Origin of the sequence: Janibacter melonis, assembly GCF_020567375.1 — a bacterium.
GTDB classification, from domain to species: domain Bacteria; phylum Actinomycetota; class Actinomycetes; order Actinomycetales; family Dermatophilaceae; genus Marihabitans; species Marihabitans melonis.
The window spans coordinates 972,155-1,027,287 of sequence record NZ_JAJBZM010000002.1; the positions used below are offsets into that span (position 1 = coordinate 972,155).

Here is a 55,133-nt window from a genome sequence, read left to right on the forward strand (position 1 = left end):
TCGAGGTCGCCGGCCTGCGACAGCACGGCGACGAGCGCGTTGCGCGCGGCGATCGCGGCGCCCTCTCGGGCGCGGTCGAGGTCGACGGCGCCGCCCACCTGCCCGGTGACGACGAGCGTCCCGTCGACCCGCGGCGTCATGCCGGCGGTCGTCACGAGGTCGCCGGCCCGGCTCGCGGGGACGTAGCGGCCCTGCGGGCGGGGAGGTGCGGGCAGCGGGGTCACCATGTGATCGCCATGCCTTCCATGCGGGGGTCGGCGCCGGCGGAGAGCACGCCGGTCGTCGGGTCCTTCGAGATGGCCATGGCCGAGCCGCCGGGGCCGAAGACCTGCACCGGGGTCTCGACGACGTCGTGGCCGTCGGCGCGCAGCCGCGCGATGGTCTGGGGGTCCAGCCCGGCCTCGACCCGGATCTGGGCGGGCGAGCCGACGACGTCGGCGTCCGAGCCCGGGAAGACGCTGAGCCGGGGGAGCGACACGGCCTGCTGGGGGTCGAGCCCGTGGTCGACGAGGTGGCTGAGCACCTGCATGTTCCACTGCACCTGGCCGTCCCCTCCGGGGCAGCTGCCGACGTGGCGCAGCCCGTCGGCGTCGTCGGCGACCCACGCGTTGAGGGTGTGCAGGGGCTTGCGCCGGGGCCGCACCTCGTTGGGGTGGCCCTCGACGAGGTAGGCGCCGCGGCCGAGCCGGTTGCCGAGGACGACGCCGGTGCCGGGCACGGTGATCCGGGCGCCGAAGGTGAAGGCGAGGGAGTGGATGAAGCTCACGGACCTCCCTTCGGCGTCGACGCAGACCATGCTCGTCGTGTCGCCGTCGGGGGAGGCGGGGACGGGTCCGGCCGTCGTCAGACCCGCGCGCTGACGGGCGACGCGCTCGGGGTCGAGCAGCTGGCGCCAGGCGTCGGTGTCGCTCCCGACGAGCGCGTACCGGTCGTCGAAGGCGGCCCGGGCTGCACCGGCGAGCGCGGCCACCGAGGCGGCGTCGAGCAGGTCGCCGTCGGCGAGCAGCCCGTCGAGCAGGGCGGCCTGGTGGAGCATCATCCAGCCCGCCGAGGGCAGCGGCGTCTGGTGCACGGTGAGCCCGCGGTACGTCCCGGTGATCGCGGGGGCGGGCTCGACCTGGGCGCCGAGCGCCCACTCTTGCCCGCTGAAGGGGGCTCCGCCGGCGCGCAGGAAGTCCAGCGTCCGCTCGGCGAGCTCGCCCGTGTACATCGCGAAGGGGTCGTCGGCCAGGACGTCGAGGGTGTCGGCGAGGTCGCGCTGGTGGAGCAGCCGTCCGACCTCCGGCACCCGGCCGTCGGGCAGGAAGCAGGCCGCGGTCGACGGGTCTGCGGCCAGGGGCTCGCGCCGCTCGGTGATGTCGTAGCGGTTCTTCGCCGTGCACGCGAAGCCGTGCCGGGCGAGGTCGATGCCGCGGGCCCACAGCTGTGACAAGGGGCGGGTGGCCTCCCGGGCGAGGACGCCGAGCGCCGCGGGGGCGCCCGGCACCGTGACCGACAGGGGGCCGGTGAGCGGGATCGAGGTGTGCCCGCGGTCGCGGAAGAAGGCGAGGTCGGCCCCGTCGGGGCCGTACCCGCTCCCGCCGACCGTCCACACGCGGCCGTCCGGCTCGCGCACGACGGCGAAGGCGTCACCCCCGATGCCGCACTGGCCGGGCAGCGCCACCCAGCTCACCGCGGCCATCGCGAGCGTCGCGTCGACCGCTGTCCCGCCCTCGGCGAGGACGCGCGCGCCCTCCGCCGTGACGAGCGGGTGGCTCGCGCTCACCGCGGCCTGCCGCCCGAGGACGACCTGCTTGTCCTGGGCGACGGCGGCGACGGGGGAGGGCATCAGTCGCGCGGCTTGCGACGGCGCGGGCCGCCGTGCTCGATGTCGGCCTGGCTGACACCGACGTAGATCTCGCCCTCGTCCTCGCGCACGGGGTAGACGGCGATCGGCTCGGTGGCCGGCGGGTAGATCGGCTGCCCGCCCTCGAGCTCGAAGACGCTGCCGTGGCACGAGCAGCGGATGCCGTCGTCCTGGAGCTTGCCGCTGCTCAGCAGGCAGTCGAGGTGGGTGCAGTAGTTGCTCGTCGCGTACGCCTTGCCGCCGAGGCGGGCGACGGCGCACTCGAGCTCGTCGACGTAGAAGCGGCGCACGTAGCCCTCGGGGACCTGCCCGCTGCGGCACACCTTGTGGAAGACGACCTCCGTGCTGGCGGCGTCGGTGGACTGCTCGATGTTCTCGGTCATGGGGGCCTCGCGATCAGGGGGTGAAGTAGACGGTCTTGTCGGTCGTGTAGAAGGTCATCATCGAGGCGCCGGCCTGCTCCTTGAAGGTCTGCGTCGACGAGTTCTTCATGCCGCCGAAGGGGGCGTTCATCGCCATGCCGTTCGTCGCCTGGTTGACCTTGACCAACCCGGTCTCGACGTCGTCGGCGAAGCGGATGGCCTGGCCGATGTCGGAGGTCACGAGACCGGCGGAGAGGCCGTACTCGGTGTTGTTGACCACCCGTACCGCCTCGTCGTACGAGCCGACGGTGATGAAGGCGAGGACGGGGGAGAAGATCTCCTCCTGCGCGAGGGCCGACAGCGGGTCGACGTCGCGGAAGATCGTCGGCCGCACGAAGTACCCGCCGCCGGCGGGCTCGGCCCGCTCGTCACCGGGGGTGACGAGCCGGGCGCCCTCGGCGGCCGCGCCGTCGACGTAGTGCTGGAACTTGTCGACCTGGGCGGCGTTCGCGAGGGGGCCGAAGGTGACCCCGTCGTCGAGACCGTTGCCGACCCGGGCGGCCTCGGCGACCTCGGCGAGACGTCGCACGAGCTCGTCGGCGACGGCCTCGTGCACGACGACGCGCGAGGTGCCGGTGCAGGCCTGCCCCGAGAGCCCGAAGGCCCCCTTCGCGATGATCCCCACCGCGCGGTCGAGGTCGGAGGTGTCGAGGACGACGAGGGCGTTCTTGCCGCCCATCTCGAGCTGGGTGCGCACCTCGGGCCCGCTCACCTCGTGGATCGCGGTGCCGACGGCGGTGGACCCGGTGAAGGTCACGGCGTGCACGTCGTCGTTGGCGACCATGGCCCGGCCGACCTCGGCGTGGCCGTGGACGAGGGCGAGCGCGCCGCCGGGGACGCCGGCCTGGACGAGCGCCTCGACGAGGCGCTGACCCATGAGGGGGGTGACCTCGCTGGGCTTGAAGACGACCGCGTTGCCGGCGGCGAGCGCCGGGCCGAGCTTGCGCGAGGGGATGTTGAGGGGGAAGTTCCACGGCGTGATCGCGGCGACGACGCCGACCGGGCCGCGGCGGGTGAAGACGAGCGAGCCGTCGCCGGTGGGGAAGGTCTCTCCCGTCATCCGCAGCGCCTCGCCGGCGAAGAAGCGCAGGTTCTGCGGGGTGCGCGTGGCCTCCATCCGCGCCTCGGCGAGGGTCTTGCCCTCCTCGCGGACGAGCTCGACGGCGAGCTCCTCGGCCTGGGCGGCGAGGATGTCGGCCGCGGCGACGAGGACGTCGGCCCGCTTCTCCGGCGCCGTGGCCGCCCACTCGTGCCGGTGCTGGGCGAGATGGGTGATCGCCTCGTCGACGTCGGCCGCGCTGGAGCACGGGGCCACGGAGACGAGCTCGTCAGGTCGGGCGGGGTTGGTGCGCTCGAAGGATGCCCCTGAGCCCGGCCACACCCACTCCCCACCGATGAAGTTGCCCTTGAGTCGGGTCACGTCGCCGCTCCTTCCAGTGCGTCGAAGAGGTCGCGCTCGGGGTCGGCGAGGAGCTCGCGGGGGACCTCGAGACGCATGGTGACGAGCTCGCGGGCCAGGCCCACGGTGTCCTCGTCGTTGAGGGCGAAGACCGCCGCGACCGCGCCGTCCCGCAGGAAGAACGCCGTGAAGCGCTCGCCCTCGAGGTCGCCGCGCACGACCATCTCGTCGTCGGGCCGGGGGTGCCCGACGCCCTGGAGGTTGGCGCCGAACTGGTCCGACCAGTACCAGTGGGCGTCGCTGTTGGTCGTCTGGACGCCGAGCATCGACTGGGCGGCGACGGAGGCCTGCTTGCTCGCGTTGTCGAAGTGCTCGACGCGCACGCGGCCCTCGGCCTGGGGGTGCTCCTGGCAGGCGACGTCGCCCGCGGCCCACACCCCGGCCATGCTCGTGCGGCAGCTCGCGTCGACGAGGACGCCGTCGCCGCAGGCGATGCCGGAGCGCTCGGCGACCTCGGTGCTCGGGACGATGCCGATGGCGACGACCGCGAGGTCGGCGCGCACCTCGCCCGCGCTCGTCGTGACGACGACGCCGTCGGGCTCCTCGCGCAGCGACTCCACGCCTGTGCTCAGGCGCAGGTCGACGCCGTGCTCGCGCTGCAGCCGTGAGCACACGGCGCCGAGCCGGTCGCCGAGGGCGCGCTGCATGGGCTGCCCGGCCGCCTCGACGACGGTGACCTCGAGGCCTGCGTCGCGGGCGGTCGAGGCGATCTCGGCGCCGATGAAGCCGCCGCCGACGACGACGAGCGAGCGGGCCGAGGCCATCGCGGTGCGCAGGCGGTCGGCGTCGTCGCGGGTACGCAGGTAGTGGACCCGCTCGCCGGCCGGGGCGCCGGGCAGCTCGCGGGGGGTCCCACCGGTGGCGAGGAGGACCGCGCCGGCGGGGATGCGCTCCCCGTCGGCGGTGACGACGACGAGAGACCCGGCGGGTCCCCCTTCGCCCTCCTCGACGCGCTCGACGGTCACGCCGGTGCGCACGGTGACGTCGTTGCCGTCGGTCCAGTCCTGCGGCAGGAGGTCGACGCTCGCGGCGGGGTCGGCGAGGTAGTCCTTCGACAGCGGCGGGCGCTGGTAGGGGCGGTGCGGCTCGCCGGCGAGGACGAGGACCGGGCCCTCGTACTTCTTGCGGCGCAGGGTGCGCACGGCGACGGCCGCGCACTGCCCGCCGCCGACGACGACGACGCTGCTCGGGTGGGCGCTCATGCCGGCACCAGCCCCGAGAGCTCGGTCTTGTCTGCGGGGTCGAGGCTCACCGCGATGGCGCCGTCGTCCGAGACGCGCACCGCGTAGGTCGGCTGGCAGCCGTCCTGGTCGTCGGGCTCGCCGGTCTCGGGGTCGAACTTCCACTGGTGCCCGGGGCAGATGACCTTGCCGAAGAGGAGGGTGCCCTTGCTGAGGCGGCGCTCCTCGTGGACGCAGATGTCGTTGAGCGCGTAGACCTTGCCGCCGACCCAGAAGAGGGCGACGGGGGTGCCGTCGACCTCGACGGCCTTCTTCTTGCGCAGGCTGAGGTCCTTGACGCTCGCGACGTCGTGCCACTGGCCCATGGGGTGCTCCTCGGTGATCTCGGGGCCGGGTACCGGCCGAAGGGTGCGACGAGGGCGGGCGCCGTGACCCGGCGCCCGCCCTGTCGGCTCGGTCAGGCGGCGACCCGACCGAGGTCCTCGGCGACATAGCTGTCGTAGAGGGCCTTGGTGTAGCTGAAGCGCATCTCGGCGCCGATCCGCACGTACTCGAGGCAGCGCTGCTGCAGCTCGGGGGTGTCGGCCCCCTCGAGGACGATCTGGTAGCCGCGCTCGCCGTGCACCTCGTCGGAGGTGATGTGGAGGTCGAAGAACTCGATCTCGTCCTCGTCGAAGCCGTACGTCTCACGCAGGGGGACGATCTGCTTCTTGTAGATCTGCGGGACCTGCGACTCGAGGCCGACGATGAGCGCCGCCGTCGCGACGACGTAGTGCTCGCGGGAGGCGACCATGTAGCACCACGCCTGCAGGCCACGGGTCACGGCGTTCATGTTGCTCGGGTCCTCGACCCGCTCCTTCGTCGTGCCGCAGACCTCTGCGAAGCGGATGAGCAGGTCGGTGTGACGGATGTCGGCCAGCTCCTCCTCGTACATGTTCTGCAGGAGGAAGTCCTTGGCGTCCTGGTGGGTCTCGGGGGTGTTGGCGTACACCAGCCCGAGGTAGTCGGCGAAGGGGCCGACGTAGTGGTAGTGGTTCTCCGCCCAGCGGGCGAAGTGCTTGCGCTCGAGCTTGCCGTCAGCCCAGGCCTGGCTGAACGACGCGGTCGAGGCCTCGCGGCCCTTGATCGCGTCCTCGAGCGCGGCGCGGAAGTCTTCCTTCGACAGCAGATCTGCCATGACGATCACCTTTTCCTCGACGTCTTCACGGGGGCCGGTGCTCTCGCTGCGGCCCTGGTGCGATACGACGACGCTAGGTGCGGCCGGGGGGTCGTCACCACGGTCAAGATGCACACGAATACGGCCTGATCGTCGTGCACATCCACCCGACCCCGGCGCGCCCGGGTTTGGGAGCATGCTCGGGTGAGCACACCCGAGAGCACCCGTCCCGCCGACCCGCTGCCGGCGCCGCCCGCGAGCGAGGACGCCGAGCGTCGCGCCGCCGGCGAGCAGCTGCGCGCCGGCCTCGTCGTCGTCCTCGCGATCGCCAGCGGCGCGACCGACGCGCTGGGCTTCCTCGCGCTGGGCAACGCCTTCACGAGCGTCATGACGGGCAACATGGTCCTCTTCGGCGTCGCCGCCGCCCACGGCGACGGGTCGGAGATGCTCCTCACCGCGGTCGCCATCGGCGCCTTCGTCGCGGGCGCCGCGATCGGCGCCCGGATCGCCGGCGCCGCCGCACCGGGCGACCCGGTGTGGCCCCGCGCCGTCACCGTCGCCCTCGTCGTCGAGCTCGTCCTCTTCGCCGGCGTGAGCATCGCGTGGTGGGGCTTCGGGGCCGAGCCGCCCCGGGCCGCCTTCCTGCCGATGCTCGCCGCCGCGGCGGCCGCGCTCGGCCTGCAGTCGAGCGCGATCCAGCGCTTCGGCGTCTCGGGCCTGTCGACGACCTATCTCACCGGCACGCTGACGACCGTCGTCATCCGTCTCGTCTCCGGGCACGGCGTGCGCGCGGTCCGGCACTCGGCGCTCATCCTCCTCGGGCTCGTCGTCGGCGCTGCGGCGATGGCCGGCCTGCTCGCGAGCGTGCCGATGCTCGCGCCGGTGCTGCTCGTCGGCACCGTCGGCTCGGTGCTCGTCGTCGTGCTCCTGCGCCGGGCGCTGGTGCACCGATGAGCCGCCACGTCGCACTCGGCGAGCTGCACCGCTTCGCCGCAGATGCCCTGCGGGCCGTCGGCATGTCCGTCGAGCACGCGGGCTGGACCGCGGACGGCCTCGTCTGGGCGGACGCGCACGACCTGCCGGCGCACGGGGTGTCGAGCAAGCTCGTCCAGTGCGTCGCCCGGGTGCGCGCCGGGGGCACCGACGCCACCGCACCGGTCGTCCCCGTGCTCGAGCGCCCCGCCTACGCGGTGCTCGACGCGTGCGACGGGTGGGGCCAGGTCGCCGGGACGGACGCGATGCGTCGCGCGGTCGCCAAGGCCGGGGCGCTCGGCGTCGGCGCCGTCTCGGTGCGGCGGACCTCCTCGGCCGCGGCGATGGGCTACTACGCCGACCTCGCGGCGTCGGCCGGCATGCTCGGCATCGCCGTGACGAACGGCCCGCCGCTCGTCGCCGCCCCCGGCGGCACCCGCCGCGTCGTGAGCAACATGGGGCACGCCGTCGCGGCCCCCGCCGGCGAGCACGGACGGGTCCTCTACGACACCGCGACGACGACGATGTCGACGGGGCAGATGGACCTGCACCGCGAGCGCGGCGAGGAGCTGCCCGAGGGCGTGCTGCGCGACGCGCAGGGCGAGCCCACGCGCGATCCCTCGCTGTGGTCGACCGGGCTGCTCGAGCCGATCGGCGGGCACCGCGGCTTCGGCCTGAGCATCGCCCTCGAGCTGCTCACGGGGGTGCTCGCCGGCGGCGAGCGCTTCGGCGACGAGGTCGGCCTGCCGACCCGGCACGACGAGACCCAGGGCGTGAGCCTGATGATGATCGCCGTCGCGCCGGCCGAGGGCGTCGACCTCGCCGCCCGGGCCCAGGAGCTCGTCGACCGCGTCGTCGGGAGCGGGCCGGACGCGCGGACGCCGGGGTTGCGGGCCGTCACCGCCGCCGCCCGGGCCGAGTGGGAGGGCGTGCCCTACGGCGACGAGCAGCTCGAGCGGCTCGGCACCCTCGCCGACGAGCTCGACGTCGCCCCGCTGGGGGTCACGAACCCGGCAGCGGGCTGACCCCGGCGCTCAGCCCGCGTCGAGCCGGGTGAGCGTCGTCTCGTAGGAGAAGTCGACCTCCGCCGGGGTCGTCGTCCCGCTGATCGGCGCTGCGCTGCTCGGGCGCGGCGTGCACGAGAGCGGGATGTGCCCCTCGGCGGCGAGCAGTCCCGAGGTCGGGTCGAGCCCGACCCAGCCCGCTCCGGGCACGTAGGCCTCGGCCCACGCGTGCAGCTCGGCGCTGTCGCGCGACGGGCCGTCCTCACCGGGGGTCTGGAGCTGCAGGAGGTAGCCCGAGGCGAAGCGCGCGGCCAGGCCGGCATGACGGAGCACCGCGACGAGCAGCCACGACGAGTCGCGGCAAGAGCCCACGGCGCGCTCCAGCGTCTCGTGCGGTGCCTGCGTCCCGGGCTCCATCCGGGTCGAGTAGGCGACGTGCACGCGCACCGCGCGGTTGAGGCGGACGAGCAGCTCGACGACAGGCAGCTCACCCCCTTCGTCCCCGATCGCCCCGGCGATCGTCGACTCGACCCATGCGGTCGACTCCTGCGACAGGCCCGACCCTCGCGGCCCGTCGTCGACGGGCTGCAGGTAGGCCCCGAGGTCGTCGCGGAGGTCGGCCGGGTAGGCGAAGGGGGCGGTGCTCGCGTAGTCCTCGACGAAGAAGTCGAAGGGGTTGACCGGCGTGAGGTCGGCGACGAGGTCGACCGTGACCTCGAGCTCGTCGGCGGGGGCGGTGAAGACGACCTGGCCGACCCACCCGCCGAAGGGGTCCTGGTGCCACCGCAGGACGTGCTCGGCCGGCTCGACCCGCAGCTCGTAGCCCGAGACCGGGGTGCGTGCGTGCGGCGCGGGGCGCAGGCGGATCGCGTGGGGGAAGAGGTGGACCGGCTCGGCGAAGCGGTACGTCGTGCGGTGGTGCAGGGCGGCGCGGGTCGTCACGGCCTCCACCCTAGGGTCGGGCCGACCCATCCCCTGGTCTGATGCCCACGCCCAGGTCGGCGGGGGAGGATCAGGGGCATGACGCAGCAGGCCTACCCGCAGATGCAGCCCGCACCGCAGTGGACCCCGCCCGCCCCGGCCCCCCCGGTGCTCGCCGACGGCGCCGAGTACCACCTCGCGCTCACCGGCCCGGGGCAGTCGTGGTGGCGGCCGGTCGTCGCGCTGCTCACCGTGCTCGCCGGCTTCCTCGCGATCACCATCGGCTTCGGGATCGTCCTCGTCATCGGGCTCGTCGTCATCTCCGGGGGCGACCTCGACGCCGTCCTCGCCGACGAGAGCGCGATGCTGCGGATGGACGACCCCTTCGTCTTCGCGACGCAGAACCTCATGCTCGCCGCGCTCATCCCGCTCGCCGGCCTGACGACCTGGCTCGTGCACCGGGTGCGCCCGGGCTTCCTCTCCTCGGTCGTCGGTCGCTTCCGGTGGGGCTGGGCCGGCTGGTGCGCCCTGCTCCTCGTGCCGCTGTGGGGCGGGTACGTCGTCCTCGTCAGCGCCGTGCTGCCGACGAGCGCGGCCGGCGGCGGGCTCGGCGACGCCGCGCAGCGGCCCGAGCACTGGGTCCTCCTGCTCGTCCTCATGCTCCTCACGACGCCGCTGCAGAGCGCGGGCGAGGAGTACCTCTTCCGCGGCTGGATCATGCAGCAGATGGGCGCCGCCTTCCGCCACCGCTGGGCCGCCCTCGTCGCGTCGGTCCTCGTCTCCTCGGCGCTCTTCGCCCTCGCCCACGGCTCGCTCGACGTGTGGGTGCTCCTCGACCTCATGGGCATGGCGACGGGCATGGTCATCCTCACCTGGCGCACCGGCGGCCTCGAGGCGGCCGTCGTGCTCCACGCGGTGAACAACCTCTTCGCCATCGGCTACGCGATCCTCTTCGGCGACCTCGCCGCGAGCTTCATCGACACGAGCACGACGAGCACGTGGGCCGCGACGCTCGTGTCGTGGGTCGCCGTCGCCGTCGCGACGACCGCACTGCTCCTGCTTGCCCGGCGCCTCGGCGTGCAGCGCACCGTCGTGCCGCGCCCGACCGCGCCGGCCCCGGTGGCTCCGCCCCAGCCGGCCTGGCGCTGAGGGCGGCGTCATGAGCCGTCGCCACGACCGGCCGACCTTCGCCGAGATGGTCCGCCAGCCCACGTGGAGCGAGCAGGAGGCCTCGACGACCGGGAGGCACGCCGTGCGCCCCGGCACCTACAACCAGGCCGGCGAGCTCTTCGACCCCGAGGGGGCGCCTCTGCGGAAGGTGCGCGACGACGTGCCGGCTGACGAGGCGCACCGTCTCCTCGTGGAGGGCGCACGGCTCGTCCACGAGGGCTGCGGGTGCGGGGGCCACGGCGGGTGCCCGCCGCGGTGGTTCGGCGCAGCGGAGGTCTCCGCCGTGCTCGCCGACGAGCGGGCCGCCTGGGTCCACGACGAGGACGAGGGCGGCTGGGCTGACGTGTGGGCCGGCGCCGCCGGCGAGGTCGTCTACGCGCACGGCGAGATCGCCTGGCTGCCCGAGCAGGGCTGAGCCTCGCGCCGTCGCGGCTGCGGCGGGACCGCTCGGGCGCGCCGGCACAACCGACACGCGCGCTGCGGCGTCTGAGGGGGCATGAGCCAGCAGCGCGGCACCGGCGCCACTCCCACCCGCCGGACGGTCCTGGCCGGGGCGCTCGCAGCGACCTCGACCCTCGCGACGACCGGGGCGGTCGCCGCCCCCTTCGTGCGTCGCACCACGCGCACCACCGCCGCCGACTGGGAGGCCCTCGACCGGGCGATCAGCGGCGACGTCCTCACCCCGGGCGACAGCGCGTACTCGAGCGCCCGCAGGCTCTTCAACCCCCGGTGGGACGGCGTGAGCCCGGCAGCGGTCGTGCGGGTGCGCAGCACCGCCGACGTCAGCGAGGCCGTCGACTTCGCCCGCAGCCGTGGCGTGCGCGCGGTCGTCCGGGGCGGCGGCCACTCCTACGTCGGCGCGTCGACCCGCACCGACGCCATGGTCCTCGACCTGCGCGCGCTCGACTCGGTGTCGCTGTCGGGCACGACGGCGAGCGTCGGGGGAGGGGCGACCCTCTACCCGGTGAAGTCCGCGCTCGCCGCCCGCGGTCGCTCGATCCCCACGGGCAGCTGCCCCACCGTCGGCGCCGGGGGGCTGACCCTCGGCGGCGGGCTGGGCGTCGACTCGCGCGCGCACGGCCTGACGAGCGACGCCGTCGTCGGTGCCACGGTGGTCACCCGCGACGGGTCGGTGCACCGGGTCGACGCGACGAACGGCAGCTCCCTCTTCTGGGCGCTGCGCGGCGGCGGGACTGGCCTGGGTGTCGTCACGGTGTGGCGCTACCGGACCCACGCGACCCGGCGCACCGGCTTCTTCTTCCTCACCTTCCCCACCTCGGCCGCGGTGCGCGTCCTCACCGGGTGGTCCCGGTGGCAGGCCGCGGCGCCCCGGTCGGTCTGGGGGAGCGCCCACGTCGAGGCGATGGGCTCGAAGGGGGTCCGCGTCCGGGTCGTCGGGGTGTGCGCCGCGGGTCAGGAGGCGGCCCAGGCCGAGGCGCTCGTGCGCGCCGTCGGGGTCTCGCCGACGTCGCGGTCGACGCGCAGCACCGACTACCTCGACGGGGTGCGGCTGCTCGGGGGCGGGACGACCTCGGCGCGCGAGAGCTTCTACGCCGGGTCGGACGTGCTGCGGGTGATGACGACGGGCACGGCCGAGGCCGTCGTCGGGGCGATGGCCCGCCGCGCACGCAGCGGTGGCACGGGGGCGGCGATCCTCGACCCGCTCGACGGCCGGGTGCAGGACCTCGAGCGCGACGACACCGCCTTCCCGTGGCGCGCCCACACGGCGACGGTGCAGTGGTACCTCGGGCTGTCGTCGAGCTCGGCGACGGCGTGGTCGGCGGCCGCTGACGTCGTCGACGCGGCCCACTCGGCCCTGGGGTCGCGCTCCTCGGGCGGGTACGTCAACTACCTCGAGCGATCCCGTCCGCTGCGCGACTACCTGGCCGGCAACGCCGACCGCGTGGCCTACCTCCGCACGAGGTACGGGGTCCGCTGAGCACACCTACGATGAGCGCGTGACCGACCCCATCGACCGCAGCGCCGTCGTCGGGGTCGACGTCGGCGGCACCCGCATCAAGTCCGTGCTCGTCGACGGCGAGGGCGAGGTGCTCGCCGCCAAGGTCGTCCCCACGCCGAGCCGTCCGGGTCCCAAACTCGGCCGCGTCGCCGCCGGTCTGCGCCGCGACCTCGAGGACGAGGCCGGGGTGCCCGCGGGCGCGCTCGCGGTCGTCGTGCCGGGCCTGGTCGAGGAGGTCGTCGGCATCGCCCGGTGGTCGGCGAACCTCGGCTGGAGCGACCTGCCCCTCACCCAGCTGCTCGCCGAGCACCTCGACGTACCGGTGACGAGCGGCCACGACGTGCGCGCTGGCCTGCTCGCGGAGCACCGCCTGGGGGCCGCGCGCGGTGTGGACGACGTCGTCTTCCTCCCCTTGGGCACCGGCATCGCCGCGGCCCAGATGACGGGCGGTCAGGTCGTCGCCGGGTCGCCGTGGACCGGCGAGGTCGGTCACGTCGTCGTGCGCCCGGGCGGGCCCGTGTGCGGCTGCGGGGCGAAGGGCTGCCTCGAGGCCGTCGCGAGCGCGGCGGCGCTCGGTCGCGCGTGGAGCGCCGCGAGCGGTGAGGAGCGCGATGCCGAGCACCTCGCCGGTGCGGTCGCTCAGGGCGACCCGGCTGCGGTGCAGATCTGGCAGCAGGCGGTCGAGGACCTCGCCCTCGTGCTCGCACCGGTGATCTCCGCGGCGGGCACCCGTCTGCTGCTCGTCGGTGGCGGTCTCGTGCTCTCCGGTGACCTGCTGCTCGACCCCCTTCGCTCCGCGCTCGCCGCCCGCCTGCCCGGGCGGACCGACCTCGAGGTCGCCCCCGCCGCCCTGGGTGACCGCGCCGGGGCGCTCGGTGCCGCGTGCCTGGCCGCCGACCTCGTGAGGAGCGCCCGATGATCGTCACCGTCACGCCCAACCCCGCGATCGACGTCACCGGCCACGTCGGCCGGGTCGTCGCCGGCGAGAGCCACCGCCTCACCCGCGTCACCGCCCGCGCAGGGGGCAAGGGGGTCAACGTCGCCGCGGTCGCCTCCGCGCTCGGCGTGCCCGCGACCGCCGTCCTCGCGGTCGGTCCGGAGAGCGCCGCGACCTTCGAGGCCGATCTCGCCCGTCGAGGGGTGCCCGCCGTGCTCGTCCCCAGCCCGGTGCCGACGCGACGGTCGGTCGCAGCCGTCGACTCCGACGGCGAGGCGACGGTGCTCAACGAGGAGGGCGAGGCGCCGCCGTCGCAGACGTGGGACGCGCTCGTCGAGGCCCTCACGTGGGCGTGCGACGGGGCCGACGCGCTCGTCGTGTCGGGGTCCGTCGCACCCGGGTCGCCCGACGGGGTCGTCACCCGGCTGCTGCGGACCGGCGCCGCCGCGGGCTGCGCGCTCGTCGCCGACGCCCGGGGCGAGGACCTGCTGGTGGCGTTGGAGACCGCGCGGAGGGAGGGCTGGCGGCTGCTCGCCAAGCCCAACCTCTCCGAGGCGCGCGAGAGCCTCGGCGACGACGCGCTCGACGCGGCGGCGTGCGCGGCCGCCCTGCTCGACCTCGGCGCGTGGTGCGCGGTCGTCTCCGACGGCGCACGGGGCCTCGTCCTCGCGGTCCGCGACGGGGACGGTGTCGCCGGCTGGTCCGCCCGCCTGCCCGAGCCGGTCCGGGGCAACCCCACGGGCGCGGGTGACGCGCTCACCGCCGCGCTCGCCGCCCACCTGGGCCCGCGGGAGCCGGACTGGGAGCGGGCCCTGCGCGCCGGCGTCGCCTGGTCCGCCGCCGCCGTGCTGCGCCCGGTCGCCGGCGAGGTCGACCCCGCCGACGTCGCCCGTCTCGAGACACAGGTCGAGATCACGCGTCTCTGAGAGGCTCGCGCGCCGCCCCCTTCGCCCCTCGACCTGCCACGCTTCCCGCTGAGCACCGCTCCTGGTCCGTGAGGCCCGCTCTTCGCGGGCCGGCGAGGACCGGGGCTCGCGGACTGCGAGCGGGGTTCGGCGAAGGGGAGGCGTCTGCGGGTGGGGTGGTGGCGGCGGTCTCGAGGCTCAGGCCCGACGGCGTCCGTACCTCGACCACCGAGGGGGCTCGCCCCCTTCGCGCCTCGATCTGCCACCCTCGCCCGCTGAGCACCGCTCCTGGTCCGTGAGGGCCGGTCTTCGCGGGCCGGCGAGGACCGGGGCTCGCGGACGTGGAGCGGGGTTCGGCGAAGGGGGAGGGTCAGGGGCGAAGGGCGAGGAGGCGGAGGAGGCGCTCGGCCTCGGCGGCCACCGCGTCTCGGCCGGCGCCGAGGTAGGCGCGGGTGTCGACGGTCGGGCGCTCGGCGAGACGCGCCGACATCGCCTGCGTGAAGACGGAGTTGAGGTGCGTCGCGATGTTGATCTTCGTCATCCCCGCCCGGACCGCGCCGACGAGACCGTCGTCGGGGACCCCGCTCGAGCCGTGCAGGACGAGCGGCACCGGCACCTGGGCGGCGATCGCGGCCACGAGGTCCTCGTCGAGACGGGCGGTGCGCTCGGTCATCGCGTGCGAGCTGCCGACGGCCACAGCGAGGGCGTCGACGCCGGTGTCCTCGACGAAGCGGGCGGCATCGGCGGGGTCTGTGCGCGCCCCCGGGGCGTGCACGCCGTCCTTGCCGCCGACCTCGCCGAGCTCGGCCTCGAGGCTGGCACCCGCTGCAGCGCACCAGCCGGCCACCTGGCGGGTGGTCTCCCGGTTGGCTTCGTCGGGCAGGGTCGAGCCGTCGTACATCACCGAGGTGATGCCGAGGTCGAGCGCCTCGCGGACGAGCTCGACGGAGACGGCGTGGTCGAGGTGGACGACGACGGGCTGGGCGCAGTCCTCGGCGATCGCGAGGGTCGCGAGCGCGAGCGGGCGTAGCGACCCGTGGTAGCGCACGCAGTTCTCGCTGATCTGCATGACGACCGGCAGGCCCGTGGCCTCGGCGGCCGTCGCGTACGCCTCGGCGTGCTCGAGCTGGATGACGTTGAAGGCCGCGACGCCGGTCCCGCCCTCACGGGCCGGGCGCAGGACGGAGACGAGGTCGACGGCGCCCATCGCGGCGGTCAGCTCTCGTCGAGGACGATCGAGCGGGTGAGGTGGCGCGGCTGGTCCGGGTCGACGCCCAGGGCCTCGGCGCGCGCCATGCACAGCCGGTGCACGCGCACGAGCTCGGCCATGGGGTCGAGGTCGCGGTGCTCGACGTGCGCACCGGTCGCCGCGACCTGCTCGGCCAGGCCCTGCGGCAGGTCGCCGATGCCCCAGACGGCGCGGCCGCCCGTCGCGATGCTGATCGGGCCGTGGCGGTACTCCATGGCCGGGTAGGACTCGGCCCAGAACTGCGCGGACTCGCGCAGCTTCAGGGCTGCCTCGTGGGCCAGGCCGACCGTCCAGCCCTGCCCGAGGAAGGTCACCTGCTCGGCGGTGAGCAGCGGGCCGAGGTCGGCGACGTCCTGGGCGAGCACCTCGCGGGCGTCGGAGATGGCGCGGGAGAGGTCGTCGCCCAGGCTCGCGCGCAGCAGGGCGAGGGTCGAGGTGGCGAAGCGGGTCTGCACGACGGACTGCTCGTCGACGTCCGCCATCGAGATCGTCGACTCCGAGCGTTCGAAGACGGGCGTGCCTGGCGTCGCGACGAGGCTGACGTGGGGGGTGCCGGCGGCGCGCAGCTGCTCGACGACCTCGGCCACCTCGGTCGTCGTGCCCGAGCGGCAGATGACGACGACCCGGTCGTAACCGCGGTCGAGACGGTGCTCGCTGGCCGCCCACGCGTCGGTGAGGCCTTGCCCGAGCTCCTCGCGCCGTGCGGCGTAGGCCTGGCCCATGAACCACGATGTGCCGCACCCGATCGTCGCGACGCGCTCGCCCGGGCGGGGGAGGAGGTCGGCCACCTCCGGCAGCCGAGCGGCGGTCCGCTCCCAGTCCTGCGGCTGCCCCTCGACCTCGCGGGCCAGGTGGGTACGGGGATCGGTCATGGTGCAGCTCCTGAGGCGTCGGTCGGCGCGATCCACCGTGCTGATCGCTGATGCTCAGTTATCAGCCTAACCGCGCACAAGCGCGCACGTCCACTGCCGCTACCATCTGACCATGGCAGACGACGCAGTGCCGCGCCACCGTCCGGGCCCCGGCGCCGGCACCGCCCTGCCCGACGCGCCCTCGGGCACGCCGCCGGCCACCCGATCGGGCCGCTGGTCGGCGATGCTCGACCTGCTCGCGACGACCGGCCGCCTCGGGGTGAGCGAGACCGCCGAGCGGCTCGGGGTGAGCGAGGCGACGGTGCGCCGCGACTTCGCCGAGCTCGCCCGACGCCAGCTCGTCACCCGCCAGCACGGCGGCGTCGTCGCCGCCTCGATCGCCTACGAGCTGCCCTACCGCTACCGCTCCAGCCAGGGCGACGAGTCCCTCGCCCGGATCGGCGCGAAGGTCGCCGAGCTCGTGCGGCCCGGCCAGGTCGTCGGCCTCAACGGCGGCACGACGACGACCGCGGTCGCCCGCGCCCTCACCGCGCGCGAGGAGCTGCTCGCGGCCCCGGGCCTGAGCATCGTCACCAATGCCCTCAACATCGCCGCCGAGGCGGTGCTCCGCCAGCACGTGCGGTGCGTGAGCCTGGGCGGGGTCGCCCGACCGGAGTCCTTCGAGACGACCGGGCCGATCGCGATGCAGGCGCTCGAGCAGCTGTGGCTCGACACGGCCGTCGTCGGGGTCACGGGCCTCACCGTGCGCGAGGGGGCGACCTGCGACCTCGAGGACGAGGCCGCCCTCATCCGCGGCATGATCGCCCGGGCCGGCGAGGTCGTCGTCGTCACCACCTCCGCCAAGCTCGGCACGCGCGGCTTCGCCTCGATCTGCGGCGCCGCCCAGATCACCCACCTCGTGACGACCCGCCCGGAGGGCGAGGGCGTCGCGGCCGCGGAGAAGCAGCTGCAGGCGATGACGGCGGTCGGTGTGCAGGTCCACATCGTGTGATCGACCGTGCGCGTTTCGTGACACGAGCACGCACGAACGTCCTTGCGCAGAGTGCATGCCAGGCCTAGGTTGTCCCCCATAGCGCGACCGGCGAGGCGAGCACCACGCCCGCTCTGCCGCCCGCAGCCTCTCACCTGAGGGCGGGTCCGGCACGTCGGCCGCCGTCGACAAGGGAGAGTCATGACGAAGAAGTCACTGGTCCTGGCGGCGCTGACCGCCGGCACGCTCGGACTGGCCGCCTGCGGCGGCGGTACCGGTGCGGGGAGCGCCGACGGCGGCGGCGGGGACGGCGAGAAGGCGACGTCGATCAAGCTCGTCGCGGCCGAGTACTCGAAGGACAACACGAAGGCGTTCTGGGACGACTTCGCCAAGAAGTACAAGGACGAGACCGGCTACGACCTCGAGGTCCAGATCATCAGCTGGGACAACATCGACCAGCAGTCCTCGACGATGATCCAGAACAACCAGGCGCCGGACATCCTCAACCTCAACGCGTACGCGAGCTACGCGAAGGACGACCTGCTCTACAGCGCCGACGAGGTGCTCAGCGACGAGGTCCAGGGCGACATCCTCGACACCTTCGTCAAGTACGGGACCTACGAGGACAAGTTCTACGGCTTCCCCGACCTCTCCAGCGCCCGCGCGCTCTTCTACAACAAGGACCTCTTCGACAAGGCCGGCATCGACGCCCCGCCGAAGACGTGGGACGAGCTCGCCGAGGACGCGAAGAAGGTCTCCGCCCTGGGCGACGGCACCGCGGGCTACGCCCTGCCGCTCGGCCCGGAGGAGAGCCAGGGCGAGTTCTCCATGTGGCTGTTCAACAACGGCGGCACGTGGAAGGACGACTCCGGCTGGACGATCAACTCCGACAAGAACGTCGAGACGCTGAGCTTCCTCAAGAAGATGACCGACGACAAGGTCACCCAGAACAACCCCGGCAAGACCAACCGCGCGGACGCCTTCGACCTCTTCGCCTCCGGCAAGGCCGGCATGGTCGTCGGCTTCAGCCCGCTCGCCGCCCAGCTCGACGAGGAGGACAAGGTCGACTACGAGGCCGCGCCCTTCCCGAGCAACGACGGCACGGACTCGAAGACCTTCGGCGTCACCGACTACCTCATGGCCTTCAAGAAGGACGGCAACGAGGACGCGGTGAAGAAGTTCTACGAGCTGTACTACCAGCCCGACCAGGTCAACACCTTCATCGAGAAGGAGGGCTTCCTGCCCGTGACCAAGTCCGGCGTCGAGGAGTTCGCCGACGACGAGGACCTCAAGGTCTACCTCGACACCCTGCCCAACGCGCAGCTCACCCCGACCGACGACCCGACGTGGGACAAGGTCAAGCTCGCGGTCCAGCAGAACCTCGGCGGCGCCGTGTCCGCCGACGGCGACCCGAAGGCCGTGCTCGACGAGCTCCAGAAGACCGCCGAGTCCCAGCAGTGACCACCCGAGGACGGCGCCGTCGCCGGCAGGTCGGTCAGGTCAGCTCGGCGCAGGCCTGGCTCTGGCTGGCGCCGGCGACGGCGCTGATCCTCGGCATCGTGCTCTTCCCGGCGATCATGCTCGTGAGCGCCAGCCGCGGCGAGTACTCGATCACCGGTCTGCGCACCGGTGACGCCGGGTGGAGCAACTACACCAAGGTCCTCGACCACCCGGCCCTCGGCGTGGTGCTCAAGAACACCCTCGTCTGGGTCGTCGTCGTCGTCGCGCTGACGATCGTCATCTCGCTGGCGCTCGCGCAGCTGCTCGTCAAGGACTTCCCCGGGCGCCGCTTCGTGCGGTGGGCCGTCATCGTGCCGTGGGCGGCCTCGCTCGTCATCACCAGCCAGCTCTTCGTCCTGCTCTACGACTACAACTACGGGATGATCAACCACCTGCTGCGCTCGGTGGGGATCATCGACACCTCGATCGACTTCCTCGGCGACGACCGGCTCACGCTCGCGTCGATGATCGTCGTCGGCGTCTTCGTCTCGCTCCCCTTCACGATCTTCGTCTTCATCGCGGGCCTCAACGCGATCCCGGACGACGTCATGGAGGCCGCGACCGTCGACGGCGCGAGCCCGTGGCAGCGCTACCGCCATGTCACCCTGCCGCTGCTCAAGCCGGCGCTGCTCGTCGCGAGCGTCCTCAACGTCATCTACGTCTTCAACAGCTTCCCGATCGTCTACACGCTCAACGACCGCAACCCCGGGTACGCGCACGACACGACGATCACCTTCATGTACAAGCTCGCCTTCAAGAGCCAGGAGAAGGACGTGGGCATGTCCGCGGCCGCGGGCATCTTCAACGTCATCCTCATCCTCGTCGTCATCGCGATCTACATGAAGGTCGTCAGCTGGAAGGAGGAGACCCGATGAGCGTCCAGGCCACCACGCCGCGCCGTCGTCTCCCGCTCACCCTCGCGGGCGCCGCGGTCGCGATCGTCTTCCTCCTGCCCTACGTCGTCATGGTGCTCGACTCCTTGCGCACGAGCCGCGACGTCAAGACGACCCCGCCGAGCTTCCTGCCGCGGGTGTGGCAGTGGGACACCTACGCCCAGGTCCTCGGCGACGAGCGCTTCCGGGCGTGGCTGCAGACCAGCCTGGTCGTCGCGATCGGTTCGACCGTCCTCGTCGTCCTCGTCGCGGTGCCCGCGGCGTACATGACGGCCCGCTACCGCTTCCGCGGGCGGATGATCTTCCTCGTCGTCGTGCTCGTCACCCAGATGTTCAGCCCGACCGCGCTCGTCGTCGGCCTCTACCGCCAGTTCTTCGAGCTCAACATGGTCAACACCTACGGCGCGCTCATCCTCACCAACGCCGGCTTCAACCTCGCCTTCGCCGTGTGGATCCTCCACGGCTTCTTCTCCTCGATCCCGACCGAGGTCGAGGAGGCGGCGCTGCTCGACGGCGCGACCCGCATGCAGGTGCTGTGGCGCGTCATGCTCCCGCTCACCCGCCCGGGTCTGGTGACGGCGACGATCTTCACCTTCATCGCCGCGTGGAACGAGTACGTCGTCGCCCTCACCCTGATGATCGACGACGACAAGAAACCGCTGACGGTCGGCATGCGCTCCTACATCACCGGCTACGAGCAGAACTGGGACCAGCTCTTCGCGGCCTCGGTCATCGCCGTCGTCCCGGTCGTCATCCTCTTCGCGATCATCGAGCGGCACCTCGTCGGCGGCCTCACCGCCGGCAGCGTGAAGTGAGCCCGCACGGCGACGTGCTCGACATCCATGTCCACGGCGCCGTCGGGGAGCCCTTGGGCGGCACCGTGGAGGGCACTCTCGCCGCCGCCGCGCACCACGACGGCGGGGTCGTCGCGAGCCTCGTCTCGGGCACGCCCGACGAGATGGCCCGCCAGGTGGGGGTCGTCGCCGCGGCGATGACGAAGGAGGATCCCCGCAGCTCGGCGATCCGCGGGATCCACTGCGAGGGGCCCTTCCTGTCGACCGTGCGCCGCGGGGCGCACGACCCGCACGTGCTCCGCGACGCCGACCCGGCGCTCGTCGAGCGGCTCGTCGGGGTCGCCGCAGACGCCGGCGCCCCCGGCGCGATCAAGCACTGGACCTTCGCCCCCGAGCGCACGAGCGGGGGGCTCGCCCCCTTCGTCCGCACCCTCGTCGAGCACGGCGTCGTGCCGGCGGTCGGTCACACCGACGCCCCCGCCGCGCAGGTGCGCGCGGCGCTCGGGCTCGTCGCCGACACGCTCGGCGCACCCGGCCTGGTCACCCATCTCTTCAACGGCATGCCGGCCTTCCACCACCGCTCCGGCGGACCGGTGGCCGCCGCGATGTCCGCGGCGGCCGCCGACGAGTGCCTCGTCGAGGTCATCGCCGACGGCGTGCACGTCGCGCCCGAGGTCGTGCGGATGGTCTTCGAGACCCTCGGGCCGGACCGGGTCGTGCTCGTCAGCGACGCGATGTCGGCGACGGGTCTGGGCGACGGCGACCACCTCCTCGGCACGCTGCCGGTGCGGGTGCGCGACGGCGTCGCACGTCTCGTCGTCGAGGAGGGGGAGGGCTCGATCGCGGGCAGCACCTCGACGCTCGAGCGCTGCGTGCGCTGGGCGGTCGACGTCGCCGGGGTCGACGAGCAGGACGCGCGCACGAGCGCGACCCGCACCCCTGCGGCCGCGCTGCGCCTCTGAGCCGCGGCCCGACCGGCCGATCTCGGGCTCAACCCACCCGGTCGAGCATCCCCCGCGCGACGTCGTGGAGCAGCGCGCCCGGGTCGTCGACGTCACCTCGGTGCACGACGACGAGCAGGGTGTGGCCCGAGCGCACGAGGAGGCGCTGCTCGGGCCGTCCGCCGGTGGTCGTCGTCAGCCCGAGGGACTGGTCGCCGACCTCGTCGACGGGCAGACCGCTGACCGCCACGTCCGACGGTCCGTCGCCCAGGTCGACCATGTGCGTGCTGCACGGGCCGACGACCTGACCGGCCTGCTCGAGCACCGTCTGCGGCACGACCTCGTCGAAGGTCAGCAACGAGACCTCGAGCCGCCGCTCGCCGCTGGTGAAGGCGGCCGCGCTCGCGACGCCCAGATGGTCGTCCCGCAGCCCTTGGGCCGCCTCGCCCCGCAGGTAGAGGTCGAGGCACTCCGGCGGCTCGGCGGTGAGCCGGCTCGTGTCGCGCACGTCGACCTCGCGCCAGCTGCCGGGCAGGTCCTGCACCTGCGGCAGCACGACGCGCACCTGCTGGGCGGTGAGCTCGCGCTGCTCGGGGGAGAGCTCGGTCGTCGCGCTGCTCGTGCTCGACGTCGGGGCGGGGGTCGTCGACGGCGCGGCGACGGGCTCGTCCTGGCCGGAGCACCCGGCGAGCGCGACGAGCGCCAGCGCGGCGACGGCCACGCGCGAGCGGTGGGTCACCGGGCCGCCTCGGGCACCGCGGCGATGACCTCCTGGGCCGTCGTGCGCAGCGGCGACAGGTCGGTGCCGGGGTCGGTGTGGGTGAGCGTGACGACGACGAAGGTGTTGCCGTCGCGCACCGCGAGCGTGTCGAGGTAGTACGTCTTCTGCTCGCCGCCGGCGGCGCTGGACTGCAGGCTCTTGCGGATCCCCAGGGACTGCTGGCCGACCGGCTCGACCTCCAGGGGCTCGGCCGAGATCCTCTCGTCGAGCTGGGCACCGGCCTGCTCGCCGTAGAAGGCGAAGGCCGAGCACTGCGGCAGCGCCTGCTCCGCCCGGTCGAGCAGCGCCGGGTCGAGCGGCTGCTCGTGGCTCTCGACGGTGATGCCGAGGACGCGCAGCGACTCGCCGGACCCCGTCGTCGCCCCCGCCTCGGCGCGCCCGCTCTGCATCGCCTTCGCGTCGCGGCGGGGCTGCCCGAGCAGGAGGACGTCGATGCACTCGGCCGGGTCGGTCTTGCGCCACCGCGTCGGGGTGTCGTCGACCTGGCTGCGGTCCCACCCGGGCAGCGGCTCGGGGATCGTCCGCGCCGCCTGCTCGTCGTCGAGGACGTAGGGCTCGACCTGCCGGGGCGGGGTCGTCGTCGGCGAGGGTGAGTCCTCGCCGCCACCGACGAAGGGGAGGGACCCGCACCCGGCGAGCAGGAGCGAGGCGACGGCGATCGCGGCGGTGCCGCGCACAGGACGGGTGGTCATGACGTCTCCTCGAGCGAGGTGAGGATCGAGCGGGCGCCCTGGCGCAGCGCCTCGGTGTCGGGCGTGCTCGGGTCGGTCGAGGACGCCGCGACGACGACGTAGGTATGACCGACGGAGAAGCGCAGGGTGTCGATGTAGGAGTCGGGCCGCCCGGAGACGCCGGTGATGTGGTGGCGCACGGCGAAGGACCGGTCGCCGAAGGTCTCCATCGTCAGCGGCGTCGTCTCGTAGTCGGCGCCGTCGTAGGTCCACGTCGCGCAGCGCCCCAGCGCGGCGCCGGCCTCGTCGAAGGGCCCCGAGGGGAAGGGCTGCTCGAAGCTGCGCAGCTCGACGAAGGCGAGCTGGTCCCCCTTCGTGTAGTTCTCGCTCGTCCGTCCGGCGACAGAGCCCTGCGCCTCCTGCCACGCGGGTCCGCGCAGGATCATCGCGGCGCACTCGGGAGGGTCGACGTTCTCGACGTCGTCGATCTCGCCGATCGTCGCGTCCCCGCGCGGCCCCCACCCCTGCCCGAGGTCCTCCGGGGCGGGCCGGGCGGCCTCGAGCTCACCGCGCGAGTACACCTGGTGCAGGCGGTCCTGCGGGGTGCTCGAGGACGCGGCGGAGGTGGTCGGCGCGCTCGTCGGGTCGTCGGAGGCGAAGGGGGAGCACCCCGCCGCCACGAGGGCGGCGGCGGCGACCACGAGCGCGCGACGAGACATGTCAGCCCTGCGTGAGGTTGCGGTCGACGATGCCGGCCAGGGTGCTCGTCAGCCCGTCGACCCGCTCCGAGGAGGGCGCGACGTAGTAGACGACGGTGACCAGGGTGTGGCCGCGCTTGAAGGCGAGGTAGTCCGCGACCCCGCCCTTGCTCGGCGCCTCGGTGCTGTCGGTGATGGAGAAGCGGGTCGAGTACGTGCGCTCGCCGACCTGGGGCACCCCGAGGCCCTCGATCGTCACGGTGTCGACGACCTCGTCCTCGTCCTCGCCCTCGAAGGTCGTGAAGCGCTTCATCGGCGAGCACCGCCCGACGGCGCTGCCGGCCGCGGTGAAAAGCGAGTCGGGCACCTCGGTGTCGTAGCTGCGGATCGTCACGCTCGCGGAGCCGAACTTCGTCGCGTGCGTGTAGGAGCGCGTCACGTCGACGACCTCGCGCTCGTCGAGGGCCTTGCGCGCCGGGCCGGCGAAGTTGGCGTCGAGGCACCCGTCGGGCTCGGTGCGCTGCTCGGCGACCTCGGAGGCGGGTCGGCTGTCGATGGTGATCTCGGGCGGCAGGTCGCCGACGATCGGCAGGGCGAGCTCGGCGGCGGCCTCGTCGAGCTGACGGCCGCCGGGGTCCTGCGTCGTGCTCGGCGCCTCGGGCTCGGGGGCGAAGGGGCCCACGCAACCGCTCGCCGCGAGGACGAGCGCGGCGGTGCCCAGTGCCAGAGAGGCGCGACAGCTCATCAGAAGCCCGGCGAGACGCTCGAGGACTCCTGCGAGCCGCTCGCCTCGCGGGGGCCGTCGCGCAGGTTGGACTCGGTGGCCTTCGCCGCGGTCTCGAGACCGCCGGTGCGCACCGAGTCGCCGCCCTCGTGCGTCTCGATGACCTGGACGATCGCGGAACCGACGCTGAAGAAGACGCGCTCGACGACCTTGTCGGTGCCCTTCTCGCGCATCCGTACGCGGAAGGTGCGGTCGCCGTAGGTGGGACCGGTGGAGGCCTCGGCGAGGTAGGTCGTCGAGCCCCTCTCCGTCACCTGCTGGTACTCGCCGCACTGCTCGAGCGCGTCGCCCATCGAGGTGAAGACCTCGTCGGGCACCGCGGTGCGATAGCTCGTGATCTTCACGCCGATCCCGCCGTCGTCCTCGCCGGGCAGGAAGATGCGCCGGGCAGCACCCGTGCGCTCGGTGCGCAGGTCCTCGCCGACCCGGCCGGACAGGAGCATGTCGCTGCAGACCTTCGGCAGCGTCGTCAGCTCGTCGGCGGCGTCGGGGTCGCCGTCGGAGGCGACCCACTGGCCGGGCACCTGGCCCTCGCCGGGCAGGTAGCGCTGGACCTGCTCGTCGTCGAGCGAGGACAGGGTGGGCGTCGAGCTCGTCGGCTCCGGGGTGGGGGAGTCCTCGCCGCCGCAGGCGGTCGTGAGCAGGAGCAGGGCGGCGGTGGCCGCGACGACGGGTGTCCTCATGACGACATCCTCTTCAGGGTGGTCCGGGCGACGTCCCGCAGGAGCGGGCCGGGGTCGGATCGGTCACCGACGTAGTTGACGACGACATAGCTGTGGCCGGAGAGCACGGTGACCCGGTTGAGCGTCGAGCCGCTGCCGCTCACGGTGGCCAGCCCCATGCTGCGGTCGCCGACGGCGGGCACCTGCAGCCCGCGGGTCTCCTGGCTCTGGGTCTGGCCGTCGCTGTAGACGAGGTCGTAGGTCGAGCAGCGGCCCATCGCGTCGCCGGCGACGGTGAGCAGCGAGACGGGCACCGGCTCGTCGAAGGAGTAGACAAAGACGGCGAGGTAGTCGGCGTCGGTCCCGTCGGTGACGTAGTCGTGCTTGGCCTCGGCGACGCGGTGCTCCTTCGCGAAGGCCTTGGCCTGCTCGCCCTGGAGGAAGAGGTCGCCGCAGCTCGTCGGGTCGTAGGAGATCGTGCTGGGCACGACGCGGTTGTCGACCCACCCGTCGCCGATCTCCTTCGCCGGCGGCAGGGCCTTGCGCACCTGGGCGGGGGTGAGCTTGCGCTGCTCGGGCTTGGTGATCTCGGGCTGGGTCTCGGCGGCGGAGGAGGTCGCGGGCGGCGGTGCCGCGCTCGTCGAGCTCGACGACGAGCCGCCCCCGGGCATGCAGGCGGACACGGACAGGACGGCTGCCGCGCTCACCCCTGCCCGCACGAGACCCCGTGCCGTTGCGCTCATCGCGGCCCACGATACGTGGCTCCGGGCGACGGGGGCCGGGCGCGTGCCTATCCTGCGGGGAGGACGAGACGACGAAGGGGGGACGAGCCCGTATGCGCGAGCGCACCACGACGTGGGACCGACGCTCCCTCCTGCTCGCCGGCGCGCTCGCGCCGCTCGCCGCGTGCGCGGGCGAGCCGGAGCCGCTGCAGCGCTCCGGCAGCGCGTCCACCCCCACGCCGTCGGGCCCCGGGTCGGCGTCGTCGGGCAGTTCGACGCCGAGCCCCAGGTCGAGCTCCACGACGACCTCCACGGCCGCCTCGGGCCGGCTCGAGCGGGTGGACCTGCCGGCGCTGGACGACCTCGCCGGCCGGTGGGCCGCCTACGCCGCGGTCTGGGTCGGGGGCGAGTTCTCCTCCGACGGGGGCCCGTCGGCGGACGACGGCGACTGGCTCTACGAGGACATGTTCGGGCAGTGGGGCTTCCTCACCCGCTTCGCCGACGGACGGGCGGTGATGGTCGGCTCGGCCCAGCCGGAGCGGGTGCGGCCCGCGGCGGAGGAGCGCGAGGCCCGCGCCGCGATGCTCGCCGGCGCCCCGTCGTGGTGGGCCGTCGGGCTGCAGCCGATCGACCCCGCGACGGCGGTCCACTACGTCTGCGGGTTCGAGGCCGGCCGGTGGCGTCAGGTCGCGGGGGTCTCCGAGCGCGCGAGCGGCATCACCTCGCTCAACTTCGTCCTGCGCACCGAGCGCCAGGTCGTCGACGAGATGGTCCTCATGGCCAACACCGGCGTCGCCGACCGCCCGGCCACCGCGAAGTCCGCTGCCCGCGCGCTCGTGCGCTCCGGCAGCAAGGCCACCGCCGCCCAGGTCGCCGCCGTGGGGTCCGACATCCGCGACGCGAAGGCCGGCGCTGCCGCTGCCGCCCTCTTCGCCGCCCCCGGCCGCCACTAGCTCCCGCCCCCGTCGGCTCCCGGTGAGCGCGAATCGCCGCTACGTCGGCGACGTCACGGCGATTCGCGCTCACCCTGTGCGGGTCAGGACCTCTTCGTCAGCGCGCTGCCCTTGTGCGCCGCGGTGGCGCCGGTCTTCTCGGACTTCACGACGTAGGCCGGCTCGTCCGCGCTCGCGGTGAACTTCTGCCCGTCGTGCTGGAAGTCCTTCGTCTTCTTCTCCACGACGGTGCCGTGGGTGGTGCCCTGCGAGGTCTTCCAGCTGACCTCGTCGCCTGTCGAGTAGTCGCTCATGGGCTCATCGTGCCCATCGACGACGCCGAAGGGGGCGACCCGGGTACCCCCCGGTCCGCCCCCTTCGCGACGGCCTCACATCCGGTCGATGGTCACCCCGTAGTAGCTCGCCGCGTCGACGACGGGCTGGTAGAAGCTGTACGACCCGGCGCTGTAGCCGCGGTTGTAGCCGCAGTCCACCCCGACGGGACCGCCGGAGGTCATGCCCTGGGCGAGGTTGCCGACGCCGATGTAGGCGCCGCCGGAGTCGCCGCCCTCGGTGCACACGCTCGCCTCGGCGAGGCCGGAGGTCACGGTGCCGCCGTAGTTGACGGTGCGGTTGTAGGCCGTGATCGTCCCGCAGGTCCAGCCGGTGGTGTTGCCCGCCTTGCAGATCTCGGTGCCGACGGCGTTCTTGCTCATGCCCTTGACGGCGTAGTAGCCCGAGTGCCCGCGGCTGTCGACCTGCGGCACGCCGCGGTCCTCGGAGTCGATGTCCATGAGGCCCATGTCGACGCTGGAGGAGCCGGTGCGGAAGCGCGAGCTCGTGCCCTTGCCGATGTGGGTGCCGTTGGCGTCGTAGATGTCGGGCAGACCCTCGACGCAGTGACCGGCCGTGAGCAGCACGTTGTTGCCGCTCGCGGTCTTGCCCGGGTAGCCCAGCGAGCAGTTCGTGCCCGGCACGAGATCCATGATCCGGCCGGGGTAGACGTCCGCCTGGGTCGACAGGGTGTCGCCCTGGGTGACGGTCACGCCGGGCGTCGCGGCCAGCTGACGGCGCACCGCAGCGCTCGCGCCGGGGGCCAGGCGCACCGAGACCGTGCCCGTCGTGACGTCCGAGCCGATGCTCGAGATCTCGTCCTTGGCCGAGCCGAGACCGCGCAGGATCGTCGCGGCGCGGGCGTCGAGCTCGCTCTGGCCGGCGGCCCGCGAGGGGACGAGCCCCGCCGTGCGGGCGGCCGAGGCGTCCGCGTCGGAGCCCACGACGACGACGAGCCGCTCGCCCTTGAAGTACGCGCCGTCGACGTCGACGCCCCGCTTCTCCAGCGCCCGCATCGCGGCCTGACGCTCGTGCTTGGCGTCGAGGTAGGACTGCGCCTTCGCGCGGCTCACGCCGTCGCGCGCCATGACGAAGTCGACGAGGACGTCCTCCTCGGCGCCGGGGAAGGGGGCGGACGGCGTGGTGGGTGCCTCGACGGCCGTGGGGGCGGCCTGCGTCGTGGGCAGCGCGGTCAGACCCAGGGCCGCGGTGGCGGCGAGGGCGAGAGCGGCGCGGCCCAGCGGGCGGGGGGTGTGCGACAGGCGGATCGACATCGGTGGTTCTCCTGGTGTCGTGGCCGGGTCCCGGCCGGGAGCCGCGGACGAAGGGGGTGCCGCGGCGCCCCGAACTCTGGCGGCCCCCCGGGCCCGGCGGTAGTGCGCCTGACCCGATCCGTACCTGGCGGAACAGGTCTTGACCTGGGGCAGCACCTGCCGTGGTCTGACGGGGGTGTCCACGGGGTGGGCACCTGACCACCCCCTGACTTGCACCGCCCGAGACGAATCACCTAGTCTGGAATCGTTCCAAAGAAGGAACGGATCCGGACAGGGTCCACCCCCTCACCCCCCATCGTCAGGAGCACATTCGCATGTCGCTGATCAACACCCAGGTCAAGCCCTTCGAGGCCACCGGCTACGTCAACGGTGAGTTCAAGGACTTCTCCAGCCAGGACATCGCTGGCAAGTGGGCGATCTTCTTCTTCTACCCGGCCGACTTCACCTTCGTGTGCCCGACCGAGCTCGGCGACCTCGCGGACTACTACGACGAGCTGAAGGGCCTCGGGGTCGAGGTCTTCTCGGTCTCCACCGACACGCACTTCACGCACAAGGCGTGGCACGAGACCTCCGAGACCATCGGCAAGATCGGCTACCCGATGCTCGGCGACCCGACCGGCCGCATCTCCCGCGGCTTCGAGATCCTCCGCGAGGACGAGGGCCTGGCCAACCGTGGCACCTTCCTCGTCGACCCGGACGGCGTCATCCAGTTCGCCGAGGTCACCGCCGAGGGCATCGGCCGCAACGCCTCCGAGCTCGTCCGCAAGGTCAAGGCCGCCCAGTACGTGCGCAACAACCCGGGCCAGGTCTGCCCCGCCAAGTGGGAGGAGGGTGCTGACACCCTCACCCCGGGCCTGGACCTCGTCGGCAAGATCTGATCCACCCCTCCTGACGCCGTGCCCCGGCCCGGGGACCACCCCTGAGGTCCCCGGGCCGTGGCCACGGCGCCGCTGCACCCCCCTTCGCACCACCCGCACCGCTACCGCTCGAGGAGTCCCCACCTATGGCGCTCGACGCCCCCCTGGCCACCCAGCTGAAGTCCCTGCTCGACAACCTCCGCGAGCCCGTCGAGCTCGTCGCCGCGTACGACGAGCGACCCAAGTCGGGCGAGCTGCGCGAGCTCCTCACGCAGATCGCGGGCATGCACGACCTGCTCACCCTGCGCGAGGCCGAGGGCGACGAGATCGGCGAGCGCCGCCCCGCCTTCCGGATCCAGCGCGTCTCCGCGCCCGAGGTCGCGGTGACCTTCGCGGGCCTGCCCCTCGGCCACGAGTTCTCCTCGCTCGTCCTCGCGCTGCTGCAGGTCGGCGGCCACCCGGTCAAGGAGGACGAGGCCACCCTCGCCGCCGCCCGTGCCGTGCAGGGCGAGCACCACTTCGTGACGTACATGTCGCTCACCTGCCAGAACTGCCCGACGGTCGTCCAGGCGCTCAACGCCCTGGCCGTCCTCAACCCGGGCGTCTCCCACACGGTCGTCGAGGGCTCCCTCTTCCAGGACGAGGTCGAGCGCGAAGGGGTCATGGCCGTCCCGTCGATGCGTCTGGACGGCGAGAGCTTCGGCTCTGGCCGCATGGAGCTCTCCGAGATCCTCGCCAAGCTCGACGACATCACCGGCGGCACCGGCTCGCTCGAGGCCGCCGCGGCGCTCTCTGAGCGCGAGCCCTACGACGTCCTCGTCCTCGGCGGTGGCCCCGCCGGCGCCTCGGCCGCGATCTACGCCGCCCGCAAGGGGATCCGCACCGGTCTCGTCGCCGACCGCTTCGGCGGGCAGGTCAACGACACGATGTCGATCGAGAACCTCGTGGGCACCCCGCGCACCGACGGCCCGACCCTCGCGGCCGACCTCGAGCGCCACGTCCACGAGTACGACGTCGACCTCGTCAAGGGCCAGACCGCGTCGGGCATCACCGAGGCCGGCGAGGACGGTCTCGTCACCGTCGACCTCGCCTCGGGCGCCGGCCTGCGCGCCCGCTCGGTGATCATCGCGACCGGTGCGCGCTGGCGCACCATGGACGTGCCGGGCGAGGACGAGTACCGCAACAAGGGCGTCACCTTCTGCCCGCACTGCGACGGCCCGCTCTTCAAGGGCAAGGACGTCGCGGTCATCGGCGGCGGCAACTCCGGCGTCGAGGCCGCGATCGACCTCGCCGGCGTCGTGCGCCACGTCACCGTCGTCGAGTACCTCGACGAGATGCGCGCCGACGAGGTGCTCCAGCGCAAGCTGCGCTCGCTGCCCAACGTCGACGTCGAGCTCGGCCGCCGGACCACCGAGGTCGCGGGCGACGGGGCGAAGGTCACCGGTCTCGTCCACGAGCCGCGGGACGGCGGCGACGCCGTGACGACCGCGGTCGACGGCGTCTTCGTCCAGATCGGTCTGCTCCCGAGCACCGAGTGGCTCATCGGCAGCGGCGTCGAGCTGAGCGAGCGCGGCGAGGTCGTCGTCGACGACCGGGGCGCGACGAGCCTGCCGGGCGTCTTCGCCGCCGGCGACGTCACGACGACCCCGTACAAGCAGATCGTCGTCGCCCTGGGCGACGGCTCGACGGCCGCGCTGTCGGCCTTCGACCACCTCATCCGCACGAGCGCCCCGGCGGGTGCGGACACGACGGCGGCGACGAAGGTCGCCGACGGCGACCCGGTGGACAGCGACCCGACCGACGTGCCCGACATCGCCCGCGTCTGAGCGACCCGGGCATCACCAGCACCCATCTCCACGACCGAGGAGGACCACCATGACCGTCTCGTCCGAGCCGACCGACCAGGGCCCCAAGCCCTTCGTCGTCAACATCGAGCGCGCCACGCTCGAGAACTCCAACTTCCGCACGACGCTGTGGACCGGCGCCAACCTCCAGCTCACGGTGATGTCGATCGCCCCCGGTGACGACATCGGGCTCGAGGTGCACGACGACCACGACCAGTTCCTGCGGGTCGAGTCCGGCGAGGGGCGCGTGCAGATGGGCCCCGCGCAGGACGACCTGTCCTTCGATCGTCAGGTGGGTGACGACGACGTCGTCCTCGTGCCCGCCGGGTCGTGGCACAACATCACCAACACCGGGGTCGAGCCGCTCCAGGTGTACTCGCTGTACGGCCCGCCCGACCACGTGCACGGCACCGTCCACGCGACGAAGGCCGACGAGGCCGCGGACCCGACCGAGCACTGAGCTCATCGAGCACTGAGGAGCACGAAGGGGGGGGGCCCCCCCCCGCGGGGGCCCCCCCCCCCCCCCCCCCCGCGCGTGGGGACCACACGGCGGCGACCGCCTCGATCACCGTCGGCAGGTTGCGCTCGTCGAGCGCGGCGACGCAGATGCGGCCGGAGTCGAGACCGTAGACGCCGTGCTCCTCGCGCAGCGCGCGCATCTGCTCGGCGCTCAGACCCGTGTAGGAGAACATGCCGTTCTGCACGACGAAGTGCTCGACGTCGGCGCCCGGGATCGCCGCGGCGAGCCCGTCGCGCAGACGGGTGCGCATCGCCCGGATCCGCTCGCGCATGGAGCCGAGCTCGTCCTCCCAGGTCTGGCGCAGCTCGGCGTCCCCGAGCACGGTGCTCACGACGAGCGCGCCGTGGCTGGGCGGGTTCGAGTACGTCGTGCGGATGATGACCTTGAGCTGGCTCTGCACCCGGGCGGCCTCGTCGGCGTCGGAGCACACGACGCTCAGCGCGCCGACCCGCTCGCCGTAGAGGCTGAAGGACTTCGAGAAGGACGTGGCGACGAGCATCGCCACGCCGGTGCGCGCGAAGAGACGCACGGCCGCGCCGTCCTCCTCGATGCCGTGTGCGAAGCCCTGGTAGGCCATGTCGAGCAGCGGCACGAGCCCGCGCTCGACGACGACGTCGCGCACCTGCTCCCACTGCTGCGGGGTGAGGTCGTAGCCCGTGGGGTTGTGGCAGCAGGCGTGCAGCACGACGACGGTGCCGGCCTCGGCGGTGCGCAGCGCGTCGAGCATGCCGTCGACGTCGACCGAGCGGGTCTGCGCGTCGTAGTACGGGTAGCTGTCGACGGTGAGCCCGGCGCGGGTGAAGATCGCGCGGTGGTTCTCCCAGCTCGGGTCCGAGATGAGGACGCGGGCGTCCGGGGTGGTCTGGTGGACGAGGTCGGCGGCGATCTTCAGACCGCCGGTGCCGCCCACGCCCTGGACGACCGCGACGCGCTCGTGCGCCAGCTCGTCGCCGAAGACGAGCCCCGCGACGGCGGAGCGGTAGGCCGGCAGGCCGTCGATCGGCAGGTAGGACCACGGGCGGGTGCCGTCGACGACGCGCTCGTCGGCCTGCTCGACGCAGCGCAGCAGGGGCACGCGGCCGTTCTCGTCGGTGTAGACCCCGACGCCGAGGTTGACCTTCGTCTCGCGCGGGTCGGCGACGAAGGCCTCGGTGAGGCCGATGATCGGGTCACGGGGGGCCAGGGGGAGATCAGTCAGGAGGCTCACGGGACGATCCTGTCAGGGCGGCGCGGCCGGTGGGGATGTCGTCCGGATCACGGCACGTCCGACTACCGGTCGGTAACCTCACGCCCATGGCCTCCATCGAGCACACTCGGCTGCGCGGCGACGGCGAGCCCGTCGTCCTCGTCCACGGCATCGGTCACCGGCGCGAGGCCTGGGGGCGGCTGCCCGCCCTGCTGCACGCGGCGGGGCACGACGTCGTCGTCGTCGACCTGCCCGGCTTCGGGCTCTCCGGCCCGCCGAGCGCTCCGGACGGCTGGTCGATGACGAGCACCGCCGAGCAGGTCGAGAGGCTCGCCGCCGAGCTCGGTCTCGAGCGGCCGCACGTCGTCGGCAACTCGCTCGGCGGGCTCGTGGCCCTCGAGCTGGCCGGCCGCGGGTCGGTCCGCACCGCCGTCGCGCTCGCCCCCGCGGGCTTCGCCTCGCGCCGCCATCTCGCCGTCGCCGCGTCGACCCTGCTCGCGCTCAAGGCCGGCTCCTACCTGCCGCAGCGGGTGCACCGGGCGGTGCACCGCTCGCCCCGGCTGCACGCGATCGCCTTCTGGCCGCTGTACACGCGCCCCGAGCTCGTCGACCCCGAGACCTCGCTCGGCGACACGCTCGCGCTGCGCACCGGGCGCGGCTTCTGGCCGCACCTGCTCGGGTCGCGTCGGCACCGCGTGCCCCGCGAGCTCGCGGTGCCGACGACGATCGCCTGGGGCGAGCGCGACCGCCTGCTCCTCCCCGCGCAGGCGCAGACCGCGCGCGAGCGGCTGCCGCACGCCGAGCACGTCCTGCTCCCCGGGTGCGGGCACTGCCCCCAGGTCGACGACCCGGACGCGGTGCTCGCCGTGGCGACGTCGACCTTCGCCCGGGCCGCCGACCCGGCCCCGTCGACGAGCTGACGGGTCCCCCTTCGCGCTGCCGTCGCGCCGGCCTCAGCGCGCGTCGGTGACCTCGAAGACTCCGTGCGCGCCCCGCTCGGCGTCGGCCATGACGTGGCTGACGAAGGGGTAGCGCCCGGCCTGCACGAAGCGCGTCTCGACGAAGCCGCCCTGCGCCGGCAGCAGTCCCAGAGCCTGCGCTCCACCAGCACCCGCGTCGCGCCGGTCGAGCGTGGAGGCGCCCTCGAGCCACGTCGTGTCGAGCTGGCCGCCGACGACGTGGAAGGAGGTCGGCCGGCTCGGTCCCGCGGCGAGCAGCCAGATGCGCACGCGCTCGCCGACCCGGGCCGGCAGCGGCTGCGCGTCGTACTGGAAGGCCGCGCCGTTGAAGGTCATCAGGCTCGGCCGGTCGCCCGCCGCGGCCTCGGCGTCGACCGGACGGACCCCGTCGGCGTCCGGAGTCCCGAGGTGCATCTCCGAGGCGACGAGGACGTAGCTGCGGTCGACCTCGGGCAGGTCCTCGGGCTCGATGACGACCGCGCCGTGCATGCCGGCCCCGATGTGGGTCGACATCGGCATCGTCGAGCAGTGGTACATCCACATGCCGGCCCGCGTCGCCGTGAAGGTGTAGGTGAGCCGCTCGCCGGGCGCGATGGTGCGCATCGGCCGGTCGGGGGCGAGCTCGCCGGCGTGGAGGTCGACCGAGTGCCCCATGGAGCCGTCGTTGACGAGAGTGATGACGAAGCGGTCGCCGACCCGCCCGTGGAGCACCGGCCCAGGACCGGTGCGGCCGGACCCGTCGTCGAAGGTCCACCGCGTCGCCCGGACCCCGGGCGCGACCTCCGCGGTCGTCTCGCGCACGGTGAGCGTCACGCGATGCACCCGGTCGTCGTCGAGCGGCGGGAGGACGGCGTCGGCGGCCTCGAAGCCGTCGGACCAGCGCGCGGTCGGGTCGAGGGCGAAGGGGGACCCGCCCGAGCCGGCCGTGCCCGGACCGGCCGCTCCCGTGGCGCCGTCGTGGCCGGTGTGCCCGCCGCCGTCGGACCCCTGCGTGCCACCTGCGGGCTCGCCGCGGACCGCGACGGTGAAGGTCATCCCCATGAGCCGGTGCCCGGTGACCGAGCAGAAGCCCTCGCGGGTGCTGCCGACGACGCCGAGGTCGAGCGTCGAGCTCTCGCCCTCGCCGATGCGCTCGGAGCGGTGCTCGTCGTCGAAGACGAGGTCGTGCCGGGTCGAGGCGTCGGTGCTGCGCACGGTGATGACGACGCGGTCGCCGGGGTCGACGTCGACCCGGCTGGGCTCGAAGGTCATGTCGGCGGTCGCCGTGACCTCGACGTCGCGGGTGACGCCGGTCGGGGCCACCTGCTCGCTCGCGGCCGCCGGGACGTCGGCGCCGAGCACGGGGGCCGTCGCCGGGCCGGCCGCGACGGCGAGCGCGAGCGCGGCCAGCCCGGCGCCGAGCTGGTGCACCGGGACCGGTGCGTCGAGCACGGCGGCGACCTCCGCGCGGCCCTGGGAGGGCGAGGGCGGGGGCTCCCCCTTCGCCGTGCGCTCGGCGATCGCACGACGCTGCGCGATGCACGCCCGGATGGCCCGGAAGAGCAGCGGGACGAAGGCGACGAGGGCGAGGAGCACGAGGACCGAGCACAGGACGCGAGCGCCGGAGGGCACGGGGAGCAGGCACAGCACGAGCCCGCCGTTGACGACGACGAGGCGCAGGACCCACCACCGGTCCATCTCGCGCATGCCAGCACGCACGACCGACGGACCGCCCCCGATGACCGACGGCACGAGGTGGCTCAGCGCGCCGAGCAGCACCTGGAGCATGAAGCCGATGACGAAGACCGCCGCGACGGCGTCGTACCCGGTGGCGGCATCGGCCCAGGTGGGTGCGGTGGCCACCCGCCACGCGACGGCGAGGACCCCGGCGACGAGCCAGAGCAGCCCGGCGGCCACGGATGCCGGGGCGTGGTGGCGCGGCGGCCGAGCACGGGCCGGGCCGGCCATCGAGGACGCCGACCGGGCGAGGCCGGCGAGGTAGACGAGCAGCCCGACCGCGACGAGCGGCCGGCTGCCGACGAGCGCGGCGGTGACGGCGAGGGCCAGCCCGCCGACGAGGACCGGCAGGGCGGTGCGTGCCCGCCGCTCGGCGTCGGCGTCCATCGGGGCGCGCAGCATCGTCGGCCACAGCGTGACGACGGTCGCGACGACCGTGATCCCCAGCCAGCCGAGGACGTTGACGAGGGAGTGCGCGACGACGAGGCGCGCGTGCATCTCGTCGTCCGGCCCGCGGGCGAGCAGGGTGCCCAGGAGCGCGCCGACCGGCAGGCAGGTCGCGGCGACGAGGTAGGAGCGCACGGTGACCCGGAAGCGGCCCGGCAGTGCGTGGCGCAGCCGTCGCCACAGGGCGACCGCGTGCCAGGCCACCGCCGCGACGACGAGGGTGGCGCCGACGACCGTCGCGGGCCACAGGGCGCTCGGCACGCCGACGAGCACGAGGACGGCCCCGGCGTGCAGCAGGAGCAGCCGCCGCCCCTGCGCCGCCCGGGGGTCGAGGTCGGGCGCGGTCTTGAGCAGGGTCGTCGCGAAGTGGGTGCTCCACACCATGACCGAGTGGCTCATCGCGCCGAGCGCGACCATGTGCACCATGAGCCACGTCGACCCCGGGACGAAGGGGTGGACGAGCGCCGTCGTCGCGGCGAGGACGAGCCAGACGAGCCCGGGCCGGTCGCGCAGGCCCCACGTGCCACGTGTCGGGCGGGCGGGGGCGCCGGGCGACGCCGAGGGGCGGGCCGTCGTGCCCCCGGCGGTGCTCACCGGTGGGCCCGGTGACGCGGTGCGGGGGTGAGCGCGTCGACCCGCTCCCAGTCCTGCGCGGAGAGGCCGACGGCGGCGGCGGGGAAGAGGCCGTTCTCCTCCTTGTGGATGTGCTCGCGCAGGTCGGCGTAGAGGCGGTCGACGACCGAGTGGTCACCCGCGCGCAGCGCGCTCAGCTGTGCGTCCAGCTGCTCGTGCTCGACGCACAGCCCCTCGACGTGGTCGGCGAAGGTCTCGTCCTCGCGCAGCACGGCGAAGAGGCCGACCTCCTCGGCCCGGGTGTGCGGGTCGAGCAGGCCGCGGACGAGGTCGACGAGCGCGACGACCTGCTCCCGGGGGACGCCGTCGTGCACGGCCCGCCGCAGCAGCCCGGCCGTGTTGATGACCTCGACGTGCTCGGCGGTGAAGCGCCCGACGACCTCGAAGGTCTCGCACCCGCAGTACGTGCACATGGCGTCTGCCTCCTCGTGCGGTCAGGCCCGCGTGAGGCGCAGGGTCCAGACCTCGGGGCCGCGCTCCAGGTAGGTGACCGACCAGGTGCCCGGCTCGCGGGCGTCGACCTGCGCGAGGAGGGGCACCGGGTCGTGGTGCACGACGAGGTCGATCGAGCCGCCCGACGGGATCGCGCCGAGCGCGCCGATGACGGCGGCGTGCCGGACGGCGTGGGGGATCGGCCGCACGTCCAGCGCGGGCACCCCCTCGTCCGTGCAGCCGCAGGCGCACTCGTGCTGGGCGGCTGCCAGGGGCAGGGTGCGGGTCGGCTCGGTCATGGGTCCTCCTGCGTCGTGGGCAGGGGTAGACCCTCTGCCCGATATTTAATACGGTGTCATCGTGAAAAATACTCCTCCGCTCGGACCGGCGCCAGCTCGGGGTGCGCCGGGGGAGTCCGGGCTCACGACGGCGCAGCGCCGCACCCTCCTCGCGCTCCAGGAGGCCGGCGGCCCGCGCTCGGTCGTGGAGGTCGCCGCGGCCACGGGAGTGCACCCGAACACCGTGCGCGCGCACCTCGAGGCGCTCGTCGCGTCCGGCCACGTCGAGCGAGCCCGGCGCCATGCGGGTGGCCGTGGGCGGCCCAGCGCCGTCTACGCCGCCGAGCCCTCCGACCACTCGGTGCGCGAGTACCGCGCGCTCGCGACGGCCTTCGTCGAGCAGCTCGCGTCCGGCCCGGGGATGGGGGAGCGGCTGCGCGACATCTCGCGCGCTGTGGGACGCACGTGGAGCGGGCACCGCGACGTCGAGCCCGTCGACGGCGACGACGCCCGCCCGGTGGTCGTCGGCGCCCTGCGCCGGCTCGGCTTCGCCCCTGACGACACCGACCCCGACCACGTGCGGCTGCGCACGTGCCCCCTGCTCGACGTGGCCCGGGTCCACCCCGACGTCGTGTGCCAGGTTCATCTCGGGCTCGTCGACGGGCTCCTGCGTCGTGCCGGTGACGACGCGACGCAGGCCGGGCTCGCCCCCTTCGCCGAGCCGGGGGCCTGCGTCCTGCACCTCGAGCGGCCCTGACCGGGCTCTCGGCTGCCGGGGCCGGCGATCTGCCGGGCGGTGATCGGCGGCAGCGCCCAGGTCGGTGGGGCAGAGTGGTCCCATGAGTGTTACTCGTGAGTACGACCAGGCTGCTGCCGCGGTGCGGCGCGGCCCGGCCGACCTGCCCGACGAGCTCGACGTCCTCGTCGTCGGTGCCGGCATCTCCGGCATCGGGGCCGCCTACCGCCTGCTCGAGCGCGACCCCGACCTCGACCTCGCCGTCCTCGAGGCGCGCGACAGCAGCGGCGGCACGTGGGACCTCTTCCGCTACCCGGGCGTGCGCTCGGACTCCGACATGTACTCGCTGTCCTTCCCCTTCCGCCCGTGGGACCGGGAGCAGTCGATCGCCGACGGCGCCTCGATCCTCGAGTACCTGCGCGAGACCGCCGCCGACAGCGGCATCGCCGAGCGGACCTATCTCGGGTGCTCGGTCGTCGCCGCCAGCTGGTCGAGCCAGGCGCAGCGGTGGTCCGTCGAGGTCGAGGGAGCCGACGGGTCGGCCCGCGTGGTGCGGGCCCGGTACGTGCACCTGGGGTCGGGCTACTACGACTACGACAGCCCGCACGACCCGGGCTTCGTCGGGGTCGAGGACTTCGCCGGCGAGGTCGTGCACCCGCAGCACTGGCCGCAGGACCTCGACCTCGCCGGGCGGCGCGTCGTCGTCATCGGATCGGGGGCGACCGCGGTCTCGCTCGTCCCCGCAGCGGCGCAGACGGCCGCGTCGGTGACGATGCTGCAGCGCACCCCGAGCTACGTCATCGCCGTCCCGGCGAGCGACCGGCTCGTCGAGCGACTGCGCCGCGTGCTGCCCCCCGGTCCGGTGCAGCAGGTGGCCCGCACGAAGAACGTCCTCGTCCAGCGCTTCCTCTACGTCCTGTCCCGGGTACGCCCCTCGGCGGCGCGGGGGATCGTGCTCGGAGCGCTGCGGCGGGTGCTGCCCCAGGAGGTCGTCGACGAGCACTTCACCCCGCCGTACGACGTGTGGGACCAGCGGCTGTGCGCCGTGCGCGACGGCGACCTCTTCACCGCGATCCGTTCCGGCTCGGTCGAGGTCGTCACCGGGCACGTCGACCGCTTCGAGCACGGCGGGATCCGCCTGCAGGACGGGCGGCTCGTCGAGGCCGACGTCGTCGTCACCGCGACCGGCCTGCGGCTCAAGGCGCTCGGCGGCATCCGCCTCACGGTGGACGACCGCGCGGTCGACATCGGGCGCACCTTCGCCTACCGCGGGCTCATGCTCAGCGGGGTGCCGAACATGTCGATGACCGTCGGCTACGTCAACGCGTCGTGGACGCTGCGCGCCGACCTCGTGTCGGGCTTCGTCGCCCGGCTCGTGCACCACATGCGCGAGCACGGCATCGGCGCCGCCGTGCCCGTCGCGCCCGAGGGGATGACCCCCGCCCCGATCCTCGACCTCACCTCCGGGTACGTGCAGCGCGCCGTCGGCGCCTTCCCGAAGGTGGGCGACCGTGACCCCTGGACGATGGAGCAGAGCTACATGAAGGACCGCCGCGCGTTCCGCGCCGCCGACGTCACCCAGGACATGCACCTCGTGCCGCTCGGCGCGGTGGGCGTGCACCTGCCCACCGGGGCTGCCGCCCCGGCGACCGTCGACCTCCCGGGGTCGTCGAGCAACACCGACGACTCGGTCGGCGACCTCGTCGAGGTGATGGCATGAGCCGCCCGGCCCTCCGGCGCCCCTCCCGGCCCCCGCTCGACGTCGCCGGTGCGACCGCCGTCGTCACCGGGGCTGCCGGCGGGATGGGCGAGCACATCGCACGGGGTCTCGGCCGTCGCGGGGCGCACCTGGCGCTCGTCGACCGCGACGCCGACGGGCTCGAGCGGGTCGCCGGGCTCGTCGGTGACGAGTCGCCCGGGGTGAGGGTGAGCACCTACGTCGCCGACCTCTCCGACCGCGACGCGGTGACCGCGCTCGCCGCCCGCCTGCGCGATGCGCACCCCGACGTGCGGGTGCTCGTCAACAACGCCGGCGTCGCCCTCGGCGGGCGTTTCGTGCAGACGAGCGAGGCCGACTTCGACTGGCTGCTCGAGGTCAACCTCCACACCCCGATCCGGCTCACCCGGGCGCTGCTGCCGCTGATGATCGAGAACGGCCAGGGCCAGGTCGTCGGCCTGTCGAGCCTCTTCGGTCTCGTCGGCCCGGCCGGCCAGACCGCGTACTCGACGAGCAAGTTCGGGCTGCGGGGCTTCAACGAGTCGCTCGCCAGCGAGCTCGACGCCGAGGACCAGCCCGTCGGTGTCACCTCGGTGCACCCGGGCGGCATCGCGACGAACATCGCCCGCAACGCGCGCACCGCGTCGGGTGTCGACCCCGACGAGGCGGCCCGCGGGCGGCGGGCCTTCGACAAGGCGCTGCGCTACCCGGCGGACAAGGCCGCCGAGGAGATCGTCGAGGCGCTCGTCGCGCGCCGCCGGCGCCTGCTCGTCGGCAACGACGCCCGGGCCCTCGACGCGCTCGCCCGGGTCGCCCCGTCCGGCTACTGGTCGGTGATGCAGCGCGGCCTCGAGCTCGCCGCCCGCCGCTCCCGCTGACCCCGCACCCCGCACCACCCCCTTCGCCGAGGTATGGCAATCGGTCGGATCTCACGGCGGATCCTGCCCGATCTCCATACCTCGGCGAAGGGGGGAGAGGGCGAAGGGGGAAGGGGGGCGACGGGGGCGGGGTGTGACACATGCCGCGCGACTGGTGCATCCCGGCCGATCTCGGAGAGAGTGAGCCCATGACCCTCCCCGCACAGCTGCAGGGCCGGCTCCGCCTGCCGGTCGTCGCCTCGCCGATGTTCCTCGCCTCCGGGCCCGAGCTCGTCATCGGCACGTGCCGAGCCGGGGTGCTCGGCACCTTCCCGGCGCTCAACCAGCGCACGACCGCAGGCTTCGACGAGTGGCTGTGCGAGATCGAGGAGGGGCTCGCCGTCCCCGCGGCGCCGGGCGCCCCCGAGCCCGCCCCCTTCGGCGTCAACCTCATCGTCCACCGGACGAACGCGCGCATCGAGGCCGATCTCGAGCGGATCGTCGAGCACGAGGTGCCCCTCGTCATCACCAGCCTCGGCGCCGTCCAGGAGGTCGTCGACGCGGTCCACTCCTACGGCGGGCTCGTCTTCCACGACGTGACCGGTGCGGTGCACGCCCAGAAGGCCGCCGACGCGGGCGTCGACGGGATCATCCTCGTGAGCGCCGGTGCCGGCGGTCACGCGGGTGGGATCAACCCCTTCGCCCTCATCGCCGACGTCCGCCGCGTGTGGGACGGCACGCTGCTCCTCGCCGGGGCCCTCTCGAGCGGTCAGGACGTCCTCGCCGCGCAGGCGGCCGGCGCCGATCTCGCGTACATGGGCACCCGCTTCCTCGCGACGCAGGAGGCGACCGTCGCCGAGGAGTACAAGGCGATGATCACCGACCACACCGCGCAGCAGATCGTCTACACGCCCTCGATCTCCTCGATCCCGGCGAACTTCCTGCGCGGCAGCATCGAGGCCGCGGGGCTCGACCCCGAGCACCTCGCCTCGCCCGAGCGGGTCGACCTGCACCACGTGACCAACCCGCACGACGAGCACGCGAAGGAGAGCAAGGCCTGGCGCGACATCTGGTCCGCCGGCCAGGGCGTCGCGGGCATCGAGGACGTCCTGCCCGTCGCCGAGCTCGTCGACCAGCTCGCCCGTGAGTACGACGAGGCGACGCAGCGGCTCCTCGCCGCGTTGCCCACCCGAGAGGGCGCGCCGGCATGAGGCTCGCGACGATCCGCACGGCGGGCGGCACGCGCGCCGTGCGCCGTGAGGGGGACACCCTCGTCGAGACCGGTCACGCCGACGTCGGCGCGCTGCTCGCCGACCCGGGATGGCGCACGGCGGCCCTCGCGGACGGCCCGACCCACCCGGTCGACGGCGCCGACTTCGCCACGCTCGTCACGACGCCGAGCAAGGTCGTGTGCGTCGGTCTGAACTACACGAACCACATCGTCGAGATGGGGCACGACCTGCCGACCCACCCGACGCTCTTCGCGAAGTTCGCCGACGCGCTCGTCGGCGCGCACGACGACATCCCGCTCCCGCCCGAGACCGAGGCGCTCGACTGGGAGGTCGAGCTCGGCGTGGTCGTCGGGCAGCGCGTGCGGCGGGCGAAGGGGGAGAGCGCCGAGGCGGCGATCGCGGGCTTCACCGTCGTCGACGACATCAGCTGCCGCGACTGGCAGATGCGCACCGGCGAGTGGCTCCAGGGCAAGACGTGGGACTCCTCGACACCGGTCGGGCCCTACCTCGTCACCCCTGACGAGCTGCCCGGCGGGGTGCGCCCCGAGCTCGAGGTCTCGCTCCACGTCGACGGCGTCCTGCGTCAGCGCGACAGCACCGCCGACCTGCTCTTCGACCCCGTCGCGCTCGTCGAGCACATCTCGACGGTCGTGCGCCTCAACCCCGGTGACATCATCGCGACGGGGACCCCGGGCGGGGTCGGCCACGGCATGACGCCGCCGACCTACCTCGCGCAGGGTCAAGTCGTCGTCGCCGAGGTCGAGGGCATCGGCGCCCTGACCAACCGCGTCGTCGCCGACCCGACCGCCTGACCAGCCCGCAGCACCACCCATCAGCCCCGAGGCCACGGCCCGAGGCGCGAGAGGACGACGATGACCGAGCGCATGTACGAGACCCTCACCTACGAGGTGGACGACGAGGGGATCGCGACGATCACCCTGAGCCGGCCGGAGGCGATGAACGCCTTCACCGTCCAGATGCACGAGGAGCTCGTCGACGTCTTCGGGCACGTGAGCGGTGACGACGACGCGAAGGTCGTCATCGTCACCGGGGCCGGGCGGGCCTTCTGCGCGGGCATGGACCTCTCGCGCGAGGGCAACGTCTTCGGCATCGACGAGGAGCAGGTCGTCACGCCGGCCGACATCCAGGAGCGCCCCGACGACCCCGAGCTCGTCGACGGCATCCGCGACACCGGCGGCAAGGTGTCGCTCGCGATCTTCCGCTGCACCAAGCCGGTCATCGCGGCGATCAACGGCGCGGCGGTCGGCATCGGCGCGACGATGCCGTGCGCGATGGACTTCCGGCTCGCGTCGAGCAGCGCGCGGATCGGCTTCGTCTTCGGCCGGCTCGGCATCGTGCCCGAGGCCGCGAGCAGCTGGTTCCTCCCGCGCATCGTGGGCCTGGAGGCGGCGCTCGAGCTCTTCTACACCGCTGAGATCCGCACGGCGCAGGAGATGCACGACATCGGCTACGTGCGCTCGGTGCACGAGCCCGACGAGCTCATGCCCGCCGCGCGCGAGCTCGCCCGCCGCCTCGTCGCCGGCCGCTCCCCGGTGAGCACCGCGCTCATGCGCTGGATGGTCTACCGGGGCTCCGCCGCCACCCACCCCTTCGACGCCCACGCCGTGGAGTCGATCGCGATGCAGCAGACCTCGATGGGCGACGGCAAGGAGGGCGTCGCGGCCTTCCTCGCCAAGCGGGAGCCCGACTTCACCGGCCGCGCCTCGCAGATGCCCGACTTCGTGCCGTGGGACAGCCGCGACGAGATCGTCCCCTGACCTCTCCGGGGCCCGGTGGTCTCGAGGCTCCTGCGTCGCACCTTGACCAGCGAGGCCTTCGCTGGTCGAGGTGCGAAGGCCCTCCGGGGCCTGAGCCGCGCGACCACCGCCGGGGTGGCGCGGGTAGCGTGCGAGACATGAGCGTCGCACCCACCCGCACCCTGTCGACCGACCCCGGCACCGAGGTCCCCGTCATCGGCTTCGGCACCTACCCGCTGCGCGGCAGCGAGGGTGTCGCGGCGATCGCCTCGGCCCTCGAGGTGGGCTACCGCTTCGTCGACACGGCGGTCAACTACCGCAACGAGCGCGAGGTCGCCGAGGCCGTGAAGGCCAGCGGCATCCCCCGCGAGGACGTCTGGCTGCAGACGAAGGTCCCCGGCCGCGACCACACCGGCGCGCGCCGCTGCGTCGAGACCTCCCTGCAGGTCATGGACCTCGACTACCTCGACAGCGTCGTCATCCACTGGCCCAACCCCTCGCGCGACGAGTACCTCACCGCGTGGGAGCAGCTCGTCGAGGCCCGCGAGGCCGGCCTCGTGCGTCACATCGGCGTCAGCAACTTCACCGCCGCCCACCTCGACCGTGTCGTCGAGGCCACGGGTGTCACCCCCTTCGCCAACCAGATCGAGCTGCACCCCTACTTCCCGCAGGAGCGGATGCGCGCGGTCGACTCCGAGCGCGGCATCCTCACCCAGTCGTGGTCGCCGATCGCCCGCGGTGGCGACCTCTTCGAGGAGCAGGCGGTCGTCGCGGCCGCCGAGGCGCACGACCTCACCCCCGGCCAGGTCGTGCTCGCGTGGCACGTCGCCCTCGGCGCGATGCCCCTGCCGAAGTCTGCCGACGCCCAGCGCCAGCGCGACAACCTCGCGGCCGCCTCCGTGCAGCTCGGCGAGGACGAGGTCGCCGCGATCACCGCCCTCGGACGCGCCGACGGGCGTCTCTTCGACGCAGACCCCGACCACCACGAGGAGCTGTGACTAGCCTGCGGTCATGAGCGATCTGCCGCAGCTGTCCGCCGAGAGGGTCCACGAGCTCGACCGCGCCCACGTCTTCCACTCCTGGTCTGCGCAGGCGCAGATCGACCCCCTGCCGATCGCCTCGGCGTCGGGGGTGCGCTTCACCGACTACGACGGTCGCGAGTTCCTCGACTTCTCGAGCCAGCTCGTCAACGTCAACATCGGCTACCAGCACCCCCGGCTCGTCGCGGCGATCCAGGAGCAGGTCGCCCGGATGGCTACTCTCGCACCGGGATTCGCCTACGACATGCGGTCCGAGGCGGCGCGGATGATCGCCGAGCGCGCCCCCGGCGACCTCGACCACGTCTTCTTCACCAACGGCGGGGCCGAGGCCAACGAGAACGCCCTGCGGATGGCGCGCGTGCACACCGGTCGGCACAAGGTGCTCGCCGCCTACCGCAGCTATCACGGGGCCACCGCGGGGGCGATCGCCCTCACCGGTGACCCGCGCCGGTGGGCGAGCGAGCCGGGCATGCCCGGCGTCGTGCGCTACTGGGGACCGCACCTCTACCGCAGCGCCTTCCACGCGAGCACCCCGCAGGAGGAGTGCGAGCGCGCGCTCCAGCACCTGCGCGACCTCGTCGCGGTCGAGGGCCCGGGCACGATCGCCGCGATCATCCTCGAGAGCGTCGTCGGCACGAACGGCGTCCTCGTGCCGCCGGACGGCTACCTCGCCGGCGTGCGCGAGATCTGCGACGAGCACGGCATCGTCATGATCGCCGACGAGGTGATGAGCGGCTTCGCCCGCTGCGGCGAGTGGTTCGCGATCCAGCGCTGGGGCGTGACGCCCGACCTCATCACCTTCGCGAAGGGGGTCAACTCCGGCTACGTCCCCCTCGGCGGGGTGGTCGTCTCGCAGCGCATCCGCGACACCTTCGCCGACCGCCCCTACCCGGGTGGCCTGACCTACCAGGGGCACCCGCTCGCGTGCGCGAGCGCGGTCGCGTCGATGCGCATCTTCGAGGACGAAGGGGTGATCGAGGCCAGCCGTCGGGTCGGCGAGGAGGTCATCGGGCCGGAGCTCGCCCGCATCGCCGAGCGCCACCCGAGCGTCGGCGAGATCCGGGGCATGGCGACCTTCTGGGCCCTCGAGCTCGTCCGCGACCCGAGCACCCGCGAGCCGCTCGTGCCCTACAACGCGACGGGCGACGCCGCGAAGCCGATGGCGGCCTTCGCCGCGGCGTGCAAGGAGCGGGGGCTGTGGCCCTTCGTGCACATGAACCGCACGCACGTCGTGCCGCCGTGCGTCATCTCCGACGAGGACGCGCGGACCGGGCTGGCGATCCTCGACGAGGCGCTCGAGGTGGCGGACTCCTTCGTCGTCTGACGCACGGGTGACGCCGGGTCAGGGCAGCAGGTGGTCCAGGACCCGGCGCACGGGTCCGGGGTCGTCGTGATCGGTCACCGTCCAGGAGTGCCCGTCCGGGCAGGTGAGCGTGAGCTTCTCGTGGGCGCCGCTGGCGTCGAAGCGGCTGTCCGCGACGACGGACGCAGCATCGCCACCACAGGTGGGGCAGGGGCCGGCTGCGAGGATGTCCATCTCTCGACGGTGCCACGGACGCGGCGGAGGTCTCCCCACCCCTAGGGGTTGGTCCCGACCCGACGGTGCGGCTCCCCCTTCGCCGCCTCAGGCTGCGGCGACCTCACGGTCTGCGTCCACCGCACGGCGCGGGATCGTCGAGCACACGGCGGCGGCGAGCAGGCAGAGGACGGCAGCGGTCACCCACGCGTTCGCGTAGGTGCCGGTCGCCGTGCGGATCGCGCCCGCCGCCCACGCGCCGGCGCCCGCCCCGACCATGTGGGCGGCGAAGACCCACCCGAAGACGACGCCCGAGCGCTGCAGCCCGAAGTGGGTGCGGCACAGCGCGACGGTGGGCGGCACCGTGGCCACCCAGTCGAGGCCGTAGAAGACGATGAAGACCCACATCCCCGGCTGCACGTGGGGAGCGAGGAGCGCGTCGATGGTCAGCAGGCTGAGGCCGCGCAGGGCGTAGTAGGCGCACAGGAGCAGGCGCGGGTCGACCTTGTCGGTGAGGTAGCCCGAGGCGATCGTGCCGACGACGTCGAAGATGCCGACGAGCGCGAGCAGCCCGGCGGCGGCCGTCGCGGGCATCCCGTGGTCGTGCGCGGCGGGCACGAGATGGGTCTGGACGAGGCCGTTCGTCGACCACCCGCACACCCAGAAGGTCAGGGCCAGAGCCCAGAAGGCCCAGTGCCGAGAGGCCTGGCGCAGCACGCGCAGCGCGGTGACCGCGGGGTTCTCGCTCGGCGGGCCCGGGTCGGTGACGGCGTAGCCCTCGGCGACCCCGTAGGGCATGAGCCCGCGGTCGGACGGGCGGTCGGTGAGGAAGAGCCCGACGAGCACGGCGACGACGAGCGAGAGCACCGCGACGATCCCCGCGGCGGCGCGCCACCCGAGCTCGGTCGCCGTCCACGCGATGACCGGCAGGAAGAGCAGCTGACCGGTCGCGTTGGCGGCCGAGAAGAGGCCGGTGACGAGACCCCGGTGCGCGACGAACCACCGGTTGGCGACGATCGCGCCGAAGACGAGCGCCATCGCCCCCGTGCCCAGCCCGATGACGAAGCCCCACAGCAGCCACAGGTGCCACGGCGAGGTCATGACGAGGGTCGCGCCGCTGGCGACGCCGACGACGACGAGCGCGGTCGTCACGGTCCGCCGGATGCCGAAGCGCTCCATCACCGCGGCGGCGAAGGGGGCGGCGAGGCCGTAGAGGACGAGGTTGAGGCTCACCGCCCCGGAGGTCGTCGCGCGGTCCCAGCCGAACTCGCGCTCGATCGGCTCCATGAGCACCCCGGTGCTCGAGCGGAAGGTCGCGGCCGCGACGAGGGCGAGCAGGGTCACGGCGGCGACCACCCAGGCGGGGTGGATCCGGCTGCGGGTCGCCGCTCGCTGCTGGGTCGTCACCCGGTCATGATGCCGCTCCTCCACGCGCCGTGCGACGGGGTGACCGCGGCTCGGTCCGTCCGCCCCTCCAGGTTGACATATGAGAATGCTACTGACAATCATTCTCAACTATGAGACGCCCCCTGACCCCCTTCGCCCCCACCCGTCCGCTCCTCGCCGGCTCCGCCGCGCTCGCCGTCCTGCTCACCGCGGCGTGCGGCAGCAGCACCACGGGCAGCGCCGATGCCGAGCCCGCCGCCGCTCCCTCCGCCTCCCCGGTCCCGCGTGCCGAGGAGGTCTCGACCGCCGTCGGCACCCCCTCGGGCGAGACGACCGAGGAGGGGCGGCGCGCCTCACGCATCGCCGTCACCCACGACGGAGGGGTCGTCGTGCTCGACGCGACCGACCTCACCCTGCTCGGTGAGTTTCCCGTCGAGGGCTACGCCCGGCTCAACCCCGCCGGCGACGAGCGCCACCTCTTCGTCACCGAGGGCGACGGCTTCCGCCTCCTCGACCTCGGCGGGTACTCGCTGCCGCACGGCGACCACGACCACCACCACGCGACCACCCCGACGCTGACCGACCTGCGCTACCCGGCGAAGCACCCCGGCCACGTCGTCGTGCACGACGGCCGTACGGTCCTCTACGGCGACGGCGACGGCCGGGTGCGGTCGATCGACCCGGAGGACCTGCGCGACGGGCCGACCGCCCTGCCGAAGGGGCGCACGTGGACCGAGCGCAGCCCCCACCACGGCGTCGCGGTCGAGCGCGAGGACGGCTCGGTGATCACGACCGTCGGCGACGAGGAGTCGCGATCCGGCGTGACGATCCGCGACGCGAAGGGGCGCACCGTCGCCTCGTCGGACGAGTGCCCGGGCGTCCACGGCGAGGCCGCGGCGCAGGACGGGGTCGTCGTCCTCGGCTGCGAGGACGGCCTGCTCGTCGTCGACGGCGACACGATCACGAAGGTCGACTCGCCCGACGACTACGGCCGGATCGGCAACCAGGCCGGGCACGACGAGTCCCCCTTCGTCCTCGGCGACTACAAGTCCGACCCCGACGCCGAGCTCGAGCGGCCGACGAGGGTCAGCATCACCGACACCCGGGACGCGTCGCTGCGGCTCGTCGACCTGCCGGCGAGCTACTCCTTCCGCTCGCTGGGTCGTGGGCCGCAGGGCGAGGCGCTCGTCCTCGGCACCGACGGCAAGCTGCACGTCATCGACCCCGAGTCGGGCGAGATCACCCGCTCGACGCAGGTGGTCGACGCGTGGGAGGAGCCGACGGAGTGGCAGGAGGCCCGCCCGACCCTGCACATCCAGGACGAGACGGCCTACGTCACCGACCCGGGCTCGAAGACCCTGCACATGGTCGACATCGCCAGCGGCGAGGTGATCCGCTCCGGCGTCCTGCCGGTCGTGCCCGACGAGGTCGACGGCACCCGGGGCTGAGCGAGCCCGGTCGGGCTCGTGGGAGGATGTGGCCATGAGTCACGCCAAGCTCTCCGCGCGCCCGACCGGTCCCCACGCGGCCGAGGACCTCGGTCACGGCTACAACATCGCCACCTGGGCCGCCGTCGCGGTCTGCCTCGTGGGCTTCACCATCGGCACCATCGGTGTCGTGCTCCTCGAGTGGTGGCTGCTCGTCGTCGGCCTCGTCATCGCCGTGCTCTCGCTGGCCGTCGGCCGCGTGCTCTCGCTCATGGGCTTCGGCTCGTACTCCCGCGGGGAGGGCGACTCGCCCGAGGGCAAGGACACGCTCGGCATCAAGTAGCCGACCCGCACCTCTTCTCGACGAGACCCCCGGCACGCCGCGCGCGCCGGGGGTTCGTCGTGCCGTGGTGCGGCAGGTCAGGAGTGCGGCACGCCGTCCTCGACGTCGGCGAGCCACCGCCGGGCCTCGCTGTCGCTCGGCATCCGCCAGTCACCGCGCGGTGAGAGCGTGCCGCCGGGCACGACCTTCGGGCCGTTGGGCAGCGCCGAGCGCTTGAACTGGTTGTCGAAGAAGCGCTGGACGAAGACGAGCAGCCAGCGCCGGATCGTCGCGAGGTCGTAGGCGACCCGCTCCGCCTCGGGCACCGAGCTCGGCCACTCGCCGCGCTGGGCGTCGGCCCACGCGTGCTCGGCGAGGAAGGCGATCTTGCTCGGCCGGTAGCCGCGGCGCAGCACGTGGTAGAGCGTGAAGTCCTGCAGCGAGTACGGCCCGATCTTGTCCTGGGTCGACTGCGGGCGCTCGCCGTCCTTGCTCGGCACCAGCTCGGGGGAGATCTCGGTGTCGAGCACGGACAGCAGCGTCTCCGAGGCGGACTCCTCGAGCTGGCCGGAGCCGGCGACCCAGCGCACGAGGTGCTGCATGAGGGTCTTGGGCACCCCGGCGTTGACGCCGTAGTGCGACATCTGGTCGCCGACGCCGTAGGTGCACCACCCGAGGGCGAGCTCGGAGAGGTCGCCCGTGCCGAGGACGAGCCCACCGCGCTGGTTGGCGATGCGGAAGAGGTAGTCGGTGCGCAGCCCCGCCTGGACGTTCTCGAAGGTGACGTCGAAGACCTCGTCGTCCATCTCCTCGACGGGCGTGCCGGCCTGCGCGGCCTCGCCGAAGGGGTGGCCCATCCCCTCGAGCATCTGCGTCGCCGCCGGGCGGATGTCGAGCTCCTCCCACGTGATGCCGAGGGTCTCCATGAGCGCGATGGCGTTGGTCTTCGTGCGGTCCGAGGTCGCGAAGCCGGGCATCGTGATGCCGATGACGTCGGTGCGCGGCCGCTCGAGGCGGTCCATCGCCTTGACCGCGACGATGAGCGCGTGGGTGGAGTCGAGCCCGCCGCTGACGCCGATGACGATCTTCGGCGCCCAGGTCTGGCTCGTCATCGAGCGCAGCCGCTGCTCGAGCCCGCTCACCTGGATGTTGTAGGCCTCGTAGCAGTCGAGGGCGAGGCGCTCCTCGTCGTCGGGGACGAAGGGGTAGCGGTCGATCGGGCGCAGCAGGCCGAGGTCACCGGCCGGCGGGTCGAGGGTGACGTGCAGCTCGCGGTACTGGCGCGGCGAGATGCCGAGCGCGACGGCGTTGTCGTCGAAGGAGCCCTGGCGCATCCGCTCCTGGCGCAGCCGGTCGACGTCGACGTCGACCGTGGTGCGCCTGGGTCCGGCGGGGAAGCGCTCGGACTGGCCGAGCAGCTCGCCCATCTCGTAGACCATCGTCTGCCCGTCCCACGACAGGTCGGTGCTCGACTCCCCTTCGCTCGCGGCCGCGTAGAGGTAGGCGGCGGTGCAGCGCATCGAGGCCGACCGGGCGAGGAGGTGACGGTCCTCTGCGCGGGCCACGGTGATCGGCGAGGCGGAGAGGTTGAGCAGCACCGTCGCCCCGGCGAGCGAGGCCTCGTGGCTCGGCGCGATCGGCACCCAGAGGTCCTCGCACACCTCGACGTGGACGACGAGGCCGGGCACGTCGTCGACGTGGACCATGAGGTCGGTGCCGAAGGGGGCGTCGCGCAGCGCGTCGGCCCCGGGCCACGTCGGGCGGAAGGTCTCGCCGACGACGCCCGCGCCCTGTGCGAACCACCGCTTCTCGTAGAACTCGCGGTAGTTGGGCAGGTAGGACTTCGGGGCGATGCCGAGGACCTCGCCGTCGTGGAGGACGACGGCGCAGTTGTAGACCCGGTTGCCGTGGCGAAGGGGGGCGCCGACCGCGAAGACCGGACGCAGGCCCGCGGTGGCCCGGGCGAGCTGGTCGATCGCGGCCTCGGTGTCGCGCAGGAGGACGTCCTGGAGGAAGAGGTCGTCGAGCGAGTACCCGGTGAGCCCGAGCTCGGGGAAGACCGCGACGGCGACGCCCTCGTCGTGCAGCTCGCGCACGATCGCGCCGACCGCGTCGGCGTTGGCGAAGGGGTCGGCCTGCGTCACCGGCATCGTGCACGCCGCCACCCGCGCGAACCCGTGCGTGTAGATGTTGCGGAAGTCGCGAGTCATGGCCTCACCCTATGGCTCGCGCCCTTGGTGGTTGAGGTGCGAGGAGCTCTGCGACGAGCCTCGAAACCACTCCTTCAGTGGTTGAGGTGCGAGGAGCTCTCCGAGCGAGACTTGGTGGTTGAGGTGCGAGCGCCAGCGAGCGGAAGGCTGGACGCGAGGAGCCTCGGTGACGGCGGGCGGCCGTAGCGTGGCGGGGTGAGCACCTCGATCCTCTGGCTGCGCCGCGACCTCCGTCTGCACGACCACCCGGCGCTCGCCGCGGCGCACGCCGACGGGGGAGAGGTCATGCCGGTCTTCGTGCTCGACCCCGACCTCCTGGCGAAGGCCGGGGAGGTCCGCACCGCCGCCCTCGTCGAGGTCCTCCGCGCGACCGACGAGTCCTACGACGGTCACCTCGTCCTCCAGGAGGGTGACCCGGCGGAGGTCCTGCGCCGCCTGGCGACGAAGGTCGGGGCGACGCGCGTGCACATCTCGCGTGAGACCGAGCCGTGGGGCGCCGAGCGTGACGAGCGCGTCCGCGAGGCCCTGGCGCAGGACGACGTCGAGCTCGTCGAGACCGGCACCCCCTACGTCCTGGGTCCCGGCACCGTCCTCAACGGCAGCGGCAATCCCTACAAGGTCTTCACCCCCTTCGCCAAGGCCTGGCGCGACCACGACCACCCCAAGCCCTGCCCCGTCCCCGACGACCTCCGGCTCACCCGGGGCGGCGTCGACTCGGTCGACCCGCCGCACGTCGAGGCGCCCGTCGAGCTGCCCCCGCTCGGCGAGGAGGCCGCGATGCAGCGGTGGGCCGACTTCCTCGACGAGGACGTCGCCGGCTACGACGACGGCCGCGACCAGCCGGCGCTCGACTCGACGTCACGCATGTCGGTGCACCTCAAGTGGGGCGTGGTCCACCCCCGCACCCTGCTCGCCGACCTCGCCCCCCGGCGGGGCAAGGGCGTGCACACGTACGTCAACGAGCTCGCGTGGCGCGAGTTCTACGGCGACGTCCTGCACCACAACCCGCACTCGGCGACCCGCGACCTCACCGACTCCCTCGCCGGGCTGCGCTACGACGACCTCGACGACGAGACCTTCTCGGCCTGGGCGGAGGGGCGCACGGGCTACCCCTTCGTCGACGCCGGGATGCGCCAGCTCCTCGAGCAGGGGTGGATGCACAACCGGCTGCGGATGGTCACGGCGAGCTTCCTCACCAAGGACCTCCACTGCTGGTGGCCGCGCGGTGCCGCGTGGTTCATGGACCACCTCGTCGACGGCGACGTCGCGAGCAACCAGCACGGCTGGCAGTGGGTGGCCGGCACCGGCACCGACGCCTCGCCGTACTTCCGGGTCTTCAACCCGGTGACCCAGGGCGAGCGCTTCGACCCGAAGGGGGACTACGTGCGGCGGTGGGTGCCCGAGCTCGCGCACATCCCGGGCAAGGCCGTCCACCAGCCGTGGTCTCACGACGAGGGCTACGACCACGACTACCCGAAGCGGCTCGTCGACCACGCCGAGGAGCGCAAGGAGGCCCTCGACCGTCTCGAGCAGACGCGCTGACCCGTGCCGTCAGCCGCGGGGCGCGGGCTTCGTCGCGATCTCGCGCAGCAGCTCGACTGCCCGTGCCGCCGCCGGGTTGGAGCGCGCGACGGGCGCGGTGAGCGCGACGATGTCGCGCGTCGGGACCGGTCGAGTCAGGCGCACCCGCCGGACACCCGTGGGCAGACGCGTGCGGCTCGCGAGGTCCGGGATCACGGCGATCCCGACGCCCGCGGCGACGAAGGCTGCCGCCGTGTAGTGGTCCTGCGCCTCGACGGTGTACCGCGGGCGGAAGCCGGCCGCCGCGCACGCCCGGGCGATGAGCGACTCGGTGACACCGGCGGAGATGTCGCTGCTGATCCACGACTCCTCGGCGAGCTCGATCATCGGCACGCTGCGGCGACGCGCGAGACGGTGGTCCTGGGGGAGCAGGGCGACGAAGGGGTCGGACGTCAGCGGGGTGATCGAGTAGCCGGGCCGCAGCGTCTCGCGCGGGTCGTCGGGCACGACGTCGATGTCGACGGGCGGGGACTCTCCGGTGGGGTAGCCCTCGGTGAGGATCATCTCGAGGACGAGGTCGGGCATCTCCGACTGCAGCCGACGGGCGATCCGCGGCAGCCACAGCGACCCGACCGAGGCGAAGTAGCCGATCGACAGCGACCCGGTGTTGCCCTCGCGCAGGTCGGTGATGACCGACTCGAGCCGCTTGACCTCGGACATGAGCGGCTCGCTCTCGGCGGCGAGGGTGCGGCCGGCTGCCGTCGGCTCGACCCCGCGGCCCACGCGCTCGAGCAGCGTGAGCCCGGTCTGCTTCTGCAGGGCGGTCATGTGCTGGCTCACGGCGCTGCCCGTCATGCCGAGCAGGTCGGCCGCGGCGCTGATCGACCCGTTGGCGACGACGGAGCGGAAGATGCGCAGCCGGTGGACGTCGATCACGTCGTTCAACCTATCAGTGATGCTTAACGATAGAGTAGCGGAAGCAACTTGTGGTTAGTAGATGACGGCGCAACCATAGATCCATGACCAACTGGCTGAGCACCGTCCTGACCCGCCGTCCCTCCTCCTCGCGCCACGTCGGCGCCGGCTTCGACGCCGACATGATGCGCATGGCCCACGAGCTCTCGCTCATGGCCCAGCAGAGCCCGAAGTCCGGCTCGCACTCCCGCACCTCCTCGGACCGGATCGCGACCTCCCGCGAGGGCGTCACCGAGTCCTACAAGGTCTACCCGAGCGCCGTGCGCCGGATGCCGGACCGCTACCACCCCACCCTCTCCACGCGCTGACCTCGACCGCCAGCCCGGTCGCACGCCGAAGGGCCCGCCCCCAGCAGGGGGCGGTCCCTTCGTCATGCGCCTCGCGGCGCCCAGGTCACGCGGTGCTCGACCCGACGCCGTTCATCGCCGCGGCACGGCCGGCCTCGAGCCGGGCGACGGGGACGCGGAAGGGCGAGCAGCTGACGTAGTCGAGGCCCACCTCGTGGAAGAAGTGGATCGACTCCGGGTCACCGCCGTGCTCGCCGCAGACACCGGTCTTCAGGCTCGGCTTCGTCTTGCGACCGCCCGCGACGCCCTGCCGGACGAGCTCGCCGACGCCGATGCCGTCGAGGGTCTCGAAGGGGGAGACCGCGAGCACGCCGTTCTCCATGTACGTCGTGAAGAACTCCGTCTCCACGTCGTCGCGCGAGAAGCCCCACGTCGTCTGGGTGAGGTCGTTGGTGCCGAAGGAGAAGAAGTCCGCCTCGTGGGCGATCCGCTCCGCCGTGAGCGCCGCGCGCGGCAGCTCGATCATGCAGCCGATCGGCAGGTCGAGGGTCACGCCCGCGGCCTCTCCGACCTCCTGGAGGATCTCCAGGCCCTGCTCGCGCACGAGGTGCAGCTCACGACGCGAGCCGATGAGCGGCACCATGATCTCGGGCTGCGGGTCCTTGCCCTGGCCGCGCAGCTCGACGACCGCCTCGGCGATCGCGCGGATCTGCAGGGCGAAGAGGCCGGGGTACTTCAGGCCCAGGCGCACGCCGCGCAGGCCGAGCATCGGGTTCTGCTCGTGGGTCGCGCGGACCGCCTCGAGCAGGACCTTGTCGCGCTCGAGCTCGGGGCCCTCCTCGCCACGGGCCTTCGCGAGCTCGACCTTGACGGTGAGCTCGGTGAGGTCGGGGAGGAACTCGTGCAGCGGCGGGTCGATGAGCCGGATCGTCGCGGGCAGGCCGTCCATGACGGTGAGCAGCTCGACGAAGTCGGCCCGCTGGAGCGGAAGCAGCTCGGCCATGACGCTCGCGCGGGCCTCGTCGTCCTCGGCGAGGATGACGCGCTCGATGTACTCGCGGCGCTCGCCGAGGAACTGGTGCTCCGTGCGGCACAGGCCGATGCCCTCGGCGCCGCGGTCGCGGGCGCGCTGGGCGTCCTCGCCGGTGTCGGCGTTGGTGCGCACGCGCAGCCGGCGACGGGCATCGGCGTGCCGGAGCAGACGGTCGACGGCCGCGACGAGCTCGCGGGTGTCGTCGTCCTCGGCCTTGGCCTGGGCAGCCTCGAGGC

56 protein-coding genes (2 of these 56 running past the window's edge) are annotated in these 55,133 nt (G+C 73.4%); 29 read left to right on the top strand and 27 right to left on the bottom strand.

The genetic code is table 11. The annotated features are described in order from the left end of the window. The 7 genes from LIV55_RS10860 to LIV55_RS10890 all read right to left on the bottom strand — a co-directional run. On the bottom strand, positions 1-227 hold the start of the coding sequence (locus LIV55_RS10860; RefSeq protein WP_229300192.1) for a RidA family protein. It extends 247 nt beyond the left edge of the window; the window shows 227 of its 474 coding nt (coding positions 1-227); its start codon is at positions 225-227; its stop codon lies beyond the left edge, outside the window. Beyond that, positions 221-1,828 (bottom strand): gamma-glutamyltransferase family protein, encoded by a 1,608-nt coding sequence (locus LIV55_RS10865; protein WP_229300193.1) that lies wholly within the window; start codon positions 1,826-1,828, stop codon positions 221-223. The genes LIV55_RS10860 and LIV55_RS10865 overlap by 7 nt, the downstream gene beginning before the upstream one ends. Next, positions 1,828-2,229 (bottom strand): Rieske (2Fe-2S) protein, encoded by a 402-nt coding sequence (locus LIV55_RS10870; protein ID WP_201464767.1) that lies wholly within the window; start codon positions 2,227-2,229, stop codon positions 1,828-1,830. The genes LIV55_RS10865 and LIV55_RS10870 overlap by 1 nt, the downstream gene beginning before the upstream one ends. A 13-nt stretch (positions 2,230-2,242) precedes the next feature. After that, positions 2,243-3,688: an aldehyde dehydrogenase family protein gene (locus tag LIV55_RS10875; protein ID WP_123092572.1), complete on the bottom strand. Its 1,446-nt coding sequence runs from the start codon at positions 3,686-3,688 to the stop codon at positions 2,243-2,245. After that, entirely contained in the window at positions 3,685-4,929 is a 1,245-nt protein-coding gene (locus LIV55_RS10880) for an NAD(P)/FAD-dependent oxidoreductase (RefSeq protein WP_229300194.1), read from the bottom strand. Before LIV55_RS10880 ends, LIV55_RS10875 begins: the two co-directional genes overlap by 4 nt. After that, the gene (locus LIV55_RS10885) at positions 4,926-5,273 is read right to left on the bottom strand and encodes a Rieske (2Fe-2S) protein (RefSeq protein WP_123092570.1); all 348 of its coding nucleotides are present in this window, start codon (positions 5,271-5,273) and stop codon (positions 4,926-4,928) included. Before LIV55_RS10885 ends, LIV55_RS10880 begins: the two co-directional genes overlap by 4 nt. A gap of 92 nt (positions 5,274-5,365) precedes the next feature. Then, positions 5,366-6,085 (bottom strand): iron-containing redox enzyme family protein, encoded by a 720-nt coding sequence (locus LIV55_RS10890; protein ID WP_123092602.1) that lies wholly within the window; start codon positions 6,083-6,085, stop codon positions 5,366-5,368. A 183-nt stretch (positions 6,086-6,268) separates the two neighbouring features. Here LIV55_RS10890 and LIV55_RS10895 point away from each other — a divergent pair, with 183 nt between their 5' ends. Together LIV55_RS10895 and LIV55_RS10900 are read left to right on the top strand one after the other, a co-directional pair. Beyond that, entirely contained in the window at positions 6,269-7,018 is a 750-nt protein-coding gene (locus tag LIV55_RS10895; RefSeq protein ID WP_229300195.1) for a DUF1275 family protein, read from the top strand. Next, positions 7,015-8,061 carry an Ldh family oxidoreductase gene (locus tag LIV55_RS10900; RefSeq protein ID WP_229300196.1) on the top strand — a complete coding sequence of 349 codons (1,047 nt, stop codon included), beginning with the start codon at positions 7,015-7,017 and terminating at the stop codon, positions 8,059-8,061. The genes LIV55_RS10895 and LIV55_RS10900 overlap by 4 nt, the downstream gene beginning before the upstream one ends. Before the next feature lie 9 nt (positions 8,062-8,070). Here the strand turns inward: LIV55_RS10900 and LIV55_RS10905 are convergent, their stop codons facing one another. Continuing rightward, positions 8,071-8,982: a transglutaminase family protein gene (locus LIV55_RS10905; protein WP_229300197.1), complete on the bottom strand. Its 912-nt coding sequence runs from the start codon at positions 8,980-8,982 to the stop codon at positions 8,071-8,073. A 78-nt stretch (positions 8,983-9,060) separates the two neighbouring features. Between LIV55_RS10905 and LIV55_RS10910 the strand changes: the two genes are divergently transcribed. The 5 genes from LIV55_RS10910 to LIV55_RS10930 all read left to right on the top strand — a co-directional run bounded on the left by LIV55_RS10910 (position 9,061) and on the right by LIV55_RS10930 (position 13,954). Continuing rightward, on the top strand, positions 9,061-10,110 hold the full coding sequence (locus LIV55_RS10910) for a CPBP family intramembrane glutamic endopeptidase (RefSeq protein ID WP_123092567.1): 1,050 nt from the start codon (positions 9,061-9,063) through the stop codon (positions 10,108-10,110). A gap of 10 nt (positions 10,111-10,120) precedes the next feature. Continuing rightward, positions 10,121-10,546 (top strand): hypothetical protein, encoded by a 426-nt coding sequence (locus LIV55_RS10915; RefSeq protein WP_229300198.1) that lies wholly within the window; start codon positions 10,121-10,123, stop codon positions 10,544-10,546. Between the two features lie 81 nt (positions 10,547-10,627). Next, positions 10,628-12,070, top strand: a complete 1,443-nt coding sequence (locus tag LIV55_RS10920) for an FAD-binding oxidoreductase (RefSeq protein ID WP_229300199.1) — start codon at positions 10,628-10,630, stop codon at positions 12,068-12,070. Positions 12,071-12,089: 19 nt separating this feature from the next. Further along, positions 12,090-13,010 (top strand): ROK family protein, encoded by a 921-nt coding sequence (locus tag LIV55_RS10925; protein ID WP_229300200.1) that lies wholly within the window; start codon positions 12,090-12,092, stop codon positions 13,008-13,010. Beyond that, positions 13,007-13,954 carry a 1-phosphofructokinase family hexose kinase gene (locus LIV55_RS10930; RefSeq protein WP_229300201.1) on the top strand — a complete coding sequence of 316 codons (948 nt, stop codon included), beginning with the start codon at positions 13,007-13,009 and terminating at the stop codon, positions 13,952-13,954. Before LIV55_RS10925 ends, LIV55_RS10930 begins: the two co-directional genes overlap by 4 nt. Positions 13,955-14,303: 349 nt before the next feature. Here the strand turns inward: LIV55_RS10930 and LIV55_RS10935 are convergent, their stop codons facing one another. Together LIV55_RS10935 and LIV55_RS10940 are read right to left on the bottom strand one after the other, a co-directional pair. After that, the gene (locus LIV55_RS10935) at positions 14,304-15,140 is read right to left on the bottom strand and encodes a class II fructose-bisphosphate aldolase (RefSeq protein WP_229300202.1); all 837 of its coding nucleotides are present in this window, start codon (positions 15,138-15,140) and stop codon (positions 14,304-14,306) included. Between the two features lie 8 nt (positions 15,141-15,148). After that, complete coding sequence (locus LIV55_RS10940) at positions 15,149-16,054, bottom strand: SIS domain-containing protein (RefSeq protein ID WP_229300203.1); 906 nt, start codon at positions 16,052-16,054, stop codon at positions 15,149-15,151. Positions 16,055-16,166: 112 nt separating this feature from the next. Between LIV55_RS10940 and LIV55_RS10945 the strand changes: the two genes are divergently transcribed. From LIV55_RS10945 to LIV55_RS10965, 5 genes are all read left to right on the top strand, one after another. Further along, positions 16,167-17,045, top strand: coding sequence for a DeoR/GlpR family DNA-binding transcription regulator (locus LIV55_RS10945; protein WP_229300204.1), 879 nt, complete (start codon positions 16,167-16,169; stop codon positions 17,043-17,045). A 180-nt stretch (positions 17,046-17,225) separates the two neighbouring features. Then, the gene (locus LIV55_RS10950) at positions 17,226-18,485 is read left to right on the top strand and encodes an extracellular solute-binding protein (protein ID WP_224766997.1); all 1,260 of its coding nucleotides are present in this window, start codon (positions 17,226-17,228) and stop codon (positions 18,483-18,485) included. Continuing rightward, on the top strand, positions 18,482-19,399 hold the full coding sequence (locus LIV55_RS10955) for a carbohydrate ABC transporter permease (protein WP_123092560.1): 918 nt from the start codon (positions 18,482-18,484) through the stop codon (positions 19,397-19,399). The genes LIV55_RS10950 and LIV55_RS10955 overlap by 4 nt, the downstream gene beginning before the upstream one ends. Beyond that, entirely contained in the window at positions 19,396-20,232 is an 837-nt protein-coding gene (locus LIV55_RS10960) for a carbohydrate ABC transporter permease (RefSeq protein ID WP_123092559.1), read from the top strand. Before LIV55_RS10955 ends, LIV55_RS10960 begins: the two co-directional genes overlap by 4 nt. Then, on the top strand, positions 20,229-21,173 hold the full coding sequence (locus LIV55_RS10965) for an N-acetylglucosamine-6-phosphate deacetylase (RefSeq protein WP_229300205.1): 945 nt from the start codon (positions 20,229-20,231) through the stop codon (positions 21,171-21,173). The genes LIV55_RS10960 and LIV55_RS10965 overlap by 4 nt, the downstream gene beginning before the upstream one ends. Before the next feature lie 28 nt (positions 21,174-21,201). On the opposite strand, the gene LIV55_RS10970 is transcribed toward LIV55_RS10965, so the two are convergent. The 6 genes from LIV55_RS10970 to LIV55_RS10995 are packed head-to-tail and all read right to left on the bottom strand — an operon-like array spanning position 21,202 to position 25,491. Continuing rightward, positions 21,202-21,891, bottom strand: a complete 690-nt coding sequence (locus LIV55_RS10970; RefSeq protein WP_229300206.1) for a hypothetical protein — start codon at positions 21,889-21,891, stop codon at positions 21,202-21,204. Next, entirely contained in the window at positions 21,888-22,625 is a 738-nt protein-coding gene (locus LIV55_RS10975; RefSeq protein WP_229300207.1) for a DUF5642 family protein, read from the bottom strand. The genes LIV55_RS10970 and LIV55_RS10975 overlap by 4 nt, the downstream gene beginning before the upstream one ends. Continuing rightward, complete coding sequence (locus LIV55_RS10980) at positions 22,622-23,323, bottom strand: hypothetical protein (RefSeq protein WP_123092555.1); 702 nt, start codon at positions 23,321-23,323, stop codon at positions 22,622-22,624. The genes LIV55_RS10975 and LIV55_RS10980 overlap by 4 nt, the downstream gene beginning before the upstream one ends. A gap of 1 nt (position 23,324) precedes the next feature. Continuing rightward, on the bottom strand, positions 23,325-24,047 hold the full coding sequence (locus LIV55_RS10985; RefSeq protein ID WP_191564576.1) for a hypothetical protein: 723 nt from the start codon (positions 24,045-24,047) through the stop codon (positions 23,325-23,327). Further along, positions 24,047-24,769: a hypothetical protein gene (locus LIV55_RS10990; protein WP_191564577.1), complete on the bottom strand. Its 723-nt coding sequence runs from the start codon at positions 24,767-24,769 to the stop codon at positions 24,047-24,049. The genes LIV55_RS10985 and LIV55_RS10990 overlap by 1 nt, the downstream gene beginning before the upstream one ends. Next, positions 24,766-25,491 carry a hypothetical protein gene (locus LIV55_RS10995; protein WP_229300208.1) on the bottom strand — a complete coding sequence of 242 codons (726 nt, stop codon included), beginning with the start codon at positions 25,489-25,491 and terminating at the stop codon, positions 24,766-24,768. The genes LIV55_RS10990 and LIV55_RS10995 overlap by 4 nt, the downstream gene beginning before the upstream one ends. A gap of 92 nt (positions 25,492-25,583) precedes the next feature. Here LIV55_RS10995 and LIV55_RS11000 point away from each other — a divergent pair, with 92 nt between their 5' ends. Then, on the top strand, positions 25,584-26,423 hold the full coding sequence (locus tag LIV55_RS11000; RefSeq protein WP_229300209.1) for a hypothetical protein: 840 nt from the start codon (positions 25,584-25,586) through the stop codon (positions 26,421-26,423). An 83-nt stretch (positions 26,424-26,506) separates the two neighbouring features. Here the strand turns inward: LIV55_RS11000 and LIV55_RS11005 are convergent, their stop codons facing one another. Together LIV55_RS11005 and LIV55_RS11010 are read right to left on the bottom strand one after the other, a co-directional pair. Further along, positions 26,507-26,716 carry a hypervirulence associated TUDOR domain-containing protein gene (locus LIV55_RS11005; RefSeq protein ID WP_123092550.1) on the bottom strand — a complete coding sequence of 70 codons (210 nt, stop codon included), beginning with the start codon at positions 26,714-26,716 and terminating at the stop codon, positions 26,507-26,509. Between the two features lie 75 nt (positions 26,717-26,791). Next, entirely contained in the window at positions 26,792-28,009 is a 1,218-nt protein-coding gene (locus tag LIV55_RS11010) for a trypsin-like serine protease (protein WP_229300210.1), read from the bottom strand. 314 nt (positions 28,010-28,323) lie between these two features. Between LIV55_RS11010 and ahpC the strand changes: the two genes are divergently transcribed. The 3 genes from ahpC to LIV55_RS11025 all read left to right on the top strand — a co-directional run bounded on the left by ahpC (position 28,324) and on the right by LIV55_RS11025 (position 31,170). Continuing rightward, positions 28,324-28,887: an alkyl hydroperoxide reductase subunit C gene (gene ahpC, locus LIV55_RS11015; protein ID WP_068271642.1), complete on the top strand. Its 564-nt coding sequence runs from the start codon at positions 28,324-28,326 to the stop codon at positions 28,885-28,887. A gap of 125 nt (positions 28,888-29,012) precedes the next feature. Next, positions 29,013-30,692, top strand: a complete 1,680-nt coding sequence (gene ahpF / locus LIV55_RS11020) for an alkyl hydroperoxide reductase subunit F (RefSeq protein WP_123092548.1) — start codon at positions 29,013-29,015, stop codon at positions 30,690-30,692. Positions 30,693-30,741: 49 nt separating this feature from the next. After that, the gene (locus LIV55_RS11025; RefSeq protein ID WP_068271649.1) at positions 30,742-31,170 is read left to right on the top strand and encodes a cupin domain-containing protein; all 429 of its coding nucleotides are present in this window, start codon (positions 30,742-30,744) and stop codon (positions 31,168-31,170) included. Here the strand turns inward: LIV55_RS11025 and LIV55_RS11030 are convergent. Continuing rightward, on the bottom strand, positions 31,052-32,437 hold the full coding sequence (locus tag LIV55_RS11030; protein ID WP_229300211.1) for an amino acid aminotransferase: 1,386 nt from the start codon (positions 32,435-32,437) through the stop codon (positions 31,052-31,054). The two genes, LIV55_RS11025 and LIV55_RS11030, sit on opposite strands and share 119 nt — an antisense overlap. Positions 32,438-32,523: 86 nt before the next feature. Between LIV55_RS11030 and LIV55_RS11035 the strand changes: the two genes are divergently transcribed. Then, positions 32,524-33,336, top strand: coding sequence for an alpha/beta fold hydrolase (locus LIV55_RS11035; protein WP_229300212.1), 813 nt, complete (start codon positions 32,524-32,526; stop codon positions 33,334-33,336). 33 nt (positions 33,337-33,369) lie between these two features. On the opposite strand, the gene LIV55_RS11040 is transcribed toward LIV55_RS11035, so the two are convergent. Genes LIV55_RS11040 through LIV55_RS11050 form a run of 3 tightly spaced genes read right to left on the bottom strand, consistent with a single transcriptional unit; the run spans position 33,370 to position 36,902 of the window. After that, positions 33,370-36,132, bottom strand: a complete 2,763-nt coding sequence (locus tag LIV55_RS11040) for a multicopper oxidase domain-containing protein (protein ID WP_229300213.1) — start codon at positions 36,130-36,132, stop codon at positions 33,370-33,372. Further along, entirely contained in the window at positions 36,129-36,584 is a 456-nt protein-coding gene (locus LIV55_RS11045; protein WP_229300214.1) for a hemerythrin domain-containing protein, read from the bottom strand. Before LIV55_RS11045 ends, LIV55_RS11040 begins: the two co-directional genes overlap by 4 nt. Before the next feature lie 21 nt (positions 36,585-36,605). Beyond that, a complete protein-coding gene (locus LIV55_RS11050; protein ID WP_191565149.1) occupies positions 36,606-36,902 on the bottom strand; it encodes a DUF2249 domain-containing protein in 297 nt (98 codons plus the stop codon). A 61-nt stretch (positions 36,903-36,963) separates the two neighbouring features. On the opposite strand from LIV55_RS11050, the gene LIV55_RS11055 reads away from it, so the two are divergent. From LIV55_RS11055 to LIV55_RS11090, 8 genes are all read left to right on the top strand, one after another. Beyond that, positions 36,964-37,638, top strand: a complete 675-nt coding sequence (locus tag LIV55_RS11055) for a helix-turn-helix transcriptional regulator (protein WP_229300215.1) — start codon at positions 36,964-36,966, stop codon at positions 37,636-37,638. Positions 37,639-37,720: 82 nt separating this feature from the next. After that, positions 37,721-39,337 (top strand): flavin-containing monooxygenase, encoded by a 1,617-nt coding sequence (locus LIV55_RS11060; protein ID WP_229300216.1) that lies wholly within the window; start codon positions 37,721-37,723, stop codon positions 39,335-39,337. Next, positions 39,334-40,212, top strand: a complete 879-nt coding sequence (locus tag LIV55_RS11065; RefSeq protein ID WP_201464838.1) for an SDR family NAD(P)-dependent oxidoreductase — start codon at positions 39,334-39,336, stop codon at positions 40,210-40,212. Before LIV55_RS11060 ends, LIV55_RS11065 begins: the two co-directional genes overlap by 4 nt. Before the next feature lie 188 nt (positions 40,213-40,400). Beyond that, positions 40,401-41,402, top strand: a complete 1,002-nt coding sequence (locus LIV55_RS11070) for an NAD(P)H-dependent flavin oxidoreductase (protein ID WP_229300217.1) — start codon at positions 40,401-40,403, stop codon at positions 41,400-41,402. Further along, on the top strand, positions 41,399-42,235 hold the full coding sequence (locus LIV55_RS11075) for a fumarylacetoacetate hydrolase family protein (RefSeq protein ID WP_123092538.1): 837 nt from the start codon (positions 41,399-41,401) through the stop codon (positions 42,233-42,235). Before LIV55_RS11070 ends, LIV55_RS11075 begins: the two co-directional genes overlap by 4 nt. 60 nt (positions 42,236-42,295) lie before the next feature. Further along, a complete protein-coding gene (locus LIV55_RS11080; RefSeq protein WP_229300218.1) occupies positions 42,296-43,201 on the top strand; it encodes a crotonase/enoyl-CoA hydratase family protein in 906 nt (301 codons plus the stop codon). A 137-nt stretch (positions 43,202-43,338) separates the two neighbouring features. Then, on the top strand, positions 43,339-44,178 hold the full coding sequence (locus LIV55_RS11085) for an aldo/keto reductase (RefSeq protein ID WP_229300219.1): 840 nt from the start codon (positions 43,339-43,341) through the stop codon (positions 44,176-44,178). Between the two features lie 13 nt (positions 44,179-44,191). Beyond that, positions 44,192-45,544 carry an aspartate aminotransferase family protein gene (locus LIV55_RS11090; RefSeq protein ID WP_191565117.1) on the top strand — a complete coding sequence of 451 codons (1,353 nt, stop codon included), beginning with the start codon at positions 44,192-44,194 and terminating at the stop codon, positions 45,542-45,544. 18 nt (positions 45,545-45,562) lie between these two features. Here LIV55_RS11090 and LIV55_RS11095 read toward each other — a convergent pair whose 3' ends face one another. Continuing rightward, positions 45,563-45,757, bottom strand: a complete 195-nt coding sequence (locus tag LIV55_RS11095) for a hypothetical protein (protein ID WP_068271687.1) — start codon at positions 45,755-45,757, stop codon at positions 45,563-45,565. Positions 45,758-45,844: 87 nt separating this feature from the next. Further along, positions 45,845-47,143 (bottom strand): MFS transporter, encoded by a 1,299-nt coding sequence (locus tag LIV55_RS11100; RefSeq protein WP_229300220.1) that lies wholly within the window; start codon positions 47,141-47,143, stop codon positions 45,845-45,847. Positions 47,144-47,253: 110 nt separating this feature from the next. Between LIV55_RS11100 and aztD the strand changes: the two genes are divergently transcribed. Further along, positions 47,254-48,570: a zinc metallochaperone AztD gene (gene aztD, locus LIV55_RS11105; RefSeq protein ID WP_229300221.1), complete on the top strand. Its 1,317-nt coding sequence runs from the start codon at positions 47,254-47,256 to the stop codon at positions 48,568-48,570. A 34-nt stretch (positions 48,571-48,604) separates the two neighbouring features. After that, positions 48,605-48,892, top strand: a complete 288-nt coding sequence (locus LIV55_RS11110) for an HGxxPAAW family protein (RefSeq protein ID WP_191564840.1) — start codon at positions 48,605-48,607, stop codon at positions 48,890-48,892. Positions 48,893-48,969: 77 nt separating this feature from the next. On the opposite strand, the gene LIV55_RS11115 is transcribed toward LIV55_RS11110, so the two are convergent. After that, positions 48,970-51,081, bottom strand: coding sequence for an NAD(+) synthase (locus LIV55_RS11115; RefSeq protein ID WP_229300222.1), 2,112 nt, complete (start codon positions 51,079-51,081; stop codon positions 48,970-48,972). Positions 51,082-51,276: 195 nt separating this feature from the next. On the opposite strand from LIV55_RS11115, the gene LIV55_RS11120 reads away from it, so the two are divergent. Beyond that, positions 51,277-52,623 carry a cryptochrome/photolyase family protein gene (locus LIV55_RS11120; RefSeq protein WP_229300223.1) on the top strand — a complete coding sequence of 449 codons (1,347 nt, stop codon included), beginning with the start codon at positions 51,277-51,279 and terminating at the stop codon, positions 52,621-52,623. Between the two features lie 9 nt (positions 52,624-52,632). Here LIV55_RS11120 and LIV55_RS11125 read toward each other — a convergent pair whose 3' ends face one another. Further along, on the bottom strand, positions 52,633-53,538 hold the full coding sequence (locus LIV55_RS11125; protein ID WP_123092529.1) for a LysR family transcriptional regulator: 906 nt from the start codon (positions 53,536-53,538) through the stop codon (positions 52,633-52,635). Between the two features lie 83 nt (positions 53,539-53,621). Here LIV55_RS11125 and LIV55_RS11130 point away from each other — a divergent pair, with 83 nt between their 5' ends. Continuing rightward, positions 53,622-53,885, top strand: coding sequence for a hypothetical protein (locus tag LIV55_RS11130; RefSeq protein WP_068271709.1), 264 nt, complete (start codon positions 53,622-53,624; stop codon positions 53,883-53,885). Positions 53,886-53,970: 85 nt separating this feature from the next. Here the strand turns inward: LIV55_RS11130 and ppdK are convergent, their stop codons facing one another. Then, positions 53,971-55,133, bottom strand: the final stretch of a protein-coding gene (ppdK, locus tag LIV55_RS11135; protein WP_229300224.1) for a pyruvate, phosphate dikinase. Its footprint extends 1,558 nt past the window's final position; the window shows 1,163 of its 2,721 coding nt (coding positions 1,559-2,721); its start codon lies off the right edge, out of view; the stop codon is at positions 53,971-53,973.

Coding starts and splice junctions, on each gene's coding strand:
- LIV55_RS11010 (WP_229300210.1), bottom strand. CDS start 28,009: ATGTCGATCCGCCTGTCGCACACCCCCCGCCCGCTGGGCCGCGCCGCT.
- LIV55_RS11060 (WP_229300216.1), top strand. CDS start 37,721: ATGAGTGTTACTCGTGAGTACGACCAGGCTGCTGCCGCGGTGCGGCGC.
- LIV55_RS11050 (WP_191565149.1), bottom strand. CDS start 36,902: ATGACCGAGCCGACCCGCACCCTGCCCCTGGCAGCCGCCCAGCACGAG.
- LIV55_RS10930 (WP_229300201.1), top strand. CDS start 13,007: ATGATCGTCACCGTCACGCCCAACCCCGCGATCGACGTCACCGGCCAC.
- LIV55_RS11115 (WP_229300222.1), bottom strand. CDS start 51,081: ATGACTCGCGACTTCCGCAACATCTACACGCACGGGTTCGCGCGGGTG.
- LIV55_RS10950 (WP_224766997.1), top strand. CDS start 17,226: ATGACGAAGAAGTCACTGGTCCTGGCGGCGCTGACCGCCGGCACGCTC.
- LIV55_RS10990 (WP_191564577.1), bottom strand. CDS start 24,769: ATGAGGACACCCGTCGTCGCGGCCACCGCCGCCCTGCTCCTGCTCACG.
- LIV55_RS11080 (WP_229300218.1), top strand. CDS start 42,296: ATGACCGAGCGCATGTACGAGACCCTCACCTACGAGGTGGACGACGAG.
- LIV55_RS10890 (WP_123092602.1), bottom strand. CDS start 6,085: ATGGCAGATCTGCTGTCGAAGGAAGACTTCCGCGCCGCGCTCGAGGAC.
- LIV55_RS10985 (WP_191564576.1), bottom strand. CDS start 24,047: ATGAGCTGTCGCGCCTCTCTGGCACTGGGCACCGCCGCGCTCGTCCTC.
- LIV55_RS10980 (WP_123092555.1), bottom strand. CDS start 23,323: ATGTCTCGTCGCGCGCTCGTGGTCGCCGCCGCCGCCCTCGTGGCGGCG.
- LIV55_RS11035 (WP_229300212.1), top strand. CDS start 32,524: ATGGCCTCCATCGAGCACACTCGGCTGCGCGGCGACGGCGAGCCCGTC.
- LIV55_RS10880 (WP_229300194.1), bottom strand. CDS start 4,929: ATGAGCGCCCACCCGAGCAGCGTCGTCGTCGTCGGCGGCGGGCAGTGC.
- LIV55_RS10910 (WP_123092567.1), top strand. CDS start 9,061: ATGACGCAGCAGGCCTACCCGCAGATGCAGCCCGCACCGCAGTGGACC.
- LIV55_RS11075 (WP_123092538.1), top strand. CDS start 41,399: ATGAGGCTCGCGACGATCCGCACGGCGGGCGGCACGCGCGCCGTGCGC.
- LIV55_RS10915 (WP_229300198.1), top strand. CDS start 10,121: ATGAGCCGTCGCCACGACCGGCCGACCTTCGCCGAGATGGTCCGCCAG.
- LIV55_RS11130 (WP_068271709.1), top strand. CDS start 53,622: ATGACCAACTGGCTGAGCACCGTCCTGACCCGCCGTCCCTCCTCCTCG.
- LIV55_RS11095 (WP_068271687.1), bottom strand. CDS start 45,757: ATGGACATCCTCGCAGCCGGCCCCTGCCCCACCTGTGGTGGCGATGCT.
- LIV55_RS10870 (WP_201464767.1), bottom strand. CDS start 2,229: ATGACCGAGAACATCGAGCAGTCCACCGACGCCGCCAGCACGGAGGTC.
- LIV55_RS10975 (WP_229300207.1), bottom strand. CDS start 22,625: ATGACCACCCGTCCTGTGCGCGGCACCGCCGCGATCGCCGTCGCCTCG.
- LIV55_RS10995 (WP_229300208.1), bottom strand. CDS start 25,491: ATGAGCGCAACGGCACGGGGTCTCGTGCGGGCAGGGGTGAGCGCGGCA.
- LIV55_RS11025 (WP_068271649.1), top strand. CDS start 30,742: ATGACCGTCTCGTCCGAGCCGACCGACCAGGGCCCCAAGCCCTTCGTC.
- LIV55_RS10940 (WP_229300203.1), bottom strand. CDS start 16,054: ATGACCGATCCCCGTACCCACCTGGCCCGCGAGGTCGAGGGGCAGCCG.
- LIV55_RS11005 (WP_123092550.1), bottom strand. CDS start 26,716: ATGAGCGACTACTCGACAGGCGACGAGGTCAGCTGGAAGACCTCGCAG.
- LIV55_RS10935 (WP_229300202.1), bottom strand. CDS start 15,140: ATGGGCGCCGTCGACCTCGTCTCCGTCCTGCGCCCGGCCCGTGAGGGC.
- LIV55_RS10900 (WP_229300196.1), top strand. CDS start 7,015: ATGAGCCGCCACGTCGCACTCGGCGAGCTGCACCGCTTCGCCGCAGAT.
- aztD (WP_229300221.1), top strand. CDS start 47,254: ATGAGACGCCCCCTGACCCCCTTCGCCCCCACCCGTCCGCTCCTCGCC.
- ahpF (WP_123092548.1), top strand. CDS start 29,013: ATGGCGCTCGACGCCCCCCTGGCCACCCAGCTGAAGTCCCTGCTCGAC.
- LIV55_RS10865 (WP_229300193.1), bottom strand. CDS start 1,828: ATGCCCTCCCCCGTCGCCGCCGTCGCCCAGGACAAGCAGGTCGTCCTC.
- LIV55_RS11070 (WP_229300217.1), top strand. CDS start 40,401: ATGACCCTCCCCGCACAGCTGCAGGGCCGGCTCCGCCTGCCGGTCGTC.
- LIV55_RS11110 (WP_191564840.1), top strand. CDS start 48,605: ATGAGTCACGCCAAGCTCTCCGCGCGCCCGACCGGTCCCCACGCGGCC.
- LIV55_RS10945 (WP_229300204.1), top strand. CDS start 16,167: ATGGCAGACGACGCAGTGCCGCGCCACCGTCCGGGCCCCGGCGCCGGC.
- LIV55_RS10920 (WP_229300199.1), top strand. CDS start 10,628: ATGAGCCAGCAGCGCGGCACCGGCGCCACTCCCACCCGCCGGACGGTC.
- LIV55_RS10960 (WP_123092559.1), top strand. CDS start 19,396: ATGAGCGTCCAGGCCACCACGCCGCGCCGTCGTCTCCCGCTCACCCTC.
- LIV55_RS11085 (WP_229300219.1), top strand. CDS start 43,339: ATGAGCGTCGCACCCACCCGCACCCTGTCGACCGACCCCGGCACCGAG.
- LIV55_RS10885 (WP_123092570.1), bottom strand. CDS start 5,273: ATGGGCCAGTGGCACGACGTCGCGAGCGTCAAGGACCTCAGCCTGCGC.
- LIV55_RS11000 (WP_229300209.1), top strand. CDS start 25,584: ATGCGCGAGCGCACCACGACGTGGGACCGACGCTCCCTCCTGCTCGCC.
- LIV55_RS11045 (WP_229300214.1), bottom strand. CDS start 36,584: ATGTGCACGTACTGCGGGTGCGAGACCTTCGAGGTCGTCGGGCGCTTC.
- LIV55_RS11065 (WP_201464838.1), top strand. CDS start 39,334: ATGAGCCGCCCGGCCCTCCGGCGCCCCTCCCGGCCCCCGCTCGACGTC.
- LIV55_RS11090 (WP_191565117.1), top strand. CDS start 44,192: ATGAGCGATCTGCCGCAGCTGTCCGCCGAGAGGGTCCACGAGCTCGAC.
- ahpC (WP_068271642.1), top strand. CDS start 28,324: ATGTCGCTGATCAACACCCAGGTCAAGCCCTTCGAGGCCACCGGCTAC.